45 protein-coding genes and 1 other RNA gene (2 of these 46 only partly in view) are annotated in these 57,671 nt (G+C 47.0%); 38 read left to right on the top strand and 8 right to left on the bottom strand.

Annotation, left to right across the window (positions count from 1 at the left end; genetic code table 11):
- The 16 genes from ssrA to EL84_RS09335 form a co-directional block, all read left to right on the top strand.
- Nucleotides 1–208: a transfer-messenger RNA gene (gene ssrA / locus EL84_RS31260) on the top strand (it extends 157 nt beyond the left edge of the window).
- 86 nt (nt 209–294) lie between these two features.
- Nucleotides 295–492, top strand: a complete 198-nt coding sequence (locus EL84_RS09265) for a hypothetical protein (protein ID WP_047841464.1) — start codon at nt 295–297, stop codon at nt 490–492.
- Entirely contained in the window at nt 485–697 is a 213-nt protein-coding gene (locus EL84_RS09270; protein WP_235431508.1) for a dephospho-CoA kinase, read from the top strand. Before EL84_RS09265 ends, EL84_RS09270 begins: the two co-directional genes overlap by 8 nt.
- 98 nt (nt 698–795) lie before the next feature.
- Complete coding sequence (locus EL84_RS09275) at nt 796–1,782, top strand: metal-dependent hydrolase (RefSeq protein WP_082218930.1); 987 nt, start codon at nt 796–798, stop codon at nt 1,780–1,782.
- A gap of 131 nt (nt 1,783–1,913) precedes the next feature.
- Nucleotides 1,914–2,621 carry a uracil-DNA glycosylase gene (locus tag EL84_RS09280; protein WP_053061436.1) on the top strand — a complete coding sequence of 236 codons (708 nt, stop codon included), beginning with the start codon at nt 1,914–1,916 and terminating at the stop codon, nt 2,619–2,621.
- A 108-nt stretch (nt 2,622–2,729) separates the two neighbouring features.
- Nucleotides 2,730–3,092 carry a hypothetical protein gene (locus tag EL84_RS09285; protein ID WP_047841466.1) on the top strand — a complete coding sequence of 121 codons (363 nt, stop codon included), beginning with the start codon at nt 2,730–2,732 and terminating at the stop codon, nt 3,090–3,092.
- Between the two features lie 585 nt (nt 3,093–3,677).
- Nucleotides 3,678–5,810: a sensor histidine kinase gene (locus EL84_RS09290; RefSeq protein WP_235431509.1), complete on the top strand. Its 2,133-nt coding sequence runs from the start codon at nt 3,678–3,680 to the stop codon at nt 5,808–5,810.
- Nucleotides 5,801–7,567: a response regulator gene (locus EL84_RS09295; RefSeq protein ID WP_047841467.1), complete on the top strand. Its 1,767-nt coding sequence runs from the start codon at nt 5,801–5,803 to the stop codon at nt 7,565–7,567. Before EL84_RS09290 ends, EL84_RS09295 begins: the two co-directional genes overlap by 10 nt.
- 154 nt (nt 7,568–7,721) lie before the next feature.
- The gene (locus tag EL84_RS09300) at nt 7,722–9,035 is read left to right on the top strand and encodes an extracellular solute-binding protein (protein WP_047841468.1); all 1,314 of its coding nucleotides are present in this window, start codon (nt 7,722–7,724) and stop codon (nt 9,033–9,035) included.
- A gap of 141 nt (nt 9,036–9,176) precedes the next feature.
- A complete protein-coding gene (locus tag EL84_RS09305) occupies nt 9,177–10,046 on the top strand; it encodes a carbohydrate ABC transporter permease (protein WP_047841469.1) in 870 nt (289 codons plus the stop codon).
- 15 nt (nt 10,047–10,061) lie between these two features.
- Complete coding sequence (locus EL84_RS09310) at nt 10,062–10,937, top strand: carbohydrate ABC transporter permease (protein ID WP_047841470.1); 876 nt, start codon at nt 10,062–10,064, stop codon at nt 10,935–10,937.
- A 186-nt stretch (nt 10,938–11,123) separates the two neighbouring features.
- Nucleotides 11,124–11,765, top strand: coding sequence for a polysaccharide deacetylase family protein (locus EL84_RS09315; RefSeq protein WP_047841471.1), 642 nt, complete (start codon nt 11,124–11,126; stop codon nt 11,763–11,765).
- A 148-nt stretch (nt 11,766–11,913) separates the two neighbouring features.
- On the top strand, nt 11,914–13,167 hold the full coding sequence (locus tag EL84_RS09320) for a mechanosensitive ion channel family protein (RefSeq protein WP_047841472.1): 1,254 nt from the start codon (nt 11,914–11,916) through the stop codon (nt 13,165–13,167).
- A 382-nt stretch (nt 13,168–13,549) separates the two neighbouring features.
- Entirely contained in the window at nt 13,550–13,999 is a 450-nt protein-coding gene (locus tag EL84_RS09325) for a hypothetical protein (RefSeq protein ID WP_047841473.1), read from the top strand.
- Nucleotides 14,000–14,180: 181 nt separating this feature from the next.
- Nucleotides 14,181–15,425, top strand: coding sequence for a macrolide family glycosyltransferase (locus tag EL84_RS09330; protein WP_047841474.1), 1,245 nt, complete (start codon nt 14,181–14,183; stop codon nt 15,423–15,425).
- 166 nt (nt 15,426–15,591) lie between these two features.
- Nucleotides 15,592–16,446, top strand: coding sequence for an aldo/keto reductase (locus tag EL84_RS09335; protein WP_047841475.1), 855 nt, complete (start codon nt 15,592–15,594; stop codon nt 16,444–16,446).
- Nucleotides 16,447–16,555: 109 nt separating this feature from the next.
- Here EL84_RS09335 and EL84_RS09340 read toward each other — a convergent pair whose 3' ends face one another.
- Complete coding sequence (locus EL84_RS09340; protein WP_082218931.1) at nt 16,556–19,729, bottom strand: alpha-mannosidase; 3,174 nt, start codon at nt 19,727–19,729, stop codon at nt 16,556–16,558.
- 199 nt (nt 19,730–19,928) lie between these two features.
- Here EL84_RS09340 and EL84_RS09345 point away from each other — a divergent pair, with 199 nt between their 5' ends.
- Complete coding sequence (locus EL84_RS09345; protein WP_047841476.1) at nt 19,929–20,870, top strand: helix-turn-helix domain-containing protein; 942 nt, start codon at nt 19,929–19,931, stop codon at nt 20,868–20,870.
- Nucleotides 20,871–20,993: 123 nt separating this feature from the next.
- On the opposite strand, the gene EL84_RS09350 is transcribed toward EL84_RS09345, so the two are convergent.
- From EL84_RS09350 to EL84_RS09380, 7 genes are all read right to left on the bottom strand, one after another.
- On the bottom strand, nt 20,994–21,677 hold the full coding sequence (locus EL84_RS09350; RefSeq protein ID WP_047841477.1) for an ABC transporter ATP-binding protein: 684 nt from the start codon (nt 21,675–21,677) through the stop codon (nt 20,994–20,996).
- Nucleotides 21,677–22,798 carry an ABC transporter permease gene (locus EL84_RS09355; protein WP_047841478.1) on the bottom strand — a complete coding sequence of 374 codons (1,122 nt, stop codon included), beginning with the start codon at nt 22,796–22,798 and terminating at the stop codon, nt 21,677–21,679. Before EL84_RS09355 ends, EL84_RS09350 begins: the two co-directional genes overlap by 1 nt.
- A gap of 123 nt (nt 22,799–22,921) precedes the next feature.
- Entirely contained in the window at nt 22,922–23,488 is a 567-nt protein-coding gene (locus EL84_RS09360; protein ID WP_047841479.1) for a TetR/AcrR family transcriptional regulator, read from the bottom strand.
- 306 nt (nt 23,489–23,794) lie between these two features.
- Entirely contained in the window at nt 23,795–24,796 is a 1,002-nt protein-coding gene (gene pdxA, locus EL84_RS09365) for a 4-hydroxythreonine-4-phosphate dehydrogenase PdxA (RefSeq protein WP_047841480.1), read from the bottom strand.
- Nucleotides 24,793–26,088: a four-carbon acid sugar kinase family protein gene (locus EL84_RS09370; protein WP_047841481.1), complete on the bottom strand. Its 1,296-nt coding sequence runs from the start codon at nt 26,086–26,088 to the stop codon at nt 24,793–24,795. The genes pdxA and EL84_RS09370 overlap by 4 nt, the downstream gene beginning before the upstream one ends.
- A gap of 95 nt (nt 26,089–26,183) precedes the next feature.
- Nucleotides 26,184–27,170, bottom strand: a complete 987-nt coding sequence (locus tag EL84_RS09375; RefSeq protein ID WP_036616292.1) for a 2-keto-3-deoxygluconate permease — start codon at nt 27,168–27,170, stop codon at nt 26,184–26,186.
- A gap of 166 nt (nt 27,171–27,336) precedes the next feature.
- On the bottom strand, nt 27,337–29,019 hold the full coding sequence (locus tag EL84_RS09380) for a sigma-54-dependent transcriptional regulator (RefSeq protein WP_047841482.1): 1,683 nt from the start codon (nt 29,017–29,019) through the stop codon (nt 27,337–27,339).
- Between the two features lie 228 nt (nt 29,020–29,247).
- Here EL84_RS09380 and EL84_RS09385 point away from each other — a divergent pair, with 228 nt between their 5' ends.
- From EL84_RS09385 to EL84_RS09485, 21 genes are all read left to right on the top strand, one after another.
- Complete coding sequence (locus EL84_RS09385) at nt 29,248–29,466, top strand: hypothetical protein (protein WP_047841483.1); 219 nt, start codon at nt 29,248–29,250, stop codon at nt 29,464–29,466.
- Nucleotides 29,467–29,696: 230 nt separating this feature from the next.
- Nucleotides 29,697–30,401, top strand: a complete 705-nt coding sequence (locus tag EL84_RS09390) for a PspA/IM30 family protein (protein WP_047841484.1) — start codon at nt 29,697–29,699, stop codon at nt 30,399–30,401.
- A gap of 36 nt (nt 30,402–30,437) precedes the next feature.
- Complete coding sequence (locus tag EL84_RS09395) at nt 30,438–31,469, top strand: hypothetical protein (RefSeq protein ID WP_047841485.1); 1,032 nt, start codon at nt 30,438–30,440, stop codon at nt 31,467–31,469.
- Nucleotides 31,466–32,266 carry a TPM domain-containing protein gene (locus EL84_RS09400; RefSeq protein WP_047841486.1) on the top strand — a complete coding sequence of 267 codons (801 nt, stop codon included), beginning with the start codon at nt 31,466–31,468 and terminating at the stop codon, nt 32,264–32,266. Before EL84_RS09395 ends, EL84_RS09400 begins: the two co-directional genes overlap by 4 nt.
- 46 nt (nt 32,267–32,312) lie before the next feature.
- Nucleotides 32,313–33,350 (top strand): SPFH domain-containing protein, encoded by a 1,038-nt coding sequence (locus tag EL84_RS09405; RefSeq protein WP_047841543.1) that lies wholly within the window; start codon nt 32,313–32,315, stop codon nt 33,348–33,350.
- A gap of 250 nt (nt 33,351–33,600) precedes the next feature.
- Nucleotides 33,601–33,828 (top strand): DUF896 domain-containing protein, encoded by a 228-nt coding sequence (locus tag EL84_RS09410; protein ID WP_047841544.1) that lies wholly within the window; start codon nt 33,601–33,603, stop codon nt 33,826–33,828.
- Between the two features lie 144 nt (nt 33,829–33,972).
- A complete protein-coding gene (locus tag EL84_RS09415) occupies nt 33,973–34,929 on the top strand; it encodes a ring-cleaving dioxygenase (protein ID WP_047841487.1) in 957 nt (318 codons plus the stop codon).
- 200 nt (nt 34,930–35,129) lie between these two features.
- A complete protein-coding gene (locus tag EL84_RS09420; protein ID WP_047841488.1) occupies nt 35,130–36,218 on the top strand; it encodes a low temperature requirement protein A in 1,089 nt (362 codons plus the stop codon).
- A 456-nt stretch (nt 36,219–36,674) separates the two neighbouring features.
- The gene (locus EL84_RS09425; protein ID WP_047841489.1) at nt 36,675–39,458 is read left to right on the top strand and encodes a glycoside hydrolase family 3 C-terminal domain-containing protein; all 2,784 of its coding nucleotides are present in this window, start codon (nt 36,675–36,677) and stop codon (nt 39,456–39,458) included.
- A 189-nt stretch (nt 39,459–39,647) separates the two neighbouring features.
- The gene (locus EL84_RS09430) at nt 39,648–39,839 is read left to right on the top strand and encodes a hypothetical protein (protein ID WP_017691199.1); all 192 of its coding nucleotides are present in this window, start codon (nt 39,648–39,650) and stop codon (nt 39,837–39,839) included.
- A 533-nt stretch (nt 39,840–40,372) separates the two neighbouring features.
- Entirely contained in the window at nt 40,373–41,137 is a 765-nt protein-coding gene (locus EL84_RS09435; RefSeq protein ID WP_053061437.1) for a copper homeostasis protein CutC, read from the top strand.
- Between the two features lie 30 nt (nt 41,138–41,167).
- The gene (locus EL84_RS09440) at nt 41,168–42,628 is read left to right on the top strand and encodes an alpha-L-fucosidase (RefSeq protein WP_047841490.1); all 1,461 of its coding nucleotides are present in this window, start codon (nt 41,168–41,170) and stop codon (nt 42,626–42,628) included.
- Nucleotide 42,629: 1 nt separating this feature from the next.
- The gene (locus EL84_RS09445) at nt 42,630–44,411 is read left to right on the top strand and encodes a glycoside hydrolase family 35 protein (protein WP_047841491.1); all 1,782 of its coding nucleotides are present in this window, start codon (nt 42,630–42,632) and stop codon (nt 44,409–44,411) included.
- Nucleotides 44,412–44,678: 267 nt separating this feature from the next.
- Nucleotides 44,679–45,545, top strand: coding sequence for a sugar phosphate isomerase/epimerase family protein (locus EL84_RS09450; RefSeq protein ID WP_047841492.1), 867 nt, complete (start codon nt 44,679–44,681; stop codon nt 45,543–45,545).
- Nucleotides 45,546–45,800: 255 nt separating this feature from the next.
- Nucleotides 45,801–46,859: a Gfo/Idh/MocA family protein gene (locus EL84_RS09455; RefSeq protein ID WP_047841493.1), complete on the top strand. Its 1,059-nt coding sequence runs from the start codon at nt 45,801–45,803 to the stop codon at nt 46,857–46,859.
- A gap of 698 nt (nt 46,860–47,557) precedes the next feature.
- A complete protein-coding gene (locus tag EL84_RS09460; protein WP_047841494.1) occupies nt 47,558–48,970 on the top strand; it encodes an alpha-L-fucosidase in 1,413 nt (470 codons plus the stop codon).
- Nucleotides 48,971–49,467: 497 nt separating this feature from the next.
- Nucleotides 49,468–50,445 carry an ABC transporter permease gene (locus tag EL84_RS09465; protein WP_047841495.1) on the top strand — a complete coding sequence of 326 codons (978 nt, stop codon included), beginning with the start codon at nt 49,468–49,470 and terminating at the stop codon, nt 50,443–50,445.
- A 15-nt stretch (nt 50,446–50,460) separates the two neighbouring features.
- The gene (locus EL84_RS09470; RefSeq protein WP_017691189.1) at nt 50,461–51,369 is read left to right on the top strand and encodes a carbohydrate ABC transporter permease; all 909 of its coding nucleotides are present in this window, start codon (nt 50,461–50,463) and stop codon (nt 51,367–51,369) included.
- Between the two features lie 129 nt (nt 51,370–51,498).
- The gene (locus tag EL84_RS09475; protein WP_051447422.1) at nt 51,499–53,136 is read left to right on the top strand and encodes an ABC transporter substrate-binding protein; all 1,638 of its coding nucleotides are present in this window, start codon (nt 51,499–51,501) and stop codon (nt 53,134–53,136) included.
- Nucleotides 53,137–53,311: 175 nt separating this feature from the next.
- Nucleotides 53,312–55,531 (top strand): helix-turn-helix domain-containing protein, encoded by a 2,220-nt coding sequence (locus EL84_RS09480; protein WP_047841496.1) that lies wholly within the window; start codon nt 53,312–53,314, stop codon nt 55,529–55,531.
- A 45-nt stretch (nt 55,532–55,576) separates the two neighbouring features.
- A protein-coding gene (locus EL84_RS09485) for a glycoside hydrolase family 3 N-terminal domain-containing protein (RefSeq protein WP_047841497.1) crosses the window boundary here: on the top strand, nt 55,577–57,671 show its 5' portion. Its footprint extends 218 nt past the window's final position; the window shows 2,095 of its 2,313 coding nt (coding positions 1–2,095); it begins with the start codon at nt 55,577–55,579; its stop codon lies off the right edge, out of view.

Genomic DNA, 57,671 nt, shown 5'->3' on the forward strand with positions numbered 1-57,671 from the left:
CGCCCATGTGACAGGGATAGGGGCTAACTAGTAGTGGGATACGCTGTCACATCTCCGCCTGGGGTGTGCTGAAGAAGACAATCAGGCTGACCCAACGTATAGCCGGTTACGGGGCGATACTCGGGTGACATCAAAACTGTGACTACACCCGTAGAAGCTTATGTGCCGTTATCTTCGGACAGGGGTTCGACTCCCCTCGCCTCCATTAGAGTCAAAAGCCATCAACCAGTGTTCTGGTTGGTGGTTTTTTAGTTTATGATATAATAAACAGAAATTTAGATTGGGGGACTCAAGATGTTTGAAAATCGAGAACAGCTCCAAGAAATTTTGAAAAAAGCAAATCAACATGCACGGAAACAAGCTAAAGAATCAGGTGCCTCTATTTATTATATAAAGAATAACAAACGTGTCCGTGAGGATGCTGAAGGAAATAAATTTGAAATTATATTTGATGCTACTGGGAAACGCCAGGAGTTTGAGTATCATGAGTGAAATCAGACCAGTCATGACGGTGTTTGCTGGAACCAATGGAGCAGGGAAAAGTACACTCAGTATGCAAATGAGAGAGTGGCTTGGTGAACTGGTTGATCCGGATCAAATTGCAAGAGAGTTGAAGCCAGAGAATCCGCGCAGTGCTGACCTGTCTGCTGGCAGGGAAGCTGTAAAAGAATTCGATCTCTCATTAAAAGTGGTATAAACTTCGCTATTGAAACGACATTTTCTGGATCATTTGTTTCAAAATATGTGGAAATAGCAGAAGAAGTATAGTCGCTTATTAAAAGCGGTTAACGCTTTTTGAATGAGACAACCTTATCAGGTACATATTTGCTTGAAATGAGTAAAGGAGTAGTTATTTTGGATCCGTACTTATATTTGTTGTTTCATCTTCTATCACATGCTCTTCTTGGGGCGGTAATTGCATACTGCTTTTTGCCAAGGGATACATGGAAAAATCTTATAATATGTCTATGTTCGGGTGCACTGTGTGGAATAATTCCTGATATTTTTGGGGATAGAAGTGTAGCTCCGTGGTCTCATTCTATATTGTTTACACCCCTTTTAGCTTTAGGAATAGCATATTTGACAAAACTGTTCTATAAAAAGACAAGTTTCAAATTAATCTGGGGATCTTCTATTTTGTCTGTCTTGTTTGGACACTTATTTTTAGACTATATGGGACATGATTTACCAGCATTCTATCCCCTTAGCGATAAGTCATATATTATGGGAGCCATTACATTGGGAGATCCATGGATATGGTTTCCATTAATTATTGGTCTTGGATTGAGTGTTTTTTTGAGGATCAAGCCTAAATTACCCGTAGTTACTTCGATACTATTCATATTGGTATATTTAGTTTTTCGAGTAATATCCAAAGAAATAATCGAGCACAAAGTTCAAGTTCAACACCCGGTTCCTGAAAAGTCATATATTATAGTGGAGCCCAATAGTCATTACGAATTTCCTTTAGATCCCAGAAAGTGGTTGGAGTTCAGGTTTCGAGTCATCAGTCCTCATTTCTCTAAAGTTGGTGATGCGGGTATACTGGGAGAGAAATCAGACAATCTATTCTGGTACGATTTTTATCCAGTAGCCTTTGAGATTAATTTATCAAGAGGGAAATACGTTTTAATAAATTCACAGAATTCTAAAGTTGTCCTATCTGTTACTAAGGAATGGAAAGAAGCGGGTTCTAACTTTATTCAGGGAAAGTATGATGGAAACATTTTTACCTACAAAGAAACCACCAATGGTCAGTGGGAAGAAGTTATACCACAATAGTTTTCTACAGTTTCTATCCACCATCAACCAGCGTTCTGGTTGGTGGTTTTTCTGTTTATGATATAATCTTTGTAAAATAAGCTGAAGCAAGCCCAATTTACTCCGTAATCTCCCAAAGGAGGCAAAAAAACATGAGCCAAACGCAGCAACAGATCCGCGAGTTTGTTGCAGGGGTACAAGCATATGTCTCGCCAGTAAATGTGATTAATCCTTGGAGAGACTATGTGACGGGCTATGATATAGGCCCCAAAGCGGTGGAGATTCGTTCTGAACATTTGGTCAGGTATTTGGAACCAAGAATGTCCAAGGCTCGGTACATTTTTATTGCTGAAGCTGTGGGATATCAAGGGGCGAGGTTCTCCGGTGTACCCTTGACGTCCGAGCGAATGGTTACCGGGAATCATTCGCTGGTGAATCACGAGATGATTTTTCCAGGTGAGCCGGGTGTCCGAACCAGCTTGCCCAATATCGCCAAACCTAACCGGAGTCAGGCGCTGTATGGATTCGCAGAGCCGACAGCATCCATCATATGGGGTGAAGTGTTATCCAGTTCAAGGTGGAAACCAACGGACTTTATATTTTGGAACATCTATCCCTTTCATCCCTATCAATCTTCTGAAAACAGGATGACGAATCGAACGCCGACTTTGGCAGAGTTGGAGGATGGTGTGGTATTCGCCAGACAGCTTATGCAACTGAATCCTGATGCTCAGATCGTGGCTATTGGCAGAAAGTCAGCAGACACGTTAAGCTCACATCTCATTAAACATCACCATGTTCCTCATCCTGCAAATGGAAGGGCAGTACAATTCCAAAGAGCAGTAAGGTCAATTATCTAGCCCATTGTTAACTGGAGGAATGTAAGGCTGACATATGCGTTTTTATCGTCCAACTGCTATACACATAACGTAATGCCCTATCATATAAAGATTGGTTGGTGAAGCTAAATGAGTGAAAAATACTGGCTTGTGGTGCAATATCCACTGAAGAGCGCGCAGGGCAGCAAACGAGATCATTGGTTGAAGGAAAAGGTGATGGAATATCTGGAAACCGTTCTAACCCAGGCCGATTTGGGAGAGGTGGATGGATGTGATCTGGGTAGCCGTATGGCTGATCCTAAGGAATATGTAATGAACATTTTCTGTGTGGTAACGGACGAAGATCGGAGCATAGCGCTAATTAAAAAAGTGCTGAGGGAGAGTCGGCTGGATTACACCCGTATCCAAATCGCTACGATGCCATACGGTATAGAAGGAAGCTACACGCTGAAATATGCCTCCAAAAAAGGCGTTACCGAATTCTCGCTTTGATCACGATTCGCTGTTTCTTACCAAAACGAACTCTGTACTTGTCCTGCCCGAGGGCAGTTTGCCTCCGACACTTTCCCCACTTAAATTTATCATGCTAGAAGACCGAAGACCGAAGACCGTTATTGGACTTCCCAACCTTAACTACTCGATCAATACGCTGCCAGTAGTCTGAAATATGCAACTACATATCGTAATCCTGCTCAAAAGTATACGCATACGCAAGGTATATCAAGAGACGTTTATCAGTGTCTTTTGTGTATTCAGATCCTCCGCCTCCCCGCTTCTCTCTCCATCCGGTACAAACCACATCTTATTATCTATACCTCCAAAATTTTATAAAGCAATACTTCTTGCGGCTCCAATTAGGGGCCCCTACCCCTTGCATTCACAGCAATCGTCTTTCCAAAGCCTCATTCTACTTCACTCAGTCATATCATCCCCAAGTGATAAAAAGAATTGTTCCTCCTCCAAACACCGTCCTATAATATACAATTGTTACAATCCAAGAGAGTGGTGGATAACACAACAGGTCATCCGATCCCAACTGTTAAGCCCATTACACCTCGGAACCAAAGGAGGGTCACTGTGAAAAACAGAGCAAAGGATGCAAAAACAAAGACAGAAGAAGCAGCAGAAGAAGATGCAACGATTGAAGCGACAGCAAAAGCAAAAGCATCAGATGTTGAGACCAATGCAGAATCAAACGCAAATACGAAAGCAAACACGAAAGCAATCTCCAGTGCAATGAAGAAGAAGTGGACCCCCCGTTTCAAAGAGTTCATTCAACGCAAGCCCAAGACGCTGGCTTTTAAAATCCCGTTTGCCTACTTTGTCATTATTCTGCTAACGGTGGCGTTTAGTGCGTTGGTTTTGAATCGAATCTCGGAAAATGACGCGCAACGAAAGATCAATGAAGCATCACTGCAGACAATTACATCCATTGAGACCAACGTTAATCTGATGATCGAGAACGTGAACAATTATTCGAAAATGATTTTCTCTGATCCCAACTTGCAGAACCTGCTGCGGCAGGGCAATGTGTACTCCAATTTACAGACACAGTCCAAGGTCAGCGCGTATTTGACCAATCTTATGCAAGCGGTTCCAATTATCGATTCAGTCTATATTTACGATAATTCGGGGCACCGATTCTCGGTTGGTACACAGGAATGGCCCACGTTTATGGAAGCAAATGTGAAGGAAGCGCCGTGGTACGAACAGGCACTGATGCATAACGGACGATATCTGCTCAGGCTGAATGGTGGCAACAACGACAGCGGAGTCTCGGCGACGGGGGAGAATGATGGGCAAGAGGTGGTGTCGTTTATTCGCCTCATTCGGGATTTGGATGATACGTCTCCGCTTGGATTTCTGGTCATGAACATCAAAGGCAAATCAATCGCTCAGGCCTATGCCAACCTGTCTGCACCGGATTCATTTCAGGTGGCCATCCTGGATGAGCATCAGCGGGTGATTGCAACCAACGCTACCGATGGAAAGAAGTCCGTGCCTGCTGTATCCGGCGAATCCATATCTGCGGCTTCTGGACAGGAAGGGATGTACGAGATGTTAGAGGCCAATCAGGCCAAGTTAAAACAAACATTTCAAGAGCAATTCTCCGGCTTCATCACCTTGCAATCGGGTGGTCAGGAATATGCGGTTACCTATCGTTCGTCTGGTGATGATCAGTGGAAATTCATCAGCATGAGCCCATACCAGGCTACCGATACCCGCAATAAATCCATGGTGCTGCTTGCGCTGATCCTACTGGCGGTAAACGGGACTGTCTTTTTTGTCAGTTCATTCATCATCTCGCGCAGCGTCATTAAGCCGATTCACAAGCTGCTTCGCTCCATGCAGAAAGCACCAAGCGGCAACTTCCGCAAAGTGACGGTTGAGCTGAACAGTTACGAATTCGCACAGCTATATGGAGGTTACAACCAGATGATCGAGCAGATTGAGCAGATGTTGAAACGCATCATTCAGGAGCAGCAGACGATCCGCCGAGCAGAGCTGAATACACTTCAGGCGCAGATCAAGCCGCATTTTCTATACAACACACTTGATTCCATTACCTCCCTGGCAATGTCGGGTATGAACGAAAAGGTATGTGAGCTGTTAGAAGCGCTCGGAAGTTATTATCGGCTGAGTGTCAGCAAAGGGCGTGAACTGATTACACTGCACGAGGAGGTTGAGATTGTACGCAATTATCTGACGATCCAGCAGGTGCGATACCCCGGTGTATTTGAGGTGCAGTACGATATCGATTCAGGCTGTGAACTAGTGATGATTCCCAAGCTTGTGCTCCAGCCGTTGGTGGAAAATTCGCTGTATCACGGTATTCGTCCCAAAGGCAGCCCGGGCACGATACGCATCCAAGCTCGTCGATCCAAGGAGGGAGTACTTCTAACGATCACTGACGACGGACTCGGCATGTCCGAGGAAGAAGTGAAGCAGATTCAACGAACAGAAATGAACAGGTCTAATCGCTCTAACTCATCTAACTCATCTAACCCATCTAACACTTCTAACTCTTCTAATCCTTCTAATCCTACCTATAACGCTAAACACAATCCAAGCTTTGGCTTATGGGGAACGATGGAGCGGCTTCGCATTTTCTATGACAGAGAAGATGGACTTAAGCTGCAGAGCGAGGTTGGAAAAGGAACCACCATTATCATAACGATCCCGAAGGGAGCCGATGAATCATGGAATTAACTGTGGAACCATTAAAGGTATTGATTGTGGATGACGAGTACCTCATCCGAAATCTGTTGCGCATGCGTATCGATTGGGAGCAGCAAGGCATGACCATCATTGGCGAGGCCTCCGATGCTGCAGAGGCTTTGAATCAGGTTGAGTTGTTGCGTCCAGACATCGTGTTCACGGATATATACATGCCAAAGATGGACGGCATTGAACTAAGTGGCATCCTCATGGAGCGTTACCCGAACATAAAAATCGTGGTTGTGACGGGACATGATGAATTTGAATATGCTCGTCAGAGTGTGAAGCTGGGCATATCCGATTTTATTTTGAAACCCATCCGTGCTTCTGAGTTATTACAGGTTACGACGAAGCTGCGAGTGGCAATCGAGCAGGAGATGGGGCGTGAGTACGAGCTGATGAAGCTGCGGGAGGAGATGAAGCAGAGTTTGCCTTATCTCAGGGAGAGGTTTGTAAATCAATGGTTAAGTGATGTGATACCTGAGGATGAACTACAAGAGAAGGGGCGTTTCTTCGGCATTCCTATCTCGTCTGGCGAACCAGGATTGCGCATCGCAGTAATGGAGGTGGAGGTTGCTGTACCGCAAGCGAAGATAGCTGCACCAGAGGTATATCCACATCTGTCCGAACCATATCACCAAACACGCCAAACACACCAAACACATGAAGCACATCGAGGACCCCAACAACAACATGGTCAGCCCCAATTAAGCCAGCATCAAACAGAAGCCCATCGACAACCCGCTGAGGAAATACATATTTTGCTGCGAATGGTAGGTATGAAGCAGGTGCAGGCATTTTATCCGCAGGATTTACAAACCATTATCGTCATGGACCCGCATAACCGGATAGTTGTGCTCTCACTTGGTGCGGATACGGAATTTACCAATCAGGTACAGCAGCTTCAGGAAGAACTTCAACATACACTTAAGCTCGAAGGGTGTGAAGTTGATGTGACCGTAGGGATTGGGCAATGGCAATCAGGATGGGGAAGGGCCTGTGTGGGATACCGGGAAGCTTGTCGTGCACTCGATTATCAGGCGTTTGTGGGGAAAAATCAGGTTATTTGCTTCGAGGATCTGGTCATCGAAAACGGTAAGAGGCCCTACCACTCGGATGCTCAGTTGCTCCAACAACTGCAATTTTACGTCAGTGTTGGTGCGGGGGAAGAAGCCGTATTGTTGCTGGAGCGTATGCTGTTTGTGCCGTTCTCGGACGTTTCACAGTTTCGGATGGCAGCCATGGATGTGGTTACGGAGTGCCAGCGTGCCGCCATAGAGCAACAGCTTGAGGGAGAGTACGCATTGAACAAAGAGGCCGTTGCGGCCATTTTTACAGCAGGTCATCTGCCTGAACTAAAAAGCATGCTGGAGCAGCATGTCCGCACGGTATCGGATGTCATACAAGCCAAACGACAGGCCAAGGAAGGTAATCTGATCGACCGGGTGATGGCTTATCTTGAAGAGAACATGGGCAATGCGGAAGTGGGACTTTCCAGCACCGCGGCTGCTTTTTACGTAAGTTCGGGCCATCTGGGGCGGCTGATGAAAAAAGAAACCGGGCAAACATTTGTGGAATATATGACACAGCTTCGTATGAGAAAGGCCGAAACGCTGTTGAAGCAGACCGATTTAAAGGGGTATGAGATCGGGCAGCAGGTAGGCATCCCGGACCCACACTATTTCAGCGTCTTGTTCAAAAAACATATCGGCCGATCCATGAATGAATATCGGAATGTAAAAACCTGAAAAACGAGAATGTAAACCCCTCACACTACCACTTCCAATTCCACATATGTTCGAATATTACAAATCGATGCCTGTTTTCTAAATGGAGAACAACGCACGGTTCGCCTAAAATATGGGCTAGAACCAACTAAAACAGATAGGGAGGTCCATAGAGATGAAAGCGCTATTAAAAAAATCAGCAAGTCTAATTCTGACTCTGGGAATTGTAAGCATTCTGGCGGCATGTTCATCCGGTTCGTCCGGTGGTACACAGGGGGAAAGTAATGGCAAGATCAAGCTGACGCTATGGGATCAATCGGTTGGCAATACCGATCCTTCGGCCAAGCTGCTGCCCGAGATTGTTGAGAAATGGAACAGCGAGCATCCGGACATCCAGGTTGAACGTACGGGCACGACAGGAGAACAGTATAAAACCAAAGTCAAAACATCGATTGCGGCTGGTGAGGCGCCAGACCTGTTCTATGGCATGGGTGGCGGCAGCTTCATGCAGCCGTACATCAAATCCGGCAATGTGCTGGAAATCTCAAGTTACCTGACGGACGATATCAAAGAACGAATGGGCCCGGGAATGGCTGAGGCCATTAATATGGACGGCAAAATCTACACATTGCCCGTGTACACACATATCGCCAATCTTTACGTGAATACAGAACTGTTCGAGCAGGCGGGTGCCAAGATTCCGACCACCTATAACGAACTACTGGATGCAGTCTCCAAGCTGAAAGCGGCAGGAATCACACCGGCTGTGATTGGAGAGAAGGACCGCTGGCCGGGCATGTACTGGTACGACATTATTGCGATGCGTCAGGCAGGCAATGCTGCCGTGATGGAAGCCTTCAAAGATCCGTCAAAGTGGGATTCGCCCGACTTTGTAGCCGCTGCGACTAAGATGCAGCAGCTCGCGCAAGCAGGAGCGTTCAACAGCAGCATGTTCAGCATGAGCTATGACGAGATGCTTGGGGCATTTAATGCAGGCAATGGCGCGATGATGTTCCAGGCCAACTGGGTAAATGCAGGAATTGAGGACCCGTCCTCCGCAGTCAAAGGCAAAGTGAAAGTGATTCCATTCCCGGTATTTGAAGATGGGAAAGGTACAAATACCGAAATCTTCGGCGGAGCCGTCGATGGTTTCTACATCAACCAGAATACCAAACATTCGAAGGAAGCCGTGGAATTCCTCATGTATCTGAGCGAGCAGCTTGGTACGCAAGGTTTCCTGGCTGGAGCCGGCCTGCCAAGCTGGAAAACAGATGCACTCGACACGTCCAGCCTGTCCTCCCTTGATCTATCTGCGGCAGATATTATGAAAACGGCGACCTCATTCATCGCGTGGTGGGATAACATTCTGCCAGCGGAGTCTGCCGAAGCGCACAAAAACCTGATTGCCCAGCTGCTTGCCGGCGATGTAACACCGGAGGAGTTCTGCAAACAGATGGCACAGCTCAAACCAACAGAGCTGAGCCTGTAGATCGCGCAGGCTAATATGCGCGCAATCCTTACATGTGTATGCTTTTGAGCTTGCCAAGCTGAAGCCTGCTAACAATGAAGATGAACCCAAACAAGGCGTGGTCCGGTATATCCCGGTCACGCCTTTGAGAGGAGAACAATAATGAACTCTGTATTTTCCAATAAAGGCACGATCGCCGTCTTTGTACTGCCCACACTGATTCTCTTCTGCGGAATTGTGCTTATTCCCATCTTTGTCTCAAGTTATTACAGTCTGCTGGACTGGAACGGCGTGGGCAGGGGTACATTTATCGGCTTGGACAACTATGTGGAGATGTTTAAGGATACCCGGGTGCTGAATTCGGTCAAAAACTCCCTGTTATTCGCAGGTGCTTCGGTGTTCATTCAACTGCCGATCTCGCTGGTGCTCGCACTGATTCTGGCGTCCAACGTCAAGGGGGAAGGTTTCTACCGGACCGTGTATTTCATCCCGGTGTTGATCTCGACGGTGGTTATTGCCCAGTTGTGGTCAAAAATCTACAATGCCGATTACGGCCTGCTGAACGTGCTGCTGCAAAGTATCGGTTTATCCAGCCTGGCGCAGGACTGGCTGGGGCAGAAGGACACCGCGCTGGCGGCATCTTTTATTCCAACCTTGTGGCAGTACGTGGGGTATCACATGCTGCTGATGTATGCAGGTGCGAAGTCCGTGTCTCAGGATGTACTCGAAGCGGCTCGAATGGATGGTGCTTCCCGTATTCGCACGGCGTGGTCCATCATGATCCCGCTGATGAAGCCGATTCTGAAGGTAAGCCTTGTTTTTTCGGTTATCGGTGCATTCAAGGTGTTTGACCTAATCTATGTGCTGACAGGTGGCGGGCCATTTTACACTACTGAAGTGCCAAGCACGCTGATGTACGCTACCATTTTTGATACGTTCCGGTATGGATATGGCAGTGCGATCTCGGTCTTTATTATTGTGGAGTGTTTGGTGTGTACGATCCTCATTAATTCATTTTTCAAAACGGAGTAGAGGGAGGCATAAGGCATGAGTACCGTAGAAGTCATGTTGCATAAAAAGCCCAAGCCGAGGTCCATCTCCGGACCGATCGGGAAAGTGTTCCTGCAAGCGTTTCTGATCCTCGTCGCGATTGTGCAGATCTACCCGCTCATCTGGCTGGCGCTGTTTTCCCTGAAGGATAACAGTGAGATTTTCAGCGGTGATGTGGCCGGGTTGCCCAAAGCGTTTCTGTGGAGCAACTACACCAAAGCAATGTCCGACGGCCATGTGCTGACCTATTTTATGAATAGTGTGCTGGTTACTGCGGCCTCCATTGTCTTGGTACTGATCCTGTCCTCCATGACGGGTTACGCAATCACGAGAATGAACTGGAAGCTTAGCGGGTTGACGATGACGATTATTTTGCTGGGCATGATGGTGCCGATTCATGCGGCGCTGCTGCCATTGTTTATTATTTTGAAGAATCTGAGCCTGCTCAACAGTTACTGGTCTCTGATCATTCCCTATGTGGCATTTGGCATTCCGATGGCGGTATTCATTCTGGGCAGTTTTTTCAAAGGTATCCCAAGAGAGATGGAGGAGTCGGCGGTTATCGACGGCTGCGGCATATACCGGACGTTTTTCTCCATTATCCTGCCTCTGGTAACCCCGGCTATATCAACGGTAGCCATCTTCACATTTCTGTCATGCTGGAATGAGCTGATGTTTGCAGTTACGTTTATCAATAACACGGCTTACCAGACGTTGACGGTGGGTATGATGTCGATGGTGGGAACGTACATTACGCAATGGGGTATCATTGGTGCTGGACTGATGATTACGACAGTGCCAACGGTGGTCATCTATCTGCTGCTGAACAAACAGGTGCAGAAGAGTATGATCGCAGGTGCAATCAAAGGTTAGCTGGAGGCTGGACTGGAGGGCGTGGCGGTAGAAGGGCTTACTGCTCGCTCGCTGTACTCTCTTTCTGGTGGATATCGGCTTGATTTGGGATTTCGCAAGGTGTGATCTCTGGACTAGACCGGAGCCTGTGGTCATGGAATAATAAGGGGGTATGTAGCAGGCAGTTGCAGAGAGGGGTCATTATTTATGGTCAATATCGCGATGGTAGAGCAGGAGCCAGTTCGAAAAAAAGTTGTGGCGTTCACGTTTGATGATGGGCCGCATCCGGTGTATACACCTCAAGTGCTTGAGATTTTCCGGCGTGCCGGTGGGCGGGCGACGTTTTTCATGATTGGCCAAGAGATGGAGACTCACCCGGAGATTGCCGCGGAGGTGCACCGTGAAGGGCATGAGATCGCCAACCATACGTACACGCATCCGGATCTGACCAAGTTGACGCTGGAGGAAGCCGGGGAGGAGCTGCAACGCGCAGAAAATCTTGTTCAAGAAGTTACGGGGCAACCTGCCCGCTGCTTCCGCCCGCCGTATTTTGGCATAAACGATGATATACTGTCTCTGGCGGCGGAGCGTGGATATCGGACGATTGGTGCGGTAAACGGTGATGCAAGGGATTGGGACAATCCCGGCGTTGAGCACATTCTGGAGCATACCCGGTCTGTAGTGAAACCCGGCAGCGTGCTCATATTCCATGACGGGTACGGGGATCGTTCCCAGACGGTGGAGGCGGTTCGTGTGCTGGTGGAGGAGCTGGTCGCGGAAGGGTACCGTCTGGTGACGGTGAGTGAGTTGTTAGACATTTCTCGTGATCATGATATAAAGACGACATAATTAAGTGGACCCATCATTCTTTGAATGACAGGGTCTTTTTTTAATATATATAATACATAGGAAGAATGAAGCGGGAGCACAAACTTTGCTTGCCCTCTCAAACTACTTTATAATAATAGGCTAAACTAGATTATGTCAGGAGGAAACAATGGACTTTATCAGAAATCAACTAGAAGAACTCGGCATGAGTGGACCCTCCATTGGTTATCTTTCAAACATCATTATGATTATTTTTATAGCAGTGATCTCGATATTGGCGAATGTGATTGCTAAGCGAGTGGTACTGAAGACGGTCCATCGTATCGTAAGTAACAACCGTTTCAAGTGGGGCCATATTGTGGTTCAGAAAAATTTATTTCAGAAGCTGTCGCATCTTGTGCCAGCCATTATAATCTATTATTCTGCTTATATTTTCTCGCCCTATCAGGCCATAATTGAAAAATCAGCAATGACCTATATGATTGTAATCATGATTACGGTTCTGAATGCTTTGCTGAATGTATTCGATGATATCTATCGTACCTATGAGGTGTCGAAGATTCGCCCAATCAAGAGTTACATTCAGGTAGCCAAGATTGTCCTGTTCATTATCGGGGGCATCATCGTCATCTCCAGCCTGATTGGACAGAACCCGCTCATTATCCTTAGTGGACTTGGGGCGTTATCGGCGGTATTAATGCTCGTATTCAAAGACTCAATCCTAGGCCTCGTGGCCGGTGTACAGCTATCGTCGAACGATATGGTGCGTGTTGGTGACTGGATCGAGATGCCAAAGTATAATGCGGACGGTGATGTCATCGACATTACATTGAATACGGTAAAGGTTATGAATTTTGATAAAACCATTACGATGATTCCAAGCTATGCTCTCATTTCGGACTCGTTCCGTAACTGGAGAGGTATGCAGGTGTCCGGCGGCAGAAGGATTAAGCGGAGTATCTATATTGATATCAGCAGTATCCGTTTTTGTACGGAAGAGATGGTGGCTGAATTTGAGAAAATCCACTACCTGACTGATTATGTCACGGCAAAATTAAAGGAAATTCAAGCATACAACATGGAGCACGAGGTGAATACCGAAAGCAACGTGAACGGCAGACAACTGACAAATGTCGGTGTATTCCGGGAATATATCCATCAATATTTGAGGAATCATCCAAAAATCAATAAAGATATGACGATGATTGTGCGACAATTAGCACCGGAAGATCGCGGGCTGCCTCTGGAAATCTATGCATTCAGCAATGATATCAACTGGGGTGTATATGAGAACGTTCAGGCGGATATCTTTGACCATATCTTCGCGGTGGCGTCGACATTTGGACTACGGGCCTTCCAGAATCCAACTGGACATGACATTGTGCAGCTGAAAGAGGATAAGCAATATGTGCGAGAGTATTAAGAGGATTTATCAAAATAGATGTGACGGCCACCATATTGGTGGTCGTTTTTACGTTTGGATGCACCTCCATTTCGGCCACGGGTGAGGATACGTGGAGTCTTAACAAGTTGGCTAATTTTTAAGTTCACAGGAACACATTCAAATGTTTTATTTATGAGATTGACGGTCAGTTCATGGGATAGGGATCAAATACAGTTAGCAAAACAGAATTACTGTAAAAACAAGTAGACAATACATATATTTTTCATTATATTATAATTAATTCCATATTTTGAAAGGAGTGATTTGGAGCTTTTTCTGATCAGGCGTGTCTATGAACGAGGGAAAAGCATGAAGTCTCTTTGGCGTGCTAACTTTTCAAAAGAAATGGAGGGAGAATGAAATGAAGAAAACATTGTATTCTGCTATTATGATAACGCTTTTATCAGGATCGATTGTGGGTACGGCCTTGGCGGATAATTACGAGTCGAATGACACTTTGAGCAGCGCGTATAAAATCCCAACGCAAACGGTGGCCACTCCCTACGGTCCGGCTTACTGGGGTGGAAGTGCTTGGTCTTATCTATCATCCCCGACAGATGTAGACTACTTTACATTCAGAGGGCATGGCAAATCTGTCGTGCTGGGTTCTCCTTCCGGCTATGATTACGATCTGTACGCCTATGACAGCGCTGGAAATTTGGTTGCTTCTTCTACGAATACGTCAGGAGCGGATACGGTTCTTGTCGACTACAATAATGTATATTTTAAAGTGATAAGCAAAGATGGACGATACAGCGATACCGATGCTTACAGCGTAACTTTTTATAAAAGGGATGTCTGGGTGCCGTGACCAGCTCGTGAGAGTAAAAAACGTTAGGTATCGTAGACTTTAATGCTTCCGTCTCATGAATAGGAACTCTACCGCCTCAATGAGGTAGTAGAGTTTTATTTATTCAAGCCAATGGTCTGGAAGAATGGGTTACCATATCCCCCACTTGAGTGCATTGGAAAATTTAATGGAGGTGAGTGCCGTGGCACGTGTATTAGTTGTGATGATCCCTGCAGAAGGCCATATCAATCCGTCGCTTGGATTAATCAAGGAGTTGATAGAGAGCGGAGATGAGGTCGTCTATTGTTGTACTGAAAAATACCGGACGAAGATTGAAGCGTTAGGTGCACAATTTAAGGCCTATTCCTTCAACGAGGCAACCCTGCTCAACAACCCTGGTATGAAGCCATTTGAACTCAAGCATCCTTACCAATTTTTATATATGATATTGAATAAAGTGATTCAACGCTTTATACCAGATGTTCTGAATCTGATCGAACATGAAACCTACGATTATATCATTTTTGACTCCATTATAGGCTGGGGAGGACAAATTCTAGGTGAGAAGTTAGGTATACCAACGGTATGCTCAACCAGCACCTTTGTTTTTGTGGAGCCTCTTGGATCAGACAATCAACTGAATGATGATACGGAGGAGGTCAAGGAGCTATATAACAGCATCGTGGAAATGTCCCAGCAAATAGCTTCCCAGTTCGATGTGGCTGTACCTTCCCTGGCGGAACTTTCAGGGCATTCAGGACAACTGAAGATTGTCTATACAAGTCGTTATTTTCAACCCATGGGGGACAAGCTGGACGACAGCTTTGTGTTCACCGGCCCATCCATTATCCCACGCAAGGATGCGCCAGCTTTTGCAAATGAATCTCTGCATGCTCTTTATAAGCAGGTCGTTTATATTTCGATGGGAACCATTTTAAATAAAGATCTTGAGTTTTATAAGCTTTGCTTTACGGCCTTTCGTGATTTGCCTGTGCAGTTTATCTTGTCTTCTGGGAAGGATACCGATTTGGAGCCCATTGCTGATCTCATTCCTGACAATTTCATCAGAAGACCCTATGTCCCTCAACTGGAAGTGTTGCAGTGTGTAGATGCTTTTCTGACACATGCAGGCATGAACAGTACCAGCGAAGCTTTGTATTACAATGTACCGTTAATCATGCTTCCGTTAACATCGGATCAGCCGCGTGTAGCAGGCCGGGTACAGGAGTTGGGAGCAGGAGTCATCGTGGACAAAAATAACCTTACACCCGATGTGCTTAGAAACGCAGTATTAGAAGTGCTCGGTAATGCCTCCTACAAGGAGCATGCTGAGGTTATTGGGGAAACGTTACGCGATGCTGGCGGGTATAAGCAGGCTGCTATGGCTATTAAGAACTTTATAGGCAATCAACCGTTATCGGCCACGCCCATCTCTTCGTTTGAATGAAAAGGGAGACAACCTTTCATGAGAGCAAGACGAGAAAGCCGTCACCCGACTAAAACGGAGTGGTGACTTCCAATTGATTCAAGCGCGTATGGAGGGGTAGATAAACGGAGAGGGGCATTATTTTTACCATATTGTTCGTATACCTTTTGCAAAGGAGAGTCTTCAGATGAATCATCAAATTCCGGAATATACATTGAACGATGGCTTGAAAGTGCCTGCAATTGGATTTGGTACCTATAGTTTAAAAGGTGAAGAAGGCGTTAAATCGATCGCGTCCGCAATGGATGCGGGTTATCGATTAATTGATACGGCGTATAACTATGAGAATGAGGCAACGGTGGGCAGAGCAATCAAACAAAGCTCCATCGCCAGAGAAGATCTGCTCATTTCCTCGAAGCTGCCGGGGCGTTATCACGCTCATGATAAAGCACTCGTGGCAATCCAGGAATCCCTGTACAGAGCGGATCTGGATTATTACGACCTGTATCTGATTCACTGGCCCAATCCGAAAAAGGACATGTATGTCGAGGCATGGCAAGCACTGATCGAAGCCAAAAAACGTGGATATATCCGATCCATTGGAGTCAGCAACTTCCTGCCTGAGCACAATGAACGGCTGATTAAGGAAACGGGGATAGCGCCGAGTCTGAATCAGATTGAGCTGCATCCGTTCTTCGACCAAGCCGATCAGCGGGAACAGGATACAAAGCATGGCATCGTGAACGAATCCTGGAGTCCGATTGGACGTGGCAATGATGCCGTACAGGATATTCTGAAGGATGAGAACATTCTTCGGATTGCGGAAACGCATGGCAAAACGCCAACCCAGATCATTCTGCGCTGGCATGTTCAGCTTGGTTCTATTCCAATTCCGAAGGCTGGCTCCTTACAGCATCAGCAGGAAAATATCGATATATTCGATTTTGAGTTGAGCACAGAAGAGATGCAGGTCATCTCTACATTTAATCGTCCGGATGGACGGTTGTGGGATCAGGACCCAAGCGAGTACGAAGAATTTTAAAGAACGACAAATGAAGGGCTGCTCCCATGTCAGATATGACAGGAAGCAGCCCTTTATTGTTGAAGCATATTAAGCAATGTTGCAGTTTTTCATGTTGCGTAATTTCTGTTTACTGTTCAGCAGGGATACGGAAAGTCAGAATCTCATACGGTTTGATATCAAAAGAAATTTGACCATTTTCCACGGCGCATTCCGCTTCGTTATTCTCGAGCAAATCACACGCGTACGCCGTAGCACCTGCTCCCTCAGGCAATTGCAGGGAAGCACGGCTGCGACGGCCGTGTGCTTCATAGAGACGGATGATCATATCATCGTTGTTCTCGGCTTTTTTGATAACCTCCAGCACGACATTATCCTGATCGACCGATGCAAGTGACCATGTTCCCGGCAACGTACCGGTTTGCGATGTAATCTCACGGGCAACCAACGGACGGTTGAGATCATAAGCAGCTTGGATGACACGTCCTTCACGGAAGTCGCCCTGATGCGGATAGAGCGCGTAGGTGAATACGTGCTGCTCTTTGTCGGCATTTTCATTCGGGTACGTTGCGCTCTTGATCAGCGACAGTCGCATCACCGAGTTATGAATATCATATCCGTATTTGCAGTCGTTCAGCAGAGCAGCACCGTACCCGTTCTCCGCCAGATCGGCCCACTTCTGCCCGCATACTTCAAATCGGGCTTGATCCCAGCTCGTATTACGGTGGGAAGCACGCTCAACGTTGCCGTACTGGATTTCGTAGACGGCCTTTTCACTCCAGATATCCAGCGGGAAAGCGGCTTTCAGCAGCAAATGCTCCTGCTTCCAATCCACAAACGTACGGAAATCAATCCGGCGCGTGTGCGCATAGAAGATGATCGTCTGCTCAATGACCGAGTCCAGGAACTGTCGCTTCACTTGAAGCACGGAACGTACCGGCCCACTTTCAACCCACTCCAGCGACTGCAGGTCATTAATCTCCCACATATGCTGTTCATAATAATCGTCAATGTTCCATGCCTCGTATTCCGCAGGTCGATCCTCGAACACTTGCAGCACGTTACCACGCTTGCCAGACTGGAGCAGCTCACGGCCCTCCAGCTTGTCCCATACGGATGTGAACTCGGCACTTTCATTCAGGTGAATATCGTACCAAGGTGTTTGGATATGGCGCCGATCTGCTTCCCACTGTGCAACCGAAACTCCCGCGACAAGCTCGTCTGTCAGATCTGGTGTGATTCGGAAAGATTTATACCCGGATGCAGGCACGTTCTCTGCAAGGAACACGAGGCCTCCCTCGGGAGTCCGCTGGCTTGGTACAGGGCGATCTCCATCATAGACGGTTACTTTTCTCGCAAAAGCAGGCAGTTCAACCACATCCGTCCGTACAAATCCGGTCGTGTTGAATACTACAATGGCTTCGCCATCAGATGTAATTTGGCTTGCAATGCCGTTCAGCGCACTGTCTTTCAGCTCATCCGTGACACGTAGCACTTCTTCATATTGCTCCTTGGAATCCACATATACCTGCTCAATGGAGCTGCCCGGGAGAATATCATGGAACTGGTTCAGCATCGTCAGCTTCCATGCATGCTCCAGTGCATCGGTTGGATAGGCCGCCTGTGCATTCGCCTGACGATGAATCATGGCATACAGCTCGGCATCAGCCAGCGCAAATTCGCTATGACGGTTGTACCGTTTGTTACGCGCCATAGAAGTATAGGTACCCCGGTGATACTCCAGATACAGCTCACCCGACCAGCGAGGAACGGAAGGAACATCAGCCAGATTTTGCTCCAGCTTCTCGAAAAACTCGCGTACAAAGGTACGTTTCACCGTGGGTACACCCGGCAATCCAATATCAAGTCGTCTGCCATGCTCCAGCATCTCTTCGGTTGGTCCACCGCCGCCATCTCCGAATCCGAAACATTGCAGGACATCTGCATTGATGTTTTTGTTCTGGTATCGCTGCCACGTACCTTTTACTTGCGAAGCATTAAACCGACCATTATAGGTCGTTTCGAAGCGACGCTGCCTGAAATCAGGGTGTTTGTCATAGTCTGTTGCTGTGATGAAATGGGTCAGGACTTCTGATCCGTCGATTCCTCGCCAGTACATCGTGTCGTTTGGAATCTGGTTTGTATCGTTCCAGGCGATTTTGGTTGTCATAAAATAATCAATGCCGCTCTTGCGCATAATCTGCGGCATCGCTGCACTATAACCAAATACATCCGGCAACCAGAGCACACGGTTCTCCACACCGAATTCTTCCTTGAAGAAACGTTTCCCGTATATAATCTGACGAATCATGGATTCACCCGAGATCAGGTTACAATCGGCTTCCAGCCACATTGAACCTTCCGCTTCCCAGCGGCCTTCGGCCACCTTTTCCTTAATTTTCTCATATAGGGATGGGTAGTCTGCTTTCAAGTACGCATACAGCTGGGGCTGAGAGGACATGAAGGTATACTCCGGGAACTTGTCCATCAAGTAGAGTACACTCGCAAAGCTACGAATGACCTTCTCCCTAGTCTGATCCAGCGTCCACAGCCATGCCACATCAATATGCGTGTGCCCGATACAGTGCACGGTAGGGATGTGATCACCGGCAGGGCGGATATCACCATAGACATAATCTTGCAGATATTGGCGTGCTTCCAGTACCGACGCATGGAATTCTGCGCTGTTTTCCTGGCGCAAATCCAGCAAATTCACGGCTTTATTCAGATGTTCGACTAACTTCAGCCGCTCCAGATCATCCTCACGCAGCAGATCCGCTGCATCCAGCGCAGCCTTGAGATCATAATACAAATCGGAGACTTGCTGATGATGCTCGGCGATATATACATTTAGAAAAACATCTGCGGCAGACGTACTGCAATATGCATATAATGCCAACTCAAACTCTTCGCCCTTCACCGCGGATGGAGTCAAGTCAATCTCCGTATGGTTAACATCCAGACCGCAGATTAATTCCCCATTGAGGAATGCCAGAAATTGCGGATTATCGTAATTCCAGATATCATCAGCACCGGTGACGATGGCACAAACGACCTTTTTTCCTTCCATATGATCCGGGATGCGAATCTTGGTTTTGAAGCAGCTGTGTACATCTTTACCACCCCAGCCATCACCCTTACGAAATACGTTCCAGGAGGAAGGGTCCTCATGCACCAGTTCCCAGGAGTGGTAACCACTTTCTTTATGATAAAGCTCAGGGATATATGTTTTTGAGGTTAGTCGTGCACGTTCCAAGTGTTTCACAATGGTATGGATTCGAGTATACAAGGAATTCATTTTCATGTTGGTTTCCCACCTTGGTTTGTAGTAAGTACAGGCTGTAGTCGTTGTTGGAGTGATAATACTGCAAGCGCTAACATATCAACTCTATCATAACAAAAGAGAAATGGGCGAAACTATGTATTGTATGCTGAAAATAACGTCTTTTTATTGCATTTCATGCTAAAATAAAATCATTAGAATCAGGATAGGGGGCATGTCCATGACACCATCGGTTTTGGCATACGAGCAAGGATATGCGATCCATGTGAACCAGCCTGGAGATTCACTTTTTTATCATCTGGATTATGACGAGCGCTCCCATGAACTGAATATGGAATTTCAGCATTTCCATGATTTCTATGAAATCTGTATCCTTCTCGATCGCACGGCTGCGCACATCATTGAGGGCAGTTTATATGAGATCCAGCCTCTGGATATCGTTCTGTTGCGGCCTTCATTGTTGCATAAAACGCAATATCCGAAGGGTGCCCCGCCGAAACGATTGATGATCACCTTTGCCATGCCACGTAATACACCTGGTCTTGAGAGCGGTTACACAGAGCTGTTTTCGATTTTTAATAAACCGGTCCCGATATTCCGATTTACAGAAGAAAGACGCAAGGAAGTCCTCGCGCCGATCAATGATATTTTTGCTATATCGCAGCAGCCTTCTGCACTTCAATCGGTTATGATTCATAGCAAGTTCGTGGAGTTTCTCTGTGACCTTCATCGTTACTCGGCAGAGAACGGGTATGTGCGTGAAGAGACAGGATCATCGATGTCCCGACGTATGTATGCCATTGCATCCTATATTCATAGTCATTATCAGCAGGATTTATCTCTGGATGAGGTATCCAAACGCTTTTATGTAAGTGCCCATCACTTGTCTCGCCAATTCAATAAGGTTACCGGCTTCACCTTCACGGAGTATGTGCAGATGACCCGTATTCGGAATGCCCAGCAATTGCTGCTGAATTCGAGTGAGAAAATCACAGATATTGCTGCACAGTGTGGGTTCACAAGCTTTTCCCAGTTCAACCGCATCTTCAACAAACAGAACGGAATGTCACCAAGTGCATATCGCCGAAGCAGACATTCACAGAGCGAGCGTGAAGTTATGCTTGTGGGTGAGAGACCCGAACCACTTGGGAGCCTAGAGTGAGAGGGACGAGGAGAGTGATGGACAGAACTAAAATCTACTTAACATGTTACTCTTTTCTGAATAGAAGCTTTTTATAAAAGAAAGAATAGAGAAGAGAAATGGTATATTGTTTGGTCCATATATTTACGATTCAGCTAGGGACAAACCGCCATCATACATCCGATATACTTTGTCACAATATTCAAGCATACGCTCATCATGGGTAACCATAATGGCCGCTTTTTGGCGTGATTTCACTTCTTGCGCGATTAGACTAACCACTTCATGGGCTCGTTTGGTATCCAAACTGGCGGTTGGTTCATCGGCTAAGATGATGTTGGGATTATTCATTAAAGAACGAGCAATGGCTGTCCGTTGTTTCTCACCACCGGATAACTCTCCGGGAAAACTTTTTAACTTCAAACCCAGCCCCAGTTCTTCCAACAGCTTGGTGGCAAATGCCTTATCCTCTTTTTTAATCGTCCCCGCCATTCTTTTTACAACTAGCAGTTGATCCAGAACATTTAGATAGGGAACTAGATTTGAAGATTGCATAATAAATCCAACTTCTTGCAACCTTATATTAGATAACTCTTTCTCCGTAAGCTTCGAAATATGATTTCCGTTTAGTTGAATATCTCCTTCGGAGGCTTTCAGCATGGCCCCAGCAATAGATAAGAATGTACTTTTACCAGAACCAGAAGGTCCAACTACAGCAACAAACTCCCCCGGTTCCACGGATATGGATACATGATCAAGCGCGGTGATCCGATTGTTTCCTTCGGCATAATACATGGTGACTTCCCGCATGTGCAGTCCCTTACTCATTATTCAACCCTCCCGAGCGCCTTAAGCGGATCAATCTTAGTAATTTTGCGAACAGATACCAGTGAACTTAACATAGCAATAACCAGCAAGATAACAGAATAATTGAAGACAAGACTGGTTTCCAGCTTAAATGGCATTCCTTTTGGCATAATTGCTGCTGTCCCATAAGTCAGCAAGATTCCAACAACAATACTAGTCAGCGAAAGTACAAACACTTGCGAGATAATGGCTTTTCCCAAGAAACGGTTACTAGCGCCTATCGCTTTCATAATGCCAAACTGGTTAGTTTTTTGCATCGTAATGACATAGAAGAATACCCCGAGTACAAATGCAGAGATCGCGAGTAGAAATGCAAGCATCATTAGAATCGTACCGTTCTCTTCTTTGTATCCTGGCATTCCTTGTACAGCTGCTGCTCGGGTAACTGTATCTGTGCTGGATAACTCTTTATTTATAGCTTCTGGATCAATATTTTCGCCTTGTAACATGATCGCATTAACCGGTCCGGCAATTCCTTTATCTGAACCTGGAGCCGCGAAGGCAATCTTCCGCCATTCAGCCATTGGGGTAAATACGGATGCAACGTGGTTATACGTCTGATTCTCCACAAATCCGATAATCGTCAATGATTCCGTCGTGCCATCCAGTTGAAAGGTGTCCCCAATATTATAGCCCTCATCTTTTAGGGTTGAATTCACCACGACACCCGTAGGGTTATCGGAAGACAGGCTTTTACCTTCTACAATAGCTGGTTCCAGGAAGCTTCCTGGGTCAATTCCTATAATCGCTATATCTACCTTATCTTCATTCTTGGTGCTATTCTCTTTCAGTGCCGTTGCCATCGTACTTCCCATGGGTGCAGCAGCATCCACATTTGGCAGTTTTTCTGCCTCAGCGACCAATTGATCTGACAGCAGCGACTTGCTCATTGAAGACTGTGACCCTTCTTCAAAGATGACATAATCAGCCTTCATGGTCTTGAATGTTGATGCGGCTAGCGTAGATAATCCATTTCCCAGACCGGATAAAATAAATACCAACCAAGCCATTAGTACGAAGATAATGATAATCATCAAAAACTTCATTTTACTATGCATTAACTCCTTCATCGCTAAAAACATGATCTGTTCAACTCCTTCTTTCATTTTTGTTGACACAAGTGTCAAATTAGAGGTGTAGCCACGTGGTTTATATAATTAAACGATATAAATGACACATGTGTCAAATTTAATCCAAGAATAAATCTAGCTCTTGGCTCCACCAACCCACATTTGAAACAACAGCTTCCCCCAATCAGGCGTAGGGATATTCATCATGTTAGGCGTATTAATTAAGTTGAAGAAAACACCAACAAGTACAGGTAGAGGAATATCTTGCCGGAGGGCCTGATCCTGCTGTGCACGTTCAAATAAGCGTGATAATTGAATTTTTAGGGTCCTATGTGCTTCCTCAATAAATTCAAGATCTATCGCTGCCGCAGCAGAATTAGTTGTATTAATTTTACTGGCATCTCCCAGAAGTTGATGGAGCTTAGATTCTTCTGCGTAGATCAGAAGCAGTTGCTCAAGAGCATCCATTGGATCAGTCTCATCAATGGCTAATGAATTCTCTAATACGGTTGATATGGAGCGCTTCATGCAAGCAGCAACGATCTCTTCTTTATTCGCGTAATATTGATATATCGTGCTCCGGGCTCCAGACAGATGCTGTGAGAGCAGCTTGAGATGAAAACCGTCATAGCCATGCTCAAGTACTAATTTTTTAGTTGTGTCGAGTAGCTCTGTTTCAGTAAAAGATTGTTTTCGTCCCATTAAATCTCTTCCTTTTTATCATTTAAAGTCAGTGTGAACTTCACGCAATCGATGTGTACTGCAGGTTTACAGGAGTTCTTCACTTTACTTGCTTATTATGATCAGTTTAGCATATGTTTGATGGCCATAATACCAACCAAGACTATTGGTCTGAATAAATGGGTGGACGATATACAAAAAGGCAAACCCTTGAACTTACAGAGGGTTTGCCTTTTTCCTTCTATTTATTGAATACCGAATATATACCGATACGAATACAATTGATCTTACGATCAGACTCACGCATGTACCGAATGAATCTTGATGTTATCCTCGATCCTTCGGCGCCAGCTCAATAGCAGAGCGGATGGCAGCCAGCATGCTTTTATCATCTGCGATATTTTTGCCAGCGATATCAAAGGCCGTACCGTGGTCAACAGACGTACGGATGATACCACCTTTCAGGCCAACGGTGATGTTCACACCTTCCTCAATGCCCATCACCTTGATCGGTGCATGACCTTGGTCGTGGTAGCAGGCTACAACGATATCGAAGTCACCGCGACCAGCGCGGAAGAAGAGTGTGTCCGCCGGGAGTGGACCAACGACGTTAATGCCTTCCTGCTGCGCACGCTCAATGCCGGGCTGCAGTTTCTCTTCTTCTTCACCATTACCGAACAAGCCGTTCTCTCCGGCATGAGGATTGATTCCGCATACGGCAACGCGCGGATTCTCAAAGCCTGCTTTTTTCAACGTATCATGAGCAAGCTTCACAACGGTGTAGGTTCTTTCCGGGTTAATACTTGCAATAGCATCGATCAGACCCATGTGTGTTGTCAGGTGAATAACGCGCAGATTCGGCGTGGTCAGCATCATCGAGAAGTCTTGTGTATCCGTCAGGTCTGCCAGAATCTCGGTGTGCCCCGGATACAGGTGCCCGCCCTGATGAAGAGCTTCCTTGTTCAATGGCGCGGTGCAGATGGAGTGAATCTGCTGTTTTTTGGCAAGATCAATGGCTTTGGCGAGAAACTGGAATGCTGCATCTCCAGCCACGGCAGATACTTTACCGTATTCCAGATCCGCAGGAACGAGGTTCAGATCAATCACATCCACAGTACCGAATTCATACTTGGCTTCAGAAGGCTCTTGAATCGCGTTAACGTTCAGACTTGAACCGATGACAGGCAACACACGCTCCAGAATCTTCGCATCACCGATAACGAGTGGATTGCACTGATTGTACATCTCTTGATGACCCAGTGCTTTCATAATAATCTCCGGTCCAATACCTGCTGCGTCGCCCATCGTAATTCCAATTGTAGGTTTCATACGAGAATACCCCCTTTTAATTTTTGAATCGCATGGATAAAGACATCCGGTTTGCCGAATCCGCCTGCTTTGGTAATCACATGCAGATCATCAATCCCGATAAACTTGGAGATCGGCACGCCGATTTCAAGCTCATCCAGCAGCTCGAAGCCGCTAATATTCCATTTCAGACAGATTTGTTTTGCCGTATCGCCACCGGTCATGGATACCCCTTTGAAAAGTCCCTCTTCCAGCAGTCTGGCACAGATCTCACCCATCGCAAGTACAATCTCGTTGCTGACTTCCGTGTGATTGAGACCACGAATTTCGCCCGTTGCTCGTGCCAGTTCGATATCCACCTGTTCAGCGGTGGAGTAGAGGACAACATCTTGTCCTTCCAGCGCTTTGTCTCGAACCTCGTTATAGACACGTTCCATCTCTTCCGTGCGGTCTGCGGTTGCGGATACCGCTTTGAAAGAATGGAAGGAGACTGAAGCTACGCGGGACTTGCGCATCAAGCGATGCAGCTGCTCGCGGGAGTTTTTGTTCACGCTGCCAACCACCGTTAGGATTGGACCGGAATTCTCCGGGATATCAAGTGACGCAGCCCTGGATTCCAACTCGTAATGTGCGGGGAGGTAATTGGCAATGCCCGCCGAACCTGCCCAAGTAAAGGTATACTCCAACTCACGAGTCATCTGCAGAATCAGTTCCAGATGTCTTTCTTCGGTGGAGTCCACCATTACATACGGGATATTCTTTGTTTTCAACTGCTCTAGCTTGGTGCGAATATGATTCTGCCCGGCTTCCAGATCGGCGACGGTGATCTCGCCAACTTCGTACTTGGTCTGTTGTTTCAACAAGTCCGGAAGGTAGGAAATCGTTACAGGTGTCTTCGGATCATGGGCAATTTCAGTATCTGCCAGCGGAACGCCGTTCAGGTAATGAATTCCTTCCAATATCGTCCGGTTATTTTTTGGATAACCCGGGGCAATCATCATAAAGTCCGGCTTTACGACATCATATACAGCATCAATCTCGATGCCGATATTACCACGCATGGTGGAGTCCATTTTTTTGAAAATCGTCTCAAATCCGTTGTTCGTCAGCAATTCAGCAGCCCGATATACACGGTCATACGCTTCCTGCGAGGATATGGAACGACTATCTGTATCAAAGACGACGGCATCGTAACGTGTAAGAGGGCCTTCATCTATATTAAAAAGAACACTGGTCTTTAAGCCGTGACGGGCAAGCTGCACCCCGCTGTCATTGGCACCGGTCAAATCATCTGCAATAATGGCTAATTTCATGCAGTCATCCCTCCTTGTAAGCACAATTTAATAAAAAGTCCGTTCAGATCATCCATTAAGCACAGATTAAGCAAATTAAATCAGGTGATACCCATTTATGTGGTTGGTCGTTGATTGTATTTCTCTACTCCACCTGATTTCTCTAATCGTTTGGAGAGGAACCCGATGAAGATCGGCAACAGGATGGCTGTTGTTACAACGCTCGCTGCAATTTGCACCGTAGCAATCTCGGCAATTGGGCCAAATGAAGCATTAGCAGCCACGATGGCAGCAGGTGTACCTACGGCATTCCCTGCAGTTGAACCTTCGGAAGCACCCACGATGGGGTTCCAGCCGATGGCTTTAAAGAGCAGGAAACCGATTCCGCCCGTTAATAACACGGTTAACACACCCAGTAAAATTCCGCTAAGACCACCTTGAATGATGGAGGAGAAGCTAATGTTCATACCCAGAGCAAATGCAAAGAACGGAACAAGTTTGTCACTGCCTTTATGCAGCCATTCCGCCAGATTACGGTCCAGATTACCAATAATGACACCAACGATGAGTGGAAGCAATACCGCAACAAAGGCCATAGGGGAAAACATACCGTTTGCAAAACCCATCGCACCAAAGATGGAGAGCGCTACCATGGTCAGGAAAGGACCATCACTGAGAGCGAGGAAAGGGTAGGCTGCTTTGTCATCTTCTTTCCCGTATTGGCCGGCGAGAGCAATGTACAAACCGCCATTAGAGTTAGTCATCGCAGCAATAATGGCAAGCGGGGCCAGACCGAGAAATAACCCGTTTGAATCCGCGAACAAAATAGCGATAAAACCAAGGGCTGCACCAATCACCCATTTGAACGTAAGCAAGGTCAAACCTTTGCCGACAGAGGAACCTGCTGTTTTAAACGTAATCTGTGTACCCGCAATGAACAGGAACAGGGCAATCAAAGTACTGGCACTGTTAACAAAAAGTGCTTCCGTGAATCCGCCAATGCGCAGGGCATTCGGGAAGAATGTATTAATGGTTGCACCAAGTAACAGGGGAACGACCATCATACCGCCAGGGATGCGATCTAAAGTTGCTTTAATGTTCATAGTAGTAGCTCCTTATGAAGTAATCGTTTTTATGAAGCGCTTGCAGGGATTATATTATCCCATATCGTTTAATATAGCAACAATAAATTATTGTAAATTTTAAATACGCTGTTAACTGTTTAAAAATGCAACACATAAAAGCGATAAAAAAGACGCAAACTTAAAGTTAATCTTTAAGTTTACGCCATAATGTGGCCCGGTTAATCCCCAGACGCTCTGCGGCCTTTGATTGATTGTTATTTTCCTCCTGAAGCACGAACTGAATAACTTCTTTCTCAATCTCCTTCAGCGTACCGTTCAACTTCATTGGGCTTGAAGAAGGTTGCTGATCCAGCAAGCGGGACAAGGTAGCCGTGGTGATTACATAATCTTGTTCGTTGAGTGCAGCCTGCTTGATCAGATGTTTCAGCTGGTTGACATTCATATGTGTGATCTGATCTTGGATCAGCTGTAGAGCATCTTCTTTGATTCTCACCGCAGTAGTTCCGTATTTGTGGTAGTAATCCGTCAGGAAATGCTGCATCAGTGGAGCCAGATCTTCTGGTCTATCCGCAAGATTTGGCATCATGATTGTATTAAGCTCCAGATCAAGTGACCACTGCGGGTTCATTATCTGTTCCCCGAGTATAAACACCCCAATCTGATTTTGAAGGCAGCTCTGGATAAAGGCGAGCAACTCCGGATCTTCCATACGTGTTTCCATGTGGTTAATTTCTACATTTCTAACCTTGGCGAGTGGTATCTTGTGCAAATGACCGGGCGGAACTTGCGAGAGATCCATCTGTAATAACAGTCCACCACCGGAGTACATCTGATGAATATGTTTGACCAGAAAAGATTTACCGGAATCTGCTTCACCCCGCAGAAAGATCGGTTCATGATTCTCGTAAAGTGCTCGCATGTTCTTCAATACCGCCTGCATGGCAGGGGATTCGGCAACGATAGGCTCCATCGATGCGTCGGTGAACGTTGTGATGCCGAATTGTGCAAAGGCATAGGGTTGTCCTTTTTCCAGCATATATACCTTGTAGTTCTTGTTGTCCAGGGTCGTTTCATAGGCGTTAACCGTGAGCTGGTAATCATCCACCATGAACACATTTTGGATCTGGGATTGATGGAACTCCAGGCTGGTGTTGGTCAGATATATGTGATTATCGGTCAGTGGATTTTTCCCAAAATCGGTCAGGTTCTCGAATACAACTTCATTCCGTTCATTTAAAATAAGTAAATTGGGGTGTTCCCGTGTAACCAGGTCATTCAAGATGATCGATATCGCATGATTTTTGCTCAAATAACGGTAGACCAGCTGTGCATCCTCCATCGCTCTAAGGATGGATTCCTGTCCGGATTGGATTAACAACCCCTCCAGACCGTAGGTCTTCGCGGTGTTGACGGTGATCACATCTCCGACAATCTGTCGGTACCCGGAAGCTTTCAACTCCAAGAGTAATCGTGCCACATCTTCCGAGCTATGTATGGTATAGACCTTGAGGGGCAGATCCATCAGATCAATAATCGATTGTGCACCAGAGGTGATGTTGGAGAAGCCAACAATGGCTGTTTGGCCGTTAAACTGGCTTGCCAGTGTAAGTGAACGAATCATATCATAGCCCGATAACTGCATATCAATGACGGGAATGGTCACTGCTTTTTTAATGAGTTGGGCGGTTCCGCCGCGGCTGATGATAATCTCTGCACCATTTTTCTCAGCTTGAGTTGCTAATTCCACACCGTTTGCCAAGTCGCCCACGTCCGTCTGAATGGTTAACTGGGGAAAGCGAGGAATGCACTCTTGTATAATAGGAATCATCGATTCGTAGGGAGCAATAAAGTGAACTCGTGTACGCATATTTTTCCTGCCTTTATAGAAAACTTTGATCCCCTTATTATAGCCAACTTGCGAAGGAATGGCACCTATGGGGGAACCAGCCCTATTGTGTCTGCAAAATGCCTGTGTGTTATGCCTTCATAACTCTCCGAGTGGAATGTGATGAAGTGCACTGAATCGAATCGTTATCTATCTCAAAATTAATGCATAGTTGCACATGATAAGTGTGGAGAAGCGAGGAGATTTCATATGGGAGACATTCATAAAGTGGCTGAGCCGGATCACATCATTAAGGATGTTGTCGGGAAGTTCCCGTGCAGGGTGCTGTGGAGTGAGGGCCGTCCATGTCTGGAGTATCAGAGGGAAGAGGATGTGTCGTTAATAACCGAATACGTCCATAAAACGTATAACGTTGAGCTATTGGATGTGTTTTTCACAGCGGTGGAGAGCCTTCCGGTGGAGCCATAGATTTAGGTAGGGATTTGTGGATTGCGAGAAAGGATTAGTACTTGAGATTTTGTGTGTTTATGCAAGGTTATAAGGCGACACTATAAGTGCTCGTCTTTTTCTTATATTGCTCCATCATTAACTTACTTTGGATCGTAGTAACTCCACTTGCCATCGTGAAATGTGAAACGTATGTGGGCGTATTCATGTATTATAGTATACATATGAACTTTTCGGAGGAGGAACAAGTAATGGGAATCTTATCGAGGTTTAAAGACGTGATGAAGGCCAATGTGAACCACATGTTGTCTCGGGCGGAAGACCCGGAGAAAAGTGTGAATGAATATATGCGCAGCCTGAGCAGTGATCTGGGTCAGGTGAAGGCTGAAACGACAGCGGTGCTGTCGGATGAGAGCCGGGCGAAGCGAGCATTGGATGAGTGTAGCGCCGAGGTCAAGAAATTACAGCGGTATGCGGAAAAATCAGCGGAGTCGGGAGACGAAGACAAGGCACGTGGTTTTCTGGAGAAGAAAGTGAAGCTGGCTGACAAATTGAATGAATTACAAGCCGCCTATGAACGTGCTTCCGCCAAAGCCAAGATGATGAAGCATATGAACGATAAACTGGTTGCAGATCTGGGGCAACTGGAAGCGCGACATGCAGAACTGAAAGGTCGCATGGCAGATGCAAAGGCGCAGCAACAGACCAACGAACGGAATGCATCTGCGGGCAGAGCTGATGCTGCATTGAAGGCCATGGAAGACAAGGCGAATCAGGCGCTGAACGAAGCAGAGGCTTTGGCAGAACTTCGTGCTGGGACACAGGAAGATGATTTGGACGAATTAATTGCCCAGTTGGAGAGGGACATGAACGCAGATGCGGGTAATAATGAGAATGCGTCGCCAAGTGCAGAGGAAGAACTCGCAGCGATTCAGGAAAAGCTGAATAATAAGTAATACGTTACACCATTTCGTTAACATTGAGGTGAGCAGATGCCGGTTATTGAATATAAATGTCCAAACTGCGGCAGTGGTATGATCTTTGACAGTGTGTCAGGTGCATTATCCTGTCCCAGCTGCGGCCGCCAGGACAACATAGAGCAGATCCCCGATCCCTTGAAAAGACAAGTATTCACCGAAAACGAGGTCAAAGAATACCACTGTAACAGCTGCGGAGCTGACATTGTGACAGAACCGGAGACCAGTGCGACGACATGTAGTTTCTGCGGTGCAGCGGTTGTACTCAGTGATCGGCTGACGGGCAATCTGGCCCCCGCGATGGTGATTCCCTTTTCGATCAACAAGGATCAAGCCAAGCAGGCTTTCAAAAAGTGGTGCAAAAACGGCCTGTTAACGCCAAGTGGCTTCATGTCCGCCGATCGGATTCAGAGCATTACCGGCATGTACGTGCCGTTTTGGTTGTATGAGTTACATAACAAAATCGAAGTGCATGGTCGTGGCACCAAGGTCAGATCCTACACCCAGGGCGACTACCATTACACGGAAACACAGCATTTTGATATATACCGCCGGATTCGGCTGAATTACGTGAACCTGCCCATCGATGCATCGGAGAAAATGAAAGATGAACTGATGGATAAGCTTGAGCCTTTTCCATATAATCAGCTGAAATTGTTCAAGACCCCGTATCTGGCGGGGTACATTGCGGAAAAATACAGTTATACGGACGAGGAACTTTTCCCACGGGCCAAGGATAAAACAAGATCGTACATTGATTCTTATATTGCTTCAACCGTGTCTGGTTATAGCAGTGTGAGCTACACGGATAAACAGATTGATACCACGCTCAAAAATGCAGACTATGTGCTGCTCCCGGTGTGGATGGTCAACTATGACTACAATCGGGCACAGTATACCTTTGCCATGAATGGTCAGACAGGTAAAGTGGTCGGCAAACCACCGATCAGCAAAGCCAAAGTGGCCGGATGGTTCGCAGGAGTCTCTGCGGTCTCGTTACTGTCACTGAAGCTGGTTTCCTGGATGATGGGAGGTGGATTCTTATGAGAAAAAGAACCCCTCTGGCCGTGATGGCTACGCTCATTTTACTTATGATAACCCTTGTTGCTCCGTTGATTCCCATGTCATCGGCATCCGCAGCGGAGAGCAAAAATCTCATCTACGATGAGGCCAACCTGCTGAGTGAGCAGGAGAAAAGTGAATTGAATCTACTTGCGAATCAGTATGGCGCTGAACGGCAGACGGACTTTGTTATTTTGACAACAAATAATGTTGAGAATCAGGATATTATACTCTTAACTGAAGATTTTTATGATGAGCAGAGGCTAGGATACGATAAAGAACATGGTAATGCTGTCATATTGACGATGGACATGAATAATCGTGAAGTATATTTGGCTGGGTTTTATAAGGCAAAAGAGTATCTGGACGATCAGCGGCTTGATGCTATCCGTACCCGAATTACCTCTGAATTGTCCAATGGAGATTATAAACTCGCATTTGAGAAATATATTGAGCTCTCTTACAAATATATGGGGTATGAACCTGGTGTGAATCCAAACAATATTTTGTTCAACGGTTGGTTTCAGTTGGGAGTATCTGTGATTCTTGGCGGTATTGTTGTTGGTATTATGACCTATCGTTCCGGGGGACGTGTCACGGTCAATCGTGCGACTTATGAAGATTCAAGCAATTCCAGTGTAATTGATCGTCAGGATCGTTATATCCGTACAACCGTAACCAAGCGCAAAATCGAGAAGAACAATAACAACGGTGGCGGAGGCGGCGGTGGAGGTACCTCCCGAGGTGGTCACTCACACAGTGGAAGTAGAGGGTCGTTTTAGTAACTGAGTAATCGGATTACGTTAAATAGAAGGGATGGAAATGAATATGGGATTTTTCAGAAATCAATTTTCGAATGTGGTGGAATGGGAAGAGTTCAGAGATGACATGATATTTTGGAAGTGGAGTAACCGAGAGATCAAGAAGGGGAGTAAACTCATCATCCGTTCCGGTCAGGACGCCATTTTTCTGAATAACGGTAAAGTGGAAGGAATTTTCGAGGACGAAGGATCATTTAATATCGATTCCGAGATCATTCCGTTTCTTTCTACCTTAAAAGGGTTCAAATTCGGATTCAACAGTGGCATGCGGGTCGAAGTCTTGTTTGTAAATACAAAAGAGTTCACTGTGCGCTGGGGCACACAAAGTCCGGTGTTAATTCCAACACCACAGCTCCCGGGTGGGATGCCGATTCGGGCGAACGGAACATTTAATTTCAAAGTAAATGACTATGTCACCCTGATTGATAAGATTGCAGGCATCAAACAAAGTTATCTGGTGGAGGATGTCAAAATCCGTATCACTTCCGTGCTGGATCAGCTTCTAATGAAGTGGATTAGCCGTGAAGGGAAGGATATGTTCAACCTGCAGGCCAATGCATCGGATATTGCCAAAGGTATTCAGGAAGATCTGGATATGCAGATGATGGACATCGGGATTGGGATTACCGGTTTTCAGGTGATGAGCTTCAATTATCCGAAAGAGATTCAGGATATGATTACAAAGACCGCTTCGCATGAGATGATTGGTAATCTGCAAAAGTATCAACAGGTCAGCATGACAGACGGCATCTCATCCGGTAAAGTACAGGGCGGCGGCGCGGCCTCAGATATGGCTGGTATGATGATGGGTATGAACATGGCCAATGAAATGATGAAAAACATGAACCAAGGCCAAAACCAGAACAATAATTCCAATTCGTCTCAGAATCAAAATAACGACCAGAAACCAGCGGGAAATAGCAACGGTGAGTCAAATACATCTTCATCTACAGAAGGCAACAAGAAGCCAAACTTCTGCCCGAACTGTGGAGCCAAAAATGAAGGAGCCAACTTCTGTCCGAATTGTGGTCAAAAGCTGGGCTAATTAAATAAATACATGTAGGGCTAGGTTCGTAGTAAGTGAAATTACTGCGGAGCTAGCCCTTTTTTTGTTTGGAGTCATACTTAAAGCAACATGGAGTAGAGCAGAGGAACGGGTGCAGTAATTTAATTTTGATAAAAGAGTTGACAACCGCTCATAAATCATTTATCTTTAACTTAAGATATTTAATTTAAATATAAATAGCAAACCAAACAAATATCTTTAATCCATTACACAAGGAGAGATCAAGATGATGATCCCAACATTGACCAGAATAAATGAACTTTCAAGAAAAGCCAAAGAGGGCGGATTGACGGGGATGGAGAAAGAGGAACAGGTTCGTCTTCGCCAGGAATATCTGCAAACTTTTCGCGGTTCGGTCAACGACATTCTGCTGAATGCAACCATCTATGATCCAAACGGCGATGACGTTACTCCTGATAAATTGAAACAAAAACAGGCCAATCAAAATAACGACTAGAATACAATTCGCTAGATCATATATCTTAATTTAAAGATAATACAAACTTACTATAAATCAACTAACTAACTCATTTAACTAACTCGAATAATATAACACCTACTCAATTTAAAACATGCTTACCAAACCAAGGAGGAAATAATCATGACTATTCAAACAGCAGGTATTCACCATATTACAGCTTTCGCAGGAGATCCACAGGCCAACGTTGATTTTTATGCCGGAGTTCTGGGACTTCGTCTCGTGAAAAAAACAATCAACTTCGATGCACCTGATATATATCATCTGTATTTTGGCGATGAACACGGAAGCCCAGGTACCATCATTACCTTCTTCCCATCCGCTGGATCACCACGGGGCAAAATTGGCGGAGGTCAGGTCGGCATCACTTCCTATGTCATTCCTCCTGGGTCGATTGGCTTCTGGCAGAATCGTCTGGAACAGTATAACATTGAGGTAACCAAAACAAGTCGCTTCAATGAAAACCTGCTTCAATTCGAAGATGGCGAAGGCCTGCGGCTTGAGCTTGTTGAACGGGAAGAGGGAGCAACCAGCACTTGGGCGCACGAGGGCATTCCAACAGATAAAGCAATCAAAGGCTTCGGTGGTGCTGTCCTGTTCAGTGTTAACCCGCAAAGAACGATGGATGCTCTTGAGAAAATTTTGGGATTTGTCAGAGTAAGTGAAAATGAAGAGTATGCTCGTTTCCGGTCCAGCGGGGATATCGGTAATGTCGTAGATGTTCCAGTGACCCGTATGGCTCTGGGTATGGGTGGCGCAGGTACCGTGCACCATATTGCATGGCGCGCCAAAGACGATGAAGAGCATGCACAGTGGAGTGAAGCTGTACGTGATTACGGTTACCAACCGACTCCAGTTCGGGATCGTCAGTACTTTAACGCAATCTACTTCAGAGAAGCTGGCGGCATTCTGTTCGAAATTGCTACAGATCCTCCGGGTTTTGCCAAAGATGAACCTGCTGATTCGCTTGGACAAAAATTGATGCTGCCAGAGTGGTTTGAGAAATACCGCCCTCAAATTGAGGACAATCTGCAACCGATCGTGGTAAGAACACTCGTACCTGCTACAGCTGCGAATTAATAAGAGTTCTAGAAAAAACCTGAAAAAGCGAAGCGTTCGCCTAAAAGCTTTCTGAAAGAAAGCTACATCGGAAGCATATGCTATCCCCGGATTTTCCCTTAGGAAAAGGGAATCGAAAAATCTGGGGATAACAGCGATTGGAGGGTTATTCGGTCATCGAAGTGTATGTGTAAATGAAAAACCTAAAGGAGCAACGAAGGATGATGGAGAAAAAGGTTACCTGGCTGGAGCTGTTTTACGATCTGCTCTTTGTAGCAGCGGTCTCCAAAGCGGGTCATGTCTTGTTACATGCCGAACACGGAGTAATTACGTTTGAATATTTAATGAAGTTTGTGCTTATTTTTATCCCTGTTTGGTGGGCATGGGTCGGTCAGACCTTGTTTATTAACCGCTATGGTCAAGATATCCTGATCCATCGAATATTCCTCATCCTTCAGCTTCTGTCCGTTATGGTCATGACGGCAAGCCTCTCTACCCATTTTGACCAATACTATCTGTCCTTCTTCATTGGATATATCGGCTCACGGGCATTTACGGCGATTCAGTATCTGACGGCTCACAAGTCAAAAGGCGAGCATCAGCAGCAAGCGGCTCGTTACCTGGGTATCTGTTTCCTTATTGGCATATTGATCTCATCAGGTTCATTGTTCTTCGATTCCTGGTTACGCTACGTGATTTTGTATGCGGGGATTGCCGTGGACATCGTGCTTCCGCTGATCGGACGCAAAAATCTGGTAAAGGTACCGGTTCAGACCCATCACTTGTTGGAACGTTTCGCGCTCTTTACACTTATCCTGCTGGGTGAATCGGTGGTAAGCATTATCGCGGTGCTGCAAGCCGATCATTGGGATATGAAATCCATCTTGTTTGCCGCCTTTACGTCCATCTTTGTCATTGCGATATGGTGGCAATACTTCGACAACGTGGAGAAAAAGGTCAGCAAAGAGATTCAGACTGCCGGGCAAGCGATCATATACGGCCATCTGTTCATCTACATCTCCATGAGTATGATCGCTGCCTCAATTCAGCTGTTATATCAGAATCAGTTAAACTATGTGTTCATGCTGGGGTTTGTATTTGGATCAGCGTTACTGTATTTCTTGTCGACATCACTTGTGTTCCATCGTTACAGACACGCACATCTACGACTCCGGCCACGTCATCTGGCAGTCATGGTGGGGTTACTGGTGGCATTTGTCCTTGTGGATCTGGTCTACCGGGTTCCTGCTTATGTGATCATGGGCGAAGACATGTTATTCTTCCTGGTGTATGCGAAACTTACGACTTGATATAAGTAAAATAAAATGAAGAAAAGTCACGGACAATAGGTGTCCGTGGCTTTTTATTATGCCGCTAATTCTGGACATTTTTTAATAATATAAATAAAGCACAAATCTAATTTAATTTCTTCGGTAGAATCTGTTAATATGAGACTATGTACAAGTGAATCTACCAGATCATAGAATATCTTTTTATAAAATGAGTGTACGTTTTGTTATATAAATTGAACTAAACATTTACACGAAACGGAGAGGACAGAAAAAACCTGAAGAAGCGAAAGCGTTCGCCTTTATCCCCGGATTTTCCCCATATAAGGGGGATTCATAAAATCTGGGGATAACAGCGATCGGAAGGTTATTCTGTCATCGGAGTGTCCAGTGTAAATATTCTTTAGTTCAATTTATATAGTTCATTTTATATATAGCGATTCGTAGGTATGGGGATGACAATCAGGAGGGAAATCATTGAGCACACATCAAATCGGAGTTCCATTGGAAGGGTTTGCAGAGTTTAGTCGTACGGTTGCCGCTGAAGGAGCCGTTTTACTCAGAAATGAAGGCCAAGTGCTTCCACTTCGTAAAAACGAAAACGTTTCAGTTTTTGGACGGATTCAAGTCAATTATTATCGGAGCGGCACGGGTTCAGGCGGTAGTGTTCATGTGGCCTACACAACGAATCTATTGGATGGTCTGCGCAGCAAGAAGAATATTACTGTTAATGAAGAGCTGGCAGCTGTCTATGAGAAGTGGATTGAGGAAAATCCATTTGATGATGGCGGAAAAGTATGGGCGGCCGAGCCATGGAATCAGAAAGAAATGCCTTTGACGGATGAACTGGTTGCACAGGCTAGAAGCAAATCCAGCAAAGCCATTATCGTGATTGGACGTACAGCAGGAGAAGACCAGGATAATGCGGATGCGCCAGGAAGTTACCAACTGACAGAAGATGAGAAAGCGATGTTGAAGCAAGTTACTTCGCAATTTGAACACACAATCGTTGTGTTGAATGTCTCAAATATCATCGACATGAGCTGGTTAAACGAAACGTATCTACATCCAATCCAAGGTGTAATTTACTCCTGGCATGGTGGTATGGAGGGTGGTAATGCGATTGCCGATGTGCTGGCGGGGGACGTTACACCAAGCGGTAAACTGACAGATACGATTGCATATTCCATTGAAGATTACCCTTCGACAAGCAACTACGGTAATGAGTTCAAGAACCTCTATCAGGAAGATATCTATGTAGGTTATCGTTATTTCGAAACGTTTCGACCTGAGCGCGTTCAGTTTGAATTCGGTTACGGCCTGTCTTATACGACGTTTTTTGCCCAGCACGAAGAAGCACAATCAGTGTCCAAAGACGGTGAAACCTACATTGAAGTTCGTGTCAATGTGACCAACTCAGGCACAACATATGCGGGCAAAGAGGTTGTGCAGGTCTACTATGAAGCACCACAAGGCAAACTGGGACAACCGGTGAAGGCGTTGGTGGCTTTTGGCAAAACAGGATTGTTGCAGCCGGGCGAGTCAGAACTTCTGACGATCAGCTTCCCGATCCATGCCATGGCATCTTACGATGATGCGGGTGTTACAGGTCTTGCTTCCGCGTACGTATTGGAAGAAGGCACATACCGACTGCACGTAGGAACCAGTGTGAAACAAGTGCAGCATATCAGCATTGATGGCCAGGATGGATATGTGATTGAATCCCTTCAATTGGTGGAGCAACTGCAAGAAGCGATGGCCCCAACTGAAGATTTTACACGGATGAAACCAGGTACGCGCAAGGAAGATGGATCTTATGAACTGACTTATGCAGAAGTACCGAAACGTAAGATATCCATGGCAAACCGGATCGAGCAGAATCTCCCGCAAACGCTGGAGCAGACAGGTAATCAGGGCCACAAGCTGAGTGACGTTAAGGCTGGCAAAGTGAGTCTGGAAACCTTCATCGCTCAACTGAGTGATCAGGATCTGGCGGCGATTGTCCGTGGCGAAGGCATGAGCAGTCCGCTCGTTACTTCGGGAACAGCATCTGCATTTGGTGGTGTCAGCGACAGCCTGTTTAACTACGGTATTCCGGTAGCATGTACGGCAGATGGCCCGTCCGGTATTCGTATGGATAGTGGCGAGAAGGCAACACAGGTATCCATTGGTACGTTGCTTGCCGCGACATGGAACAAGGATCTTGTTGAAGAGTTGTATGTGATGGAAGGACAGGAATTGCTGAGAAATCAGGTGGATACCCTGCTCGGACCTGGACTAAATATCCGCCGGAGCCCGCTCAATGGCCGGAACTTTGAGTACTTCTCCGAAGATCCGCTGATCTCGGGTGTATTTGCCGCAGCATGTACGAAAGGTATCATGAAGGGTGGTTCCAATGCCACACTGAAACACTTTGCCTGCAACAATCAGGAGAAACACCGCAGTAAAGTAGATGCTGTTGTCTCCGAACGTGCACTGCGTGAAATTTACCTGAAAGGGTTCGAAATCGCTGTAAAAGAAGGCGGAGCGAACTCCATCATGACTTCCTACAACCCGGTTAACGGGCACTGGGCGGCATCCAATTACGACCTGAATACGACGATCCTGCGCGGCGAATGGAATTTCGAGGGTATCGTCATGACCGACTGGTGGGCGATTATGAACGATGTGACCGAGGGTGGAGAAGCTGATCGCAAATACACGAACTGGATGATTCGTGCGCAGAATGATCTCTACATGGTTGTACCGAACTACGGCGCAGAGATTAATGGCTGGGACGACAACACGATTGAATCCTTGGAAAATGGAACATTGACTCGCGGAGAACTGCAACGTTCCGCGATTAACATCTGCAAGTTCATCATGAATGCACCGGTGTCCGGTAGAAAACATGAGATCGTGGAGAACGTTGCTTCGTTCCAAGCGAATGCATCCCTATCTGCTGCAAAAGCTCAGGCGCTGGTTGAAAACGCACAGGTGAAACCTGCGGTAGCTGAACCTGTCTACATGAAAGTGGATGAGGCAGGCCATTATCGAATTATCGTACAGATCATGTCCCCTGAGCCGGAACTGGCTCAAAGTGCATGTAACCTGCTCCTGAATGATCAGTTGGTGACCACCATCCAAACGAATGGTACAGAAGGCAAATGGATCAGACAGAAACTTGTCAAAGTAGATCTTGAAGCAGGACTGTATGAATTGAAACTGGACTTTACGAAACCAGGTCTCCAGATTGACTGGATCGAATTCAAACAGGTGTAGAAGATAATCGGGAATATCAGGTGATAAGAGCAATCGAAAGGTTGTTCTGTCATCAAAAGTAGAATACATTGGTATAAGACAAAGGACACTGTACGCGGGTGTCCTTTGTTGTAACACAGAATAGCTACTGTTATGATAGTGTTATGAGATTCGTAGTTCTGAACAATGGGGTCAGGGGTGTTGCGAGGAATGAGAAATTATAATTTTTTGAGTCCAATCCTGCTGGTTGTGGTGGCGCTGATTGTAAGAGGCCTGGTGACTAACCTGGGAGTTCTTTTCGGATTATCACAAGAAGTGGCGAGTAATATTGCCATGATAGCCATGATTATTGCTGCACTGATTATGTTTAATCGAATGACGAAGGCTCGGCGCAGAAAATAGAAAAAGCTCGGATAACCAGAAGGTTATCCAAGACACGAAGACACCCTCGGGGTGTCTTTTTTTGTATTGACGTTCTGATCCTAACGTTTTAGACTATTGCTAATAAATAATAACATTAATAATAACGAAAATAACAAAATGATCAGACGAAGTACATGAAATCCGTTGCGCTCTCTATTTGCTAGCCCATTCCGGTCCCCAAAGGAGAATCCAATCATGAAGATCATTGCCGACAAACCATATATTGTTCAGGACGGCCAGCCTTTGCAGATTGTCATCTGGAAGCTGACCGTCTTCAGATAATGATGAAGAAGGACCGCAGGAGCGCTGATGAAGCGTTCAGTCGGTCCTTTATGTCATGGATCAGGCTGTGTGCCGTTCGAGTGATGTCTATCGATACGGGTTAACGATGCGAGGGTTGGGTGAGAATACGGGATTGCAATCTCGGAAGTATCTACTTACGACATAATGTCCTGCTGATGATCACCTTAATACGCTGGAATAATCTACGATGAAGTGAAGGGAGCTACATTATGGAAAGACAGCCTGTATTGGAAGTCATCGCTGTAGATGCGGCAGATGCCAAAGCAGCTGAGGAGGGAGGGGCTGATCGGATTGAGCTGGTGTCTGCGATGTCTGAAGGAGGACTTACCCCCAGTTATGGCGTCATGGAGCATGTGGTGTCCCAGGTATCCATTCCGGTGTATGTCATGATCCGTCCCCATAGCCGCTCGTTCCGCTATAGCGCAGATGACATTCACGCCATGACCCGGGATGTACGCGTGGCGAGGGAACTTGGAGCCACTGGCATTGTGATCGGCGCCCTCACCGGAAATGGTGAAGTCGACCTCATATCCTTGCAATCATGTATGGCCGAAGCTCAGGGTTTGGGCGTTACGTTTCATCGTGCAATTGATGTGAGCACAAGCTTGACTGAGGCGCTCAAGGCCATTAACACATTGGGCAACGTGGAGCGTGTGCTTACATCGGGAGGGAAACAGACAGCGCCTGAAGCCATACTGGAACTGAAACAGCTTCAGCAATTGGGGCAAACCTTGAACATCGCTGTCATGGCAGGGTCGGGGGTCACCATAGAGGGAATTCAAACGCTAGTGAGACAGACGGGTATCCCAGAGATACATATGGGATCAGGCGTGAGGTACAAAGGTAGCTTTAATTATCCCATTGATCCACATTTGGTTGAAGAAGCCAAGCAGCAGTTATTGCTTGCATCACAGCCATTCATGGACAGTAGTGTACTGAGTAGCAGTCCAAGCAAGGGTGGTCCAATGATATAGGGATGCGCTAAATAAAAGGAGTGATACGCCATGAATTATGAACTGCAACCAGCCGAATGGATTAAGTCCGCAGCACAGGTCAGCCCATCCGAACGCCAGCTGAGATGGCAGGAGATGGAGTTCTACGCGTTTATTCATTTTACGGTAAATACATTTACGGATCAGGAATGGGGCACTGGGGAGGAAGACCCGGCGATTTTCAATCCTTCTGAACTGAGCGCAGCGCAATGGGTGCAGGCGTGCAAGGCTGCCGGGATGAAGGGGCTGATTCTGACATGTAAGCATCATGATGGATTTTGTTTGTGGCCAAGTCAGTTTACAGCGCATACGGTCGCGGCTAGTCCGTGGAGGAACGGTACGGGGGATTTGGTTCGGGAAGTCGCTGATGCCTGCCGTCAGGGTGGATTGAAGTTTGGCGTGTACCTGTCTCCTTGGGATCGGCATGAAGCCTCTTACGGAGATTCGGAGAGGTATAACGAGTTTTTCCTCCATCAGTTGCGCGAGCTGCTCACGAATTATGGCGACATCTTCTGTGTATGGTTTGATGGTGCATGTGGTGAGGGTCCGAATGGCAAAAGGCAGGTCTATGACTGGGACACCTATTATGCGCTTATTCGTGAACTTCAGCCCGAAGCTGTCATCTCGGTATGTGGCCCGGATGTTCGCTGGTGTGGCAATGAGGCGGGGCATACACGGGAATCGGAATGGAGTGTTGTGCCAGCGCATATGCAGGATAATGAGAAGATTCAGGAGCAATCACAACAGGTGGATGATGGTGAGTTTGCAACAAGAGTCAATACACAGGACAGTGATTTGGGAAGCCGAGAGGTCATTCGTTCCCAAGGTGACCAACTGATCTGGTACCCTGCCGAGGTGAATACCTCAATTCGCCCAGGATGGTTCTATCATGCCAGTGAAGATGATCAGGTCAAAACACTGGAAGAACTGCTCGCCGTCTATTACGGCGCAGTGGGGGGCAACGCTACCTTTTTACTCAATCTGCCACCGGATACGCGTGGTCTCATTCACGAAACGGATGTCGAGCGACTACAGGAATTGGGAGATTCGCTGCGCACCATTTTTCAGGAAAATTTCGCCTTGCAGGCGCTGGTAAAAGCATCGGAGACGATGGATGAACAACATGCCGTATCGGAAGTGCTGACGGAACGACGGGATACGTATTGGTGTCCTCACGAAGGAACGGAACAGGCCTGGATCGAGCTGGATTTGCAGGAAGAACGATCGTTTGACCGGGTGGTGCTGATGGAACATATCCAGACAGGCCAACGGATTGAGCGTTTTACACTGGAGTCACTGAGAGCAGATGGTGGTTGGGAAGAGTTCTACAAGGGGACGGTGGTGGGGTATAAGCGAATATGCTGTTTCCCACAGGTCACATCGAGAAAGATGCGTTTAAGCATTCATGAATCCAGATGGTGCCCTACGTTGTCCGGGTTAGGCATATATCTGAGCGAGCGGGGAGGGGTGTAACATGGCCTTGCTAACGTATAAAGGTTCACAGTTCATGTATGATGGCGAGCCCATTCGGATTTTGTCGGGTGCAATCCATTATTTCAGAGTGGTCCCCGACTATTGGGAGGATCGGTTACTCAAGCTGAAAGCCTGCGGTTTCAATACGGTGGAGACGTATGTGCCATGGAATGTTCATGAGCCGCAGCCGGGGCAGTATTGTTTTGAAGGCATGGCTGATTTGGAATGTTTTATTCGCATTGCGGGAGATGTGGGCCTGCATGTGATTGTTCGCCCAAGTCCTTATATATGTGCCGAGTGGGAGTTTGGCGGATTACCTGCCTGGCTGCTTGCCGATGATGAAATTCGTCTGCGGTGTAGTGATGCAAAATTTCTGGAGAATGTGGATCGTTATTATGATGTGCTTTTGCCCAAGTTGAAACCTCTTCTGAGCACCCATGGCGGGCCGATCATTGCAATGCAGATTGAAAATGAGTACGGCAGCTTCGGGAACGACGCGAGTTACCTGCAATATTTACGTGATGGCATGGTGGAGCGCGGTATGGATGTGTTGTTATTTACCTCGGACGGACCGACTGACCACATGCTGCAAGCAGGATCGGTACCGGGGCATCTGGCTACGGTCAATTTTGGATCAGGGACGCAGGGAGCGTTCGCCAAGTTGCGTGAATATCAGGCGGACGAACCTTTGATGTGCATGGAGTACTGGAACGGCTGGTTCGATCACTGGGGTGAGTCACATCACACCCGAGAAGCCACAGATGTGGCTGGTGTGTTTGAGGAGATGCTTCGAACAGGAGCTTCAGTCAACTTTTATATGTTCCACGGCGGAACGAACTTTGGATTTTATAACGGGGCGAACTGTCAGCAGAAGGATCAATACGAACCCACAATTACAAGTTACGACTATGATTCACTGCTCAGTGAATCCGGGGAGCCGACAGCGAAGTTCCATGCGGTGAGGGACCTTATTGCTCAGTATAGCGGCGAAGATCTGGGTGAGCTTGTGCTACCAAAATCGAAGGGGACTATCGCCTATGGGCGGGTGGAGTTGACCCAACAGGCGTCATTACTGGCGCAGATGGACCGGATATCAGCCCCGGTGCAGCGTACGAATCCGGAACCAATGGAGAAGCTGGGTCAGGATTATGGCTTTATTTGTTATCAGACCCGAATATCCGGGCCCAGGGAGCGACAGGAACTGGTGGTTCAGGAGGTGCATGATCGTGCGCTTGTGTTTGTTGATGGGCAATTTCAAGGTGTGTTCGAACGGGGAAATACGGAATTATCGATTTCCTTTGAAGTGCCGCCAGAGGGCGCAGATCTATTGATCCTTGTTGAAAATATGGGGCGAATCAACTATGGCCCATATCTGAGAGATCCGAAGGGGATTACGGAGGGTGTGCGACATGGTTTTCAATTTTTATATGATTGGACGATTCATTGTCTGCCATTAACTGATCTGTCGGGTTTGCAATTTAGTGATGTGATTAGCGAAGCAATTAACGAAACAGTTAATGAAGTAAAGGGACCAGCATTTTATCGAGGAGAGTTTAATATCACGGATGTAAGAGATACTTTTCTGCGACTGGATAGCTGGACCAAGGGAGTTGTATTTGTAAACGGATTCAATCTGGGTCGATACTGGAATAAAGGTCCGCAAAAAACATTGTATGTACCTGCTCCGCTCCTTCACGAAGGTGAGAATGAAATCATCGTATTCGAGCTTCATCAGACGGCTGATCAGGCCGTAACGTTTGTGGATACACCGGATTTGGGCTAGAAAAAGGAAAATAGTAGAGCCAAACGATTATTGAGAATTGTCGTGTCCGCCGGAAAAAGGTATACGTTGGGTATGGACATTGACTAGGGCGTGTCTGAAAACTCCGAAGGACGCAGATTTTGCCGAATTTTCGTTCCAAGCAAGGAAATTTTCCGCAGGCGTGCCGGGGCACGTCAAGGGAAAGTGACGCAGTAGGGGGCGAAAAGGTGGTAAAAGATGCACTTCAGTGAGTTTTGAGACACGTCCTACAGGAGAGGATGAGGGAAAATGAAAGTTGGACTCAGCACCTACAGTCTGCAACAAGCACTAGATCGCAAAGAATTGACCGTACCGGATGCCATTCGTTGGATCGCCGATCAGGGCGGGGAACATGTGGAGATTGTGCCGATGGGATTCAATCTGATCGATAACCCGGAGTTAATTGATGAGATTAAAGCTGTGGCAAAAGAGGTAGGCATCGACATTTCCAATTATGCCATCGGCGCTAACTTTGCTGTGCAGGAGGACGCCGAAGCGTTGGAGCAAGAGATCCAGAATGTGATGCGACATGTGGATGTGGCTGCAGCGCTCGGCGTGAAGTTGATGCGTCATGACGTGGCTTTTCGCCCTGCACCAGAAGGAACCGTAGCACAGTTCGAGATCGACCTACCGGAACTGGTGAAAGCCTGTCAGCGGATAGCCGATTATGCAGCAGGTTTTGGAATCACAACAAGCGTCGAGAACCATGGGTACTATGTGCAGTCGAGTGAGCGAATTCAGCGTTTGTTACACGAAACAGCGCGGAGCAACTTCAAGACCACACTGGATGTGGGCAATTTCCTCTGCGTGGATGAAGATCCGGTGAGTGCCGTAAAAAATAACATTCCGTATGCGTCGATAGTGCACGCCAAAGACTTCTACTGGAGACCTTCCTACCGGAACCCCGGTGAAGGCTGGTTCCAAACCTCGCATGGCAATTACTTGCGGGGTGCCATTGTGGGCCATGGCGATATCGACATGCCTGAGGTGTTCCGTGTGTTGAAACAATCCGGGTATGACGGATATATCTCGGTAGAATTTGAAGGCATGGAAGATTGCAAAACGGCCTCACGCATTGCGATGGATAACGTCCGCCGCCTATGGGAAGAGGCATAGGGCTGAGTACTTGTTTTAAATGAAATATGACTTGTTACGTATGGTTCAAACAGAAAGTTAGTTCAGTCAGGAAAAGTAGTGGAGGGGGCGAAATCGATTCTGAAGAAACGAAGTGTTCGCCTTTATCACCGGATTTCCCCTTTGCAATAAGGGGATTAAAGAAATCTGGGGATAAGAGCGATCGGAAGAACGATTCGCAACCGGAACGTCTACCCGCTGGACGTCAATTATTTTATTTATGGAGGAATCAGCACTATGTCCAAATTGAAAGTCGCCGTCATCGGTGCAGGATCCATATCCGATTGCCATTTGCAAGCCTACGCTAGTAACCCTGACGTTGAAATATACGCTATCTGTGACCTGAATGAAGCACGTGCCACAGAAGTGGCAAAGCAATATGATGCACCTCATGTGTTTACCGATTACAAAGAATTACTCGCACTGCCCGAGATTCATTCCGTCAGCATCTGCACATGGAACGACTCCCATGCGGAGATTAGTATTGCTGCCATGGACGCGGGCAAAAACGTGCTGTGTGAGAAACCACTCTGCCAAACGGTGGAGGATGCCCTCGAAGTAGAAAAAGCGGTCCATCGCAGCGGAAAGTTGCTACAAGTTGGTTTTGTTCGCCGCTATAGCGACAATGCACAAATTCTGAAGAAGTTCATCGACGAGGGTGAACTGGGCGAGATCTATTATGCCAAAGCCTCCAGTCTGCGTCGTCTGGGCAATCCGGGTGGCTGGTTCTCGGATGTCAAACGCTCCGGCGGCGGCCCGCTGATTGATATCGGGGTGCATGTGATCGACATTTGCTGGTATCTGATGGGTAGACCGAAGGTGAAATCCGTCTCCGCTAACGTGTCCAACCGATTGGGGAACCGTTCGAACATTAACAATCTGTCGTTCTACAAAGCAGCGGACTATGACGCGGAGCAAAACACCGTAGAGGATATGGCAAATGCCCTGATTCGTTTCGAGAACGGCGCGAGCCTGCTCGTGGATGTCAGTTTCACGCTCCATGCCAAAGCGGATGAGACTTCGGTCAAACTATATGGCGACAAAGGCGGTGCCGAGCTGGAGCCGGAAATTTCGATCATCGGTGAGAAATTCAACACCATTTTGAACATGACTCCACAGGTAGATTTCAAATCATTCGACTTTATGGGTTCGTTCCGCAATGAAATCAACCATTTTATCGATAGTACACAGGGCCGCAAAGAAACACTTAGCCCCGTCGAGGACGGCGTCGAAGTGATGAAAATGCTCTGTGCCATCTACGAATCAGCCCGTCAAGGCCGCGAAATCACGCTGTAAAAGGAGCATTGCATAGCGTTGTTACGCTACGTAGATACTTTACTACTCCCGTGGCATTAAAAGTTATGAGCACATCGCTTCGCTCCTTTTCAATGAAAAGCTCCGCTCCGGGCGGGTGTGGATTCGTCCTCTCCGCTTGCGGTTGGAGCAGAGCATGGAGCGAGCGCTAACGAATCTGAGGCGTCTTATTCAAGGATTCGAAGCGCTAGCAGAAATCTAAGGAACCTGACACACGCTATATCAGAATAAGCAGCAGTTTACAGCGTTTTTACCACCTAATTTCGGAAAATAACGTGTCTGATGTTCCTTACAATTTAAAAAGTGGACCTAAGGACCAAATAAGACGTTCTATGTTCCTTAGAAAATTCTCTACCTATTCACCAGGATCAGCCGCTTGTATTCCCTATAGAAACGAGGGGAATAAGGGGTTCCATAGTGATTGAAGATGGCACCGCACTCGAAATAACAAAGTTACTAAGCCCCTTAATAGTTAAACTAGCGTTTACGCCAAAACGGAGAGTGCAGAACCAATCTGAAGAAGCGAAGCGCTCGCCTTTATCAACGGATTTCCAACAATTATAAAGTGAAATAAGAGAAATCAGGGGATAACAGCGATCGAAAGATGGTACTGCACTCGGAGTGACCAGGCGTAACATGCATGGTTTATCTTTTATCCAATCCAGAGGAGATGAAACAGGATGAGCGAAGCCAAAGAAACCGTACTGGAGCAGGAAGAGCAGATTGTCGAAGCCGGCGTGCACAATTTTAGCAAAGAGGATGAATGGATCAAACCGGAAGATCCGCTGCTGAATGAGCGGCTGGAGTGGTTCAAGGATCAGAAGCTGGGGTTGATGATGCACTGGGGACCGTATTCCCAGCTTGGCCTCGTGGAATCTTGGGCGCTGAGCGACGAAGATGGCGATTGGTCGCGCGATGACATCGACTGGACGGATGACATGGAAGATTTCAAACGGGAATATTTCGATCTGAACAAAACCTTCAATCCGATTCGCTTCCAGCCCGAGGAATGGGCACAGATGGCGGCAGATAACGGGTTCAAATACTTCCTGTTCACCACCAAACACCATGACGGTTTTTGCATGTGGGATACCAAGACGACGGATTACCGGATTACGGGTAAGGACACGCCTTTTCATACCCATAAGTATGCAGACATCTGTCGAGCGCTATTTGACGCTTTCCGGGCCAAAGGACTCGGCATCTCAGCGTACTTCTCCAAAGCGGACTGGCATACCCCTTATTACTGGGCACCGGGCATGGAGCGTGGACGTCATATGTGGCGCGGCCCTTCGTATGATCCCCATAAGTATCCGTGGCTGTGGGAGAAATTTGTGGAGTTCACACATGAGCAGATCATGGAGCTGCTGACGAATTACGGGCGAATCGAATGTCTGTGGCTGGATGCCGGCTGGGTGCGCGAAGGTCGCCATGGTCAGGATATCAGGCTTGGAGAAGTCGTGGAACGGGCACGTCAGACCACACAACCTTGGCTCCTGTCCGCAGATCGCACTGTCGGTGGACCGTATGAGAATATCGTTACCCCCGAGCAGACCATACCGGAACATCCGATGAACATTCCATGGGAGAGCTGTATTACGGTGGGGAACTCCTTTGCCTTCGGATTCGATGATCAGTATAAAACGGGAAGACAGCTGGCACATATTCTACTCGAAGTTGTGTCCAAGGGCGGTAACCTGGCGCTGAATGTAGGACCACAACCGGATGGGCGTCTGCCAAAAGGGGCAATTCGAGGCATCAAGGGCCTCGGTGAATGGTTGGGTACTCATGGAGAAGGCGTCTATGGAACCCGGATATGCGGGCCTTATTTTACGAAAGATTGGGCTTTCACACAGAAAGAAGAGATCAACACCGTATATGCCTTCCGGATATACCGAAACGAGAATGAGACCGTACAACCACAGTTAATCATTCCTTATCTGGAAAAGGTAGAGCGGATCGAACTCGTCGGTAGCGATGACGTACTTTCGTATCAACAGACGGGAGACGGACTTCTCGTGGAACTGCCACAGTCCGCTACAACCAATGAAGCGCCGATCACACATACGTTCAGGCTGGTCACAAGCGCATAGAGGTTGTTCAAAAAGTCCCCAATTGATCACGAAGTAAACCACGAAGCGAACTCGACATCGAATCTTGCGTTCACCTTCGGAGTCCGGTGCTCATGTAGGTTTGCCTACACTCCGCTCCTCCTCCTTCAGGTTCTCGCAACCTTCTCGGTGCTGAATCGTTAACTTTTTGAACTTGCATGTAAGAATGCCATGTCAATTCCGGGGGAGATATAACCACCTCCGGGATTTTTTTATTCATACATAAGGAACACAATTCCCAATAGAAACGGCTCGCAATCGCTTGTCACACAAGGGTTTGTGGAATAAAGAGAAGTCGGAGAAAATTGCAAATTGATAAAAGTTTACCGTGCGATGTACTATCAAATTAAGAAAGCGCTACCTGATATGAATGTTTACATCATACTTGTTTAACAAGGAACTATGAACAGAAAAAAGGATGTTTAAGGGATGTAAATGTAATGTATTATTACACTTGAGGTGTAGAAGGAGTGACGCAAATGAGTCGAGCCACGGAAAGCATACCCGCCAAGATGGAACTCCAACAGAGGAAACATGTGGAGCCCAAGCGGCAGCATCCATTCATCAAAAGCCTCAAGAAACACTGGGAGCTCTACCTGCTCGTGCTGCCCCCGGTGTTGTATCTGTTGATCTTCAAGTACATCCCTATGGTGGGTGTACAGATCGCCTTCAAGGACTTCAGTGTGGTCAAAGGAATCTGGGGAAGCCCGTGGGTCGGATTCAAACATTTTGAGGCCTTCTTCCAATCTCCAAACTTCTGGCTGTTAATCAAAAACACGATAGGCATTAGCTTGTATTCCTTAATTGCGGGTTTCCCTATTCCGATCTTGCTGGCGCTGGCGCTGAATGAGATTCGAACGGGTTACTTCAAAAAGACCGTGCAGATGGTCACTTACGCTCCGCATTTTATCTCCACCGTTGTCATGGTATCCATTATCATTCTGATGCTCTCCCCGCATGTGGGCGTGGTAGACAAGCTGTTCACACTGCTCGGCTTCCCGATGACCAACTTCATGGGCATTCCGGAATACTTCAAATCGATCTATGTCTGGTCAGGTGTGTGGCAGGGCATGGGATATTCATCGATCATATATATCGCAGCTCTTGCTGGTGTTGATCCATCTCTCTATGAAGCAGCAAAGATGGACGGCGCATCAAGGCTTCGGAAAATATGGCACATCGACCTCCCATCGCTCGTTCCAGTCACCGTTATCATGCTGATTCTGAGTCTGGGCAGCATTATGGGTGTGGGCTTCGAGAAAATATACCTGATGCAGAATCCCCTCAACACAAGCGCTTCGGAGGTCATCTCCACGTATGTGTACAAGGTGGGTCTGATCGGGGCGAATTTCAGCTTCTCCTCGGCAGTAGGGTTCTTCAACTCCATTATCAACCTGATCCTGCTGGTTATCGTCAACGGCATATCGCGCAAAGTATCCCAGAACAGCTTGTGGTAAAGGAGGAGTTTATCCATGTTCAACCTGATTAATCGTAACCGGATCAAGGACCCACTCGGTGACCGCATTTTCATGACATTCAACTATATCTTTCTGTTCGCCATACTGCTAACAGTGTTTTATCCGCTTTTGTATATCATCAGTTCTTCATTCAGCTCTTCACGAGCCGTGACATCCGGTCAGGTGTGGCTGTTCCCGGTCGACTTTAACATCAAGGCGTACATCTCCATTTTCAAAAGCCAACAGCTTATGCTCGGTTTCTATAACACGATCATTTACACCGTGGTGGGCACGTTCATTAACGTGGTGCTGACCGTCATGCTGGCGTATCCTTTGTCACGAAAATCGTTTTATGGACGAGGGGCCATCATTATTTTCATGATGATCACGATGTTCTTTGATGGCGGTCTGATTCCCACCTACCTCTTGATGAAGGATTTGCACCTGCTCGATACACGTTGGGCGATGTGGCTGCCCGGGGCGCTCGCAGTATTCCAGGTAATCGTGGCAAGAACTTTCTTCCAATCTTCCATTCCGGAAGAACTCGGGGAGGCCGCGGAAATGGATGGTTGCCGGGATATCCGGTATCTGATCAGCGTAGTTCTTCCCTTATCAAAGCCCATTCTGGCAGTCATGACACTCATGTATGCCGTAGGTCACTGGAATGCGTACTTTGATGCATTGATCTACCTGCGTTCCGAGAAATTGTTCCCTCTACAATACGTGCTTCGCAATCTGCTTATCCTGAACGCGGCTGATCCGGCGATGCTCGCCAATACCAGCCAACAGATGCGGGACCAAGGGTTCGAGCAGGTGTTGAAATATGCACTGATTGTTGTCGCGAGCATTCCAATTCTGATCATGTATCCATTTGTACAGAAACATTTTGTTAAAGGGGTCATGGTTGGTTCCCTGAAAGGTTAATCCTTGTGAGTTAAGCCCGGTTGCCTCTTGAAAGGAGGTGGAAGGAACACGCCGGCTTCCGGGGTCGATTTTATACACGTGCAGTACAAGTCAATAATTTGCCGTTATGAACAAAAAGGAGGAGTCAGATTGAGAAAATCTTGGATTTCGATGTTGTTTCTGGTCTTTGCTTCGATGGCTTTGTTGTCCGCATGCAGTTCATCCGAGGAATCGGGTGGAAGTAGCGACGGTAGCGGGGAGAGCGGCGGTCCTGTAACCATGACCCTCTTTGCTCCGCAAGGCAAAGCGTCCATGGAAGAGAATGAATTCACCCAATTTATCGAAGACAAGTTCGACGTTACCCTAAAATGGGATCTGGCCCCAACGGACGCTTTGCAGGATCGCAGACAATTGCTGCTGGCTAGTGGTGATTATCCGGAAGTATTTCTTCACGGCAAGTTCACCACCTCAGACCTTCAAACCTATGGAAAACAGGGCGTGTTCCTTCCGCTACAAGATCTGATTCAGAAGTATGGTCCGAATCTGACCAAGATTATGGAAGAGAAACCATACTTCAAAGAAGCCATTACGGCACCGGACGGCAACATCTATGCGCTGCCTATCTTCAATGAATGTTACCACTGTACGTATGCACAGAAATACTGGATCAACACGGAATGGCTCGATAATCTGGCTCTGAAAATGCCAACCACAACTGATGAACTGTATACCGTTCTGAAGGCGTTTAAGACACAAGATCCAAACGGTAACGGGAAAGCGGACGAGATTCCACTTACAGGCGCACCGAACAAGTATGTATGGAATGGCAACATTGATGCCTACCTGATGAATAGCTTTATATACAATGATAACGACAAATACCTAATCGTGAACGATGGCAAGGTGAGTTTTGCCGCCAATCAGGAAGGCTGGAAGAAAGGGCTGGAGTACATGAACAAGCTCTATGCAGATGGCCTGATTGATCCGGCTTCCTTTACACAGAACGATCAGGCGATTGGACAGCTGGGCAACAAGGAAGGCGATGAAGTGGTCGGCTCCATTACAACGGCGCTGGTCAGTTATCTCGTGAATACTTATGACAAAGACATCACCCGTCATCAACACTGGGAGATCGTTCCTCCATTGAAAGGACCAGATGGAGTGCAGACGACAGGTGCCACACAGAGCGTAGGTGAGTTTGAGTTTGCCATCACGAACAAAGCGACAGAAGCACAGCAGATTGCCGCCATCAAAATCGTAGACTACATGTTCAGTGAAGAAGGTGCGCTGTACGCGGAGTACGGACCAACTGAAGGCAAGGGCTGGAAGAAGGCAGATGCCGATGAGAAAAACATCAATGGCGAGCCTGCCAAATACAGCTACTACAACCTGCCTGAGCGTGATCCGAACGTTGTTGTGAACGAGAGTTGGTCACAGATCGGAGCACATGACTTGTCCAACACATTCCGTAATCTGTTTGCGGAAGGACAGAATCCTTTAGAAGCAGAGGGTTATGGTACACGTCTGGCTCAAGCTACTAATGTGTATGAACCTTATGCACCCAAAGAAGTATACCCTGCGAACGTATTTATTCGTCCAGAGGATACGGAATCAGCTGCACAACTGACTACGGCCATCAAGGATTATGTGCAGACGAATATGGCACAGTTCATTATTGGCAGCAAGAGCATTGATAAGGAATGGGATTCGTATGTCAAAGGCTTTGATGGTCTCGGACTAAGTAATTACCTTGAGATCTACCAGCGTGCCATTGAGAAGAATCAATAATTGAAGGATTCAATATAGAGGCTGTCCCGTCTGTCACCCGTGACTGGGACGGTCTTCTCCTATGACAACCCCACGTCATCCGATATAATGTACTGAATATTTATGGAAAATTAGCGATCAGCACAGATGTTTGTCGTCATTCAGCATGAACAGTAACGGTGGGGGGATCTCGGAGATGAACAACAATTGGTTTAGACGTTTGCTGTTATCGTATCTGCCTGTTTTCTTTATTGTGACGACCATTTTATTCTTTATTTTCTTTCAAGTATTCAATGAACAGAACCGTAGAGAAGCGCTCAAGGCCAATGAATTTCTGGCCTCTCAGGTCACGCAATATCTGGACAACTCCCTGCGTTCCATCGACTTCAAGGTACTGCGTGAGATTTTGACCAACCCTAACTTGAAGAATTATTTCTCGGTATCTGGCAGCGATGATGTGTATGCCGGCATTCAGGCGGTCCAGGTGGTTGATGAATTGAAAATAGAGTATCCGCTGATTGATTCAATTTATCTCGTTCGATACGGGGATGGCACGGTCTTCAGTAACGGGAAGGCTGTTCCGATTGAAGAGTTCCCGGATGCAGACTTTATTGCAGATAGCCGGTCAAGGGATGAACAGAAGTGGGCAGGGGCACGAGCGTTCCGAGCTTTTCCTTCACAAGCGACGGAGCAGGTGATTACTATTGTGCGAAGTGTGGGGAACGGCAAAGGACTTGTGGTGACAAACGTGGACCTGACTACCCTGAGAAAATCCATTATGCAGATGTATGATCCGGAATTTACGTTTGTGAACATCTTCAACCGTTCGGGCGGCAATCTGTGGGATAGCAGCATGCCAGAAGGGGTTGCAGCTTCTACTAAAACCACGACTGGAGAAGTTTTCTCCGAATTTACATCGAGTTATAGCGGTTGGAAGGTGCAGACAGGTCTCAATAATGGAAAAATCGTCAAATGGACTCTGCAATTTTATAATATCTGGTTTGCCTTTGCTGTAGTGGTTGTGTTGATCGGGGTGGTGTGGGTGATCTACGTGACCCGTAGAAATTACAAGCCGATTCAGCAGATTGTCACGTTAATTCAGACCGTCTCTTCGCAGAAGCAATCGGGGCTAAACTATGGCAAGGAGAATGAGTTCCGATTCATCCATACAACGCTGGAACGCATGATTGATCAGACGAGACAATATCAGGAGGAGCATGAAGAGAATCTGATTTTGCAGAAAAAAATGTTCTTTCAGGAGTTGCTGGAGGGCACACGAGACTTTACGAGCACGGAGCTGACAGCGGAAATGAAGAAGTTCAAACTGCCTGAGCTGGAGCACCGTTGGGCCGTCATGGTAGTTGAAATGGATCGGTATGATGCATTTGTGACGGAGTATCATGATCAGGACCAATCCCTCCTGAAATTTGTGTTATCCAGTATCCTGCAGGAGAGTGCGCGTCATGAAGGAACGGAAGTATGGTCTGAATGGATCTCCGATCAGCGTCTGTACGCCATCCTCTGGATTCCGGCAATGGAACAGGCTGAGGAGACCGAGCATCGATTGCTTGCTGGTTATCTGGAAAGAATCGATCAGTATCTGAACTTCACCGTGACCATTGGTGTTGGTCGGGTTGCTGTTGATATTCGAGGGTTGAGAGCTTCATTGAAAGAAGCTGTGCACGCTTTGGAGTACAAGGCTGTACTGGGCATAAATCGCATCATTCCGTGTAGCGATGTGCCGAATTCGACCAATGATGTGTATGAGTTCCTGAAGACCATCTCACTGCTGGTACAGGCGATGCGTTTATCGGACGATGTGTGGGAAAGGCACTTTGAAAGACTCTTTGAACAAATCAGTGAGTCCGTTCTGTCCCGTCAGGAGATTATGAATACGATCCAATTGTTATTTCAACATTACAATCGGGAATTCGCCGAACTTCCACGAGAGTATCAGGAGTCATGGGCCGCTATATTCACCCCACTTCTTCCAAGGCTGGAGGGCTGGGAGACGTTAGACGATCTGCGTGAGCTGTGCTGGGAAGGGTTCAGAGAACTGGCGTTGCAGATGCAGACGCTGCATTGTTCCCGAAAACACAGATCGAATATTTTGGAGATTCGCAAATACATCGAAGAGCATTACAACAATCCTGATCTGTCACTGAACTACCTTAGTGATCTATTCGATATTAATCCGAAGTATCTGAGTAAGCTTTTCAAGGATGAGATTGGGGAGAAGTTTGTGGATCTGCTCATTAGTCATCGCATTGAAAAAGCCAAGCTGCTCATGCAGGAGACGGATAAGGCTATTCAGGATATCAGTGAGGAAGTGGGTTACACGAACTATAATTCCTTCAACCGGGCCTTCAAGAACGTGGTGGGTGTGGCACCAAGTGACTATCGCAAAGCCATGTGAGTGCATGCGCCTAACTAATTCCGAACGCATAAGGAGAATGTGCATATGGACTATAAAGATGCTTCGCTTCCCATTCAGGAACGGGTTCAGGATCTGCTAGGACGGATGACAACGGCAGAGAAGATTGGACAACTCATTCAACCGATGGGATGGAAGACGTATGATAAAGCAGCTGATGGTACAGTACAGGTGACGGAAGAGTTCAAAGCGGACATGGAGCAGGGGGGTGTCGGTTCTCTGTACGGTGTGCTTCGGGCCGATCCATGGACCGAAGTGACGCTGGAAACGGGGCTTACCCCACGGCAGGGAGCCGTTGCCACAAATGTCATTCAGCAGTATGCCATGGAGCATTCCCGGCTGGGCATTCCCATTTTGTTCGGGGAAGAGTGTTCCCACGGGCATATGGCGATCGGGGCAACAGTTTTTCCGGTACCGTTAACGGTGGGAAGTACGTGGAATATGGAGCTGTACCGCAAGATGTGTGAAGCCATCGCTGTGGAGACCCGGAGCCAGGGGGGAACGGCAACGTATTCCCCGGTGCTTGATGTCGTACGTGACCCGAGATGGGGACGGACGGAGGAATGTTTTGCCGAAGATCCATACCTAATCGGTGAATTTGCAGTAGAAGCCATGAAGGGACTACAGGGTGACCGCCTTGATTCCAACCAGACGATTGTGGCGACACTCAAGCATTTTGCGGCTTATGGCAGTTCAGAGGGTGGGCGCAATGCAGCACCTGTGCATATGGGCTTACGTGAATTGCATGAAATAGATCTGTTGCCGTTCAAAAAAGCAGTGGAAGCCGGGGCATGTTCCGTGATGACCGCTTATAACGAGATTGATGGTGTACCGTGCACGTCCAGTACGTATCTGCTGAATGACCTTCTGCGCGAGCAGTGGGGTTTTGATGGGTTTGTGATTACTGATTTCGGTGCCATTCAGATGCTGGTCCATGGACATAACACCGTCGAGAACGGGGAACAGGCCGTGGCACAGTCCCTTCAGGCAGGTGTAGACATGGAAATGTCCGGGTACATGTACGGCAAACATCTTGGTCAGGCGCTTGAGCAGGGAATGATCGAAGAGAAGGATCTGGACTTGGCTGTGTGGCGAGTGCTGGAGATGAAATTCAGACTTGGTCTGTTTGAACAACCTTTCGTAGATCCTGACTTTGCAGAACAGGTCATCGGATGTGAAGACCATACACAGCTGGCGAGGGAAGTTGCACAAGAGGGGATTGTTTTACTGAAAAATGAGGGAAATACTCTTCCGCTTGCCAAAACAGGTCCAAAGCTAGCTGTCATTGGTCCGAACGCGAACCATATCTATAACCAGCTTGGAGACTATACCTCGCCACAGCCGAGAGAACAGATCGTCACGGTACTGGATGGCATTGCGCGCAAGCTTGGTGTGGATTCGGGTCAGGTGCTGTACGCACCCGGCTGCCGGATTAAAGGTGATTCCAGGGAGGGCTTTGCACAAGCGCTCGCCTGTGCGGAACAGGCCGATGTCATCGTGATGGTGATGGGTGGTTCCAGCGCCCGCGATTTTGGTGAAGGTACGATCGACTTGCGGACAGGTGCGTCTGTGGTAACCGATGATCCATGGAACGATATGGAGTGCGGTGAGGGCATTGACCGGGCTTCCCTGAATCTCATGGGTGTTCAATTGGAGCTGGTGCAGGAGGTACATAAGCTGGGGAAACCCGTTATCGTTGTGTATATTAACGGCCGCCCCATTGCTGAACCTTGGATTGATGAGCATGTCCATGCCATTGTGGAAGCGTGGTACCCCGGACAGGAAGGTGGTAACGCGATTGCGGATATTCTGTTTGGCGATGTGAATCCATCTGGCCGTCTTACGGTTTCCATTCCCAAGCATGTTGGGCAACTTCCGGTCTACTATCATGCCAAACGCACTCGTGGCAAGCGGTATCTGGAGATGGATCTGGCGCCGCAGTATCCGTTTGGATATGGACTGAGCTACACCGAATTCAAATACGAGAATGTAAGAGTAATGCCAGAAATCATCGGCCCGGACGATGAAGCTCAGGTGATGGTTGAAGTCACGAATACCGGAGCGGTTGCGGGAAGCGAGGTTGTGCAGTTGTACATCACGGATGTGTCGGCTTCGGTTACGC

Origin of the sequence: Paenibacillus sp. VT-400, assembly GCF_001029205.1 — a bacterium.
GTDB classification, from domain to species: Bacteria; Bacillota; Bacilli; order Paenibacillales; family Paenibacillaceae; genus Paenibacillus; species Paenibacillus amylolyticus.

Excerpts from the sequence above, each read along its gene's own strand:
- EL84_RS09265 (WP_047841464.1), top strand. The coding sequence starts at position 295 with ATGTTTGAAAATCGAGAACAGCTCCAAGAAATTTTGAAAAAAGCAAAT.
- EL84_RS09270 (WP_235431508.1), top strand. The coding sequence starts at position 485 with ATGAGTGAAATCAGACCAGTCATGACGGTGTTTGCTGGAACCAATGGA.
- EL84_RS09280 (WP_053061436.1), top strand. The coding sequence starts at position 1,914 with ATGAGCCAAACGCAGCAACAGATCCGCGAGTTTGTTGCAGGGGTACAA.
- EL84_RS09285 (WP_047841466.1), top strand. The coding sequence starts at position 2,730 with ATGAGTGAAAAATACTGGCTTGTGGTGCAATATCCACTGAAGAGCGCG.
- EL84_RS09295 (WP_047841467.1), top strand. The coding sequence starts at position 5,801 with ATGGAATTAACTGTGGAACCATTAAAGGTATTGATTGTGGATGACGAG.
- EL84_RS09300 (WP_047841468.1), top strand. The coding sequence starts at position 7,722 with ATGAAAGCGCTATTAAAAAAATCAGCAAGTCTAATTCTGACTCTGGGA.
- EL84_RS09305 (WP_047841469.1), top strand. The coding sequence starts at position 9,177 with ATGAACTCTGTATTTTCCAATAAAGGCACGATCGCCGTCTTTGTACTG.
- EL84_RS09310 (WP_047841470.1), top strand. The coding sequence starts at position 10,062 with ATGAGTACCGTAGAAGTCATGTTGCATAAAAAGCCCAAGCCGAGGTCC.
- EL84_RS09315 (WP_047841471.1), top strand. The coding sequence starts at position 11,124 with ATGGTCAATATCGCGATGGTAGAGCAGGAGCCAGTTCGAAAAAAAGTT.
- EL84_RS09320 (WP_047841472.1), top strand. The coding sequence starts at position 11,914 with ATGGACTTTATCAGAAATCAACTAGAAGAACTCGGCATGAGTGGACCC.
- EL84_RS09325 (WP_047841473.1), top strand. The coding sequence starts at position 13,550 with ATGAAGAAAACATTGTATTCTGCTATTATGATAACGCTTTTATCAGGA.
- EL84_RS09335 (WP_047841475.1), top strand. The coding sequence starts at position 15,592 with ATGAATCATCAAATTCCGGAATATACATTGAACGATGGCTTGAAAGTG.
- EL84_RS09340 (WP_082218931.1), bottom strand. The coding sequence starts at position 19,729 with ATGAAAATGAATTCCTTGTATACTCGAATCCATACCATTGTGAAACAC.
- EL84_RS09345 (WP_047841476.1), top strand. The coding sequence starts at position 19,929 with ATGACACCATCGGTTTTGGCATACGAGCAAGGATATGCGATCCATGTG.
- EL84_RS09350 (WP_047841477.1), bottom strand. The coding sequence starts at position 21,677 with ATGAGTAAGGGACTGCACATGCGGGAAGTCACCATGTATTATGCCGAA.
- EL84_RS09355 (WP_047841478.1), bottom strand. The coding sequence starts at position 22,798 with ATGTTTTTAGCGATGAAGGAGTTAATGCATAGTAAAATGAAGTTTTTG.
- EL84_RS09360 (WP_047841479.1), bottom strand. The coding sequence starts at position 23,488 with ATGGGACGAAAACAATCTTTTACTGAAACAGAGCTACTCGACACAACT.
- pdxA (WP_047841480.1), bottom strand. The coding sequence starts at position 24,796 with ATGAAACCTACAATTGGAATTACGATGGGCGACGCAGCAGGTATTGGA.
- EL84_RS09370 (WP_047841481.1), bottom strand. The coding sequence starts at position 26,088 with ATGAAATTAGCCATTATTGCAGATGATTTGACCGGTGCCAATGACAGC.
- EL84_RS09375 (WP_036616292.1), bottom strand. The coding sequence starts at position 27,170 with ATGAACATTAAAGCAACTTTAGATCGCATCCCTGGCGGTATGATGGTC.
- EL84_RS09380 (WP_047841482.1), bottom strand. The coding sequence starts at position 29,019 with ATGCGTACACGAGTTCACTTTATTGCTCCCTACGAATCGATGATTCCT.
- EL84_RS09385 (WP_047841483.1), top strand. The coding sequence starts at position 29,248 with ATGGGAGACATTCATAAAGTGGCTGAGCCGGATCACATCATTAAGGAT.
- EL84_RS09390 (WP_047841484.1), top strand. The coding sequence starts at position 29,697 with ATGGGAATCTTATCGAGGTTTAAAGACGTGATGAAGGCCAATGTGAAC.
- EL84_RS09395 (WP_047841485.1), top strand. The coding sequence starts at position 30,438 with ATGCCGGTTATTGAATATAAATGTCCAAACTGCGGCAGTGGTATGATC.
- EL84_RS09400 (WP_047841486.1), top strand. The coding sequence starts at position 31,466 with ATGAGAAAAAGAACCCCTCTGGCCGTGATGGCTACGCTCATTTTACTT.
- EL84_RS09405 (WP_047841543.1), top strand. The coding sequence starts at position 32,313 with ATGGGATTTTTCAGAAATCAATTTTCGAATGTGGTGGAATGGGAAGAG.
- EL84_RS09410 (WP_047841544.1), top strand. The coding sequence starts at position 33,601 with ATGATCCCAACATTGACCAGAATAAATGAACTTTCAAGAAAAGCCAAA.
- EL84_RS09415 (WP_047841487.1), top strand. The coding sequence starts at position 33,973 with ATGACTATTCAAACAGCAGGTATTCACCATATTACAGCTTTCGCAGGA.
- EL84_RS09420 (WP_047841488.1), top strand. The coding sequence starts at position 35,130 with ATGATGGAGAAAAAGGTTACCTGGCTGGAGCTGTTTTACGATCTGCTC.
- EL84_RS09430 (WP_017691199.1), top strand. The coding sequence starts at position 39,648 with ATGAGAAATTATAATTTTTTGAGTCCAATCCTGCTGGTTGTGGTGGCG.
- EL84_RS09435 (WP_053061437.1), top strand. The coding sequence starts at position 40,373 with ATGGAAAGACAGCCTGTATTGGAAGTCATCGCTGTAGATGCGGCAGAT.
- EL84_RS09440 (WP_047841490.1), top strand. The coding sequence starts at position 41,168 with ATGAATTATGAACTGCAACCAGCCGAATGGATTAAGTCCGCAGCACAG.
- EL84_RS09445 (WP_047841491.1), top strand. The coding sequence starts at position 42,630 with ATGGCCTTGCTAACGTATAAAGGTTCACAGTTCATGTATGATGGCGAG.
- EL84_RS09450 (WP_047841492.1), top strand. The coding sequence starts at position 44,679 with ATGAAAGTTGGACTCAGCACCTACAGTCTGCAACAAGCACTAGATCGC.
- EL84_RS09455 (WP_047841493.1), top strand. The coding sequence starts at position 45,801 with ATGTCCAAATTGAAAGTCGCCGTCATCGGTGCAGGATCCATATCCGAT.
- EL84_RS09460 (WP_047841494.1), top strand. The coding sequence starts at position 47,558 with ATGAGCGAAGCCAAAGAAACCGTACTGGAGCAGGAAGAGCAGATTGTC.
- EL84_RS09465 (WP_047841495.1), top strand. The coding sequence starts at position 49,468 with ATGAGTCGAGCCACGGAAAGCATACCCGCCAAGATGGAACTCCAACAG.
- EL84_RS09470 (WP_017691189.1), top strand. The coding sequence starts at position 50,461 with ATGTTCAACCTGATTAATCGTAACCGGATCAAGGACCCACTCGGTGAC.
- EL84_RS09480 (WP_047841496.1), top strand. The coding sequence starts at position 53,312 with ATGAACAACAATTGGTTTAGACGTTTGCTGTTATCGTATCTGCCTGTT.